Source organism: Micromonospora sp. URMC 105, assembly GCF_051386295.1.
In the GTDB taxonomy this organism is placed as follows: Bacteria; Actinomycetota; Actinomycetes; order Mycobacteriales; family Micromonosporaceae; genus Micromonospora.
In genome coordinates this window covers 1-54,660 of record NZ_JBPQTL010000033.1, presented here as the reverse complement: position 1 = coordinate 54,660, position 54,660 = coordinate 1, and the positions used below count along the sequence as shown (strand labels likewise).

The following is a 54,660-nucleotide window of genomic DNA, read 5'->3' as shown; positions in this document are numbered from 1 at the left end:
GCCCGTGCCGCCCCGGCGGATCGTGATGCTGGCCTTCGGGCCGGGCCTGACCCTCTACGCCGCCCTGCGGGAACGCCCACCCCCACCGCCCACATCTGCCGTTCCTCGTTCACCAACGAGGAATCGATCCGTCGCGATCCGGGTCCCCACCCAGCGCCGCGATGCCGAGCCAGTCCGCGCAGACGTCCGAGGTCGCCGGGTGCAGCGAGCCGCAGCGCGCGTCCCGGTAGAGCCGCTCCAGCGGGTGGCCCCGTCGGGTCGCCGACGTGCCGGCCGCCTCCAGCACGGACGCCGCCACGTCGGCCGCGGTCGTACCGGCGAGCAGCTTGGCCCGCCACACCCAGCGGTTGGTCTCGGCGTCGCCGGGGGCCTCGTCGACCCGTCGGGCCGCCTCCGCCACCACCAGCTGCGCCGCCGCCACCGCCGCATCGGCCCGCCCGAGGCGGGCGCGCACCGCCGGCAGGCCGGCGAGGTTGCGGGCGTTCAGATGCTCGGCCGCCGCGTCCACCGCCGCCCGGGCCACCCCGACGTAGACGGCGGCGTAGCTGGCGACCAGCCAGTGCGGCATCAGCTGGGCCACCACCAGCGCCAGCCCCTCCACCCCGCCGAGCAGCCGGTCGGCCGGAACGGTCACGTCCAGGTGCAGGTCGTGCGAGGAGGTGGCCCGCATGCCGAGCGAGTCCCAGGTCGGCTCCACGGTCAGCCCGTCGCCGGCCGGCACCAGGAACTGGGAGACCACCGACTGGTCGGCGGCGCTGCGGGCGGCCACAAGATAGCCGTCCGGGTGCCCGGCGCCGGAGCAGAAGGTCTTGCTGCCCTTGATGTGCCAGCCCCCGTCGACCGGTTCGTAGACGGTGCTCAGCTGGGACAGGCGCGCGCCCGCGCCGCGTTCGCTCATCGCGACCGCGTACCAGGAGCCCTCGGCCGCCGCGCGGAGCAGGCGGTCCCGGGCGGCCAGCGCCGCGTCCGGTACGCCCAGCGCCTCGGCCAGTTCCTCGGTGACCGCGCCGAGCGCGCCGGTGACCGAGGCGTGCATGTTGAACACCAGCGCGGTCGCGCCGTTGCCCCGGGCCAGCTCGGTGGCGACCGCCGCGTACTCGGCGAAGGTGGCGCCCGCGCCACCCAGCCCGCGCGGCACCATCAGCCCGAAGAGCCCGGCCTCGCGCAGGTCGGCGAAGTCGTCCACCGGGAACGAGCCGTCCTGGTCGTGCCGGGCCGCCCGCGCGGCGAACCGCGGCGCCAACCGGCGGGCCGCCTCCAGCGCGTGCACCGTCATATCGCCCCCTCCTGCGTCCCTGTACCCCGGCGCGGTGCGGTTACCCGTGTCGCACCCCGTGTCCCTGATAGAGCACGGCGACCGACCGGGTCGGCCTGATCCGGGGCTGCCGGCCGTCGGCCGTCGAAGAAGGACGGCCCCGGGCCCGTCGGACGAGCCAGGCCAACGTCCCGCGCAGGCTCGGCCGGATGCCGCGGATCCGCAGGTGTACGCCGTGGCGCGCGCACTCGGCGACCAGCTCGCGGGCGTCCACGAACAACCGTGGATCGTGGATCCCCCGGGGCACCGTCGGCAGCCGCTCCCCGATCCGCACCGCCACCAGCCGGGCCAGTGCGGTGTCGTTCAACGTGTCCAGCACCAGCAGGCCACCGGGGCGCAGCAGCCGGCACGCCTCGGCGACCGCCCGCCGCCAGTCCGGTACGTGCTCCAGCAGCTCACCGGCGGCCACCACGTCGGCGCAGCCGTCCGCCAACGGCACCGCGGTGGCGTCGCCGTTGACCACGGTCACCCCGTGCTCGGCGGCCTGCGCCAGCGCCGACCGGGTCAGGTCGACCCCGACGTGCCGATAGCCCTTGCCGGCCAGGTGCGGGGCGAGCAGGCCGGCGCCGCAACCCAGGTCGACCAGCAGGGCGTCGGGCCGGGTGGCGGGCGGCACCAGGGCGGCCCGGGACCGGGCCAGCCAGTGCAGCATGGCGAACGCGCCGTCCGGCCGCCACCACTCGCCGGCCAGGTCGTCGTACTGGCGGGGGTCGTTGGGAGGCAGCACGCGGGGCGGAGTGGACCCGGGACCGTTCCGCATGGACCGAGCGTGGCACGACTCCCCGGTAACGACCAGACTTCCCTTATGTCGTCGACGGTGTTAGGGCTGGTCAGGGCGAGCCATCCGGAGCCGTCCGTGGCGGTCACCGCGGTGTCGGGGCTGCTCGCCTGGGGGGCCGGGCACTCCCCGGCCGGCGTCGCCGCGGTCACCGTGACCATCCTGGCCAGCCAACTCGCCGTCGGCTGGACCAACGACGCGCTGGACGCCGAACGGGACGCCACGGTGGGACGTACCGACAAGCCGGTCGCGGCGGGCGCGGTGCGCCGCCGCACGGTGGCGGTGGGCGCGGTGCTGGCGGCCCTGGCCACACCGCTGCTGGCGCTGACCACCAATCCCACCGCCGCGCTCTGGGTCACCCTCGCCCTGGTCTCGGCACTGCTCTACGACTGGCCCCTGAAGTCCACCCCGGTCTCCGTGCTGCCGTACGCGTTCTCCTTCGGGGCACTGCCCGCCTTCGTGGTGCTGGCCCTGCCGGGCGCGCCGGCGCCACCGGCCTGGCTGGTCGCCGCCGGGGCCTGCCTCGGGGCGGGGGCGCACTTCGCCAACGTGCTGCCGGATTTCGCCGACGACGCGCGCACCGGAGTGCGCGGGCTGCCACACCGGCTCGGCCCGGCGGGCAGCCGGATCGCCGCCGCCGGGCTGCTGCTCGCCGCGACGGTCACCCTGGTGGTGGGGCCACCCGGGCCGCCGTCGTGGCTGGGGCTGTCGGCCGTGGCGGCCGCCGCCGTGGTGCCACCCCTCGGCTGGTACGGCGGACGGGCCGCGGCCGGGGCCGGTGGCCGGCCGGTGGCGGCCTTCCGGGCGGTGATGGTGGTCGCCCTGATCGACGTGGTGCTGCTGGTCGCGAGCGGTCGGGTGATCTGACCCGCACCCGCCCAGGTGGCAGTACCGGGTCCCCGTGCGGCCGTCGATCAGCCCCAACTACCCTGGAGCGCGGTCTGCGCGGGTATGACCACCCCGCGCCCGGGGTACGGCCGGGTGGGGATCGTGACGAGGAGGACCGACGTGACGCGCTCGATCAGGGGTTCCCGGCGGGCGGCCCTGCTGCTGTCCGGCATGGCGGCGGCGACCGCCCTGCTGGCGACGGGCTGCGGGGCCGGCCAGATTGCCGAGACCGCCAACAAGGAGCCGTCGATCCAGGGCATCAACGTCCAGACCCCGGACAACGCCTACAAGGTGCGCGGCCTCTACGTGGAGTACCCCGGCACCGAGGGCCTCCGCATCGGCGCGAACGCCGCGCTCAACACCGTGATCTACAACGACACGCGGGACCCGGTGACCGTGACCGTCACCACGGAGAGCGCGCGCGGGGTCGTGATCACCGGCACGCCGGGCTCGACGCCCCCGCCGGAGAGCTCCGCGCCGGCGCAGAGCCCCTCCCCCTCCGCGAGCGCCTCCCCGTCGGGGAGCGCGTCGCCGTCCGGCTCCGCCTCCGCCAGCCCGTCGGAGAGCGCGTCGCCCAGCCCCTCGGCCCCGGCCGGCCAGCCCGCCCGCTTCGAGATCCCGGCGCTGAGCTACGTGCAGCTCAACGTGCAGGGTGGCCGCTACCTCCAGCTCGTCGGGCTGACCGAGGCGCTGCGCGTCGGCGAGCAGGTCGAGTTGACCTTCGACTTCGGCAACGGCCGGACCATCCAGACCGGCGCGCCGATCGGCGTGCCGCTGACCCCGGCCGCCCCGCCCTCCCCGATCATCGAGCGCGAGGGTGGCTACGAGGGCGGTGGCGAGGAGGGCGGCTCCGGCCACGGCGGCTCCGGCCACGGCTGATCGCCCCGTACGCAACTGTCGACACCGTCGGCGTGGTGACCACCACGCCGGCGGTGTTTTCGTCGTAGGAGGGGGTTAGCGTCCTGTGGTGACCACCTCCCGATCGACCCCGGCCCGCGGTGGCGCGGCCTCCGGCGCGTCCCGTGGCCGGGCCGCCCGCGAGCCCCGTCCGGCCTACGAGTGCGACGCGTGCGGGCACCAGCCGCCCAAGTGGGTGGGGCGCTGCCCCGAGTGCGGCGAGTGGGGCTCGGTGGTCGAGTGCACGGTCACCGGGCCGATGGTCTCCGGCCGGGTGGTCAGCTCCCGGATGCCGGCCGAGCCGGCCCGGCCGATCGCGACGATCAGCGCCGCTCCCGCGCGAGCCCGGCCCACCGGGGTCAGCGAGCTCGACCGGGTCCTCGGCGGCGGCCTGGTGCCCGGCGCGGTGGTGCTGCTCGCCGGCGAGCCGGGGGTCGGCAAGTCGACGCTGCTGCTCGACGTGGCCCAGCAGTGGGCGGCCGGCGCGGGCAGTCCCTCGCTGGTGGTCAGCGGGGAGGAGTCGGTCAGCCAGGTGCGGCTGCGCGCCGAGCGGATGGGCACCCTGCACGACCAGCTCTACCTGGCCGCCGAGAGCGACCTGAGCGCGGTGCTCGGCCACCTCGACGCGGTCAAGCCGGGCCTGCTGGTGCTCGACTCGGTGCAGACGATCTCCACCACCGGCACCGAGGGCGTGCCGGGCGGCGTCACCCAGGTCCGGGCGGTCACCGCCGCGCTGGTCGCCGTCGCCAAGGAGCGCGGCATCGCCACCGTGCTGGTCGGCCACGTCACGAAGGACGGTCAGGTGGCCGGTCCCCGGGTGCTGGAGCACCTGGTCGACGTGGTGCTGCACTTCGAGGGTGACAAGCACTCGTCGCTGCGGATGGTCCGGGGCGTGAAGAACCGGTTCGGCGCCGCTGACGAGGTCGGCTGCTTCGAGATGCACGAGGGCGGCATCAGCAGCCTCGCCGATCCGTCCGGGCTCTTCCTGACCCGCTACTCGGAGCCGGTGCCCGGCACCTGTGTGACGGTGGCGATGGAGGGGCGCCGGGCGCTGGTCACCGAGGTGCAGGCGCTGATCGGAGCGACGGTGGCCGGCTCACCGAGGCGTACCGTCTCGGGGCTGGACTCCGCCCGGCTGGCCATGGTGCTGGCCGTGCTCCAGCGCCGCACCGAGCGGCTGACGCTGCACGACCGGGAGGTCTTCGCCGCCACCGTCGGCGGCATCCGGGTGGTGGAGCCCGCGGCCGACCTCGCCGTCGCCCTGGCCGTCGCCTCCGGCGGACTCAACCTGGCCATCGCGCCCAACCTGGTGGCGATCGGCGAGGTCGGGCTGACCGGCGAGGTGCGCCGGGTGGGCGCGGTGCCCCGCCGGCTGGCCGAGGCGGCCCGGCTCGGCTTCAAGGTGGCGCTGGTGCCGCCGGGCTGCGGGCCCGCCAGCACCGGAGCGGGCCCGGAGAACATGCGGGTGATGGAGGTCACGGACGTGCGCGCGGCGCTGCAGTGTGTCGCCCGCGCAAGCGCAGAATGACCCACGGTGGCCGTCCGGGCCGGACCGCGCGGGCCATACCGGACAGGCCCGGCACCCTCGCCGGCACTCGGGGATCCGACGCCGTGACACATCACAGTAACCACGACAGCACCCACCGCACGGCAGTCCGTAGACTGTGCGCGTGCCGACCGACCGCGACACCACCAAGCCTGCCGGCGCGGCTCCCCACGCCCGCACCGGTGCCGTGGGCTCGCCCGCGCGCCCGATCAGCGTGAGCGTGACCGCGGGCGCCGGGAGCGCCGGCGATCCGCTGCGGGCCAACCTCGCCCTGATGGCGCCCGGCACCGCGCTGCGCGACGGTCTCGAACGGATCCTGCGCGGCCGCACCGGGGCGCTGATCGTCCTCGGCTACGACAAGGTGGTCGAGCAGATCTGCACCGGCGGGTTCCCGCTCGACGTCGAGTTCTCCGCCACCCGGGTCCGCGAGCTGTGCAAGATGGACGGCGCGGTGGTCCTCTCCAGCGACGGCACCCGGATCGTCCGGGCGGCGGTGCACCTGATGCCCGACCCGTCCATCCCGACCGAGGAGTCCGGCACCCGGCACCGCACCGCGGAGCGGGTGGCCCGGCAGACCGGCTACCCGGTCATCTCGGTCAGCCAGTCCATGCGGATCATCAGCCTCTACGTCAACGGGCAGCGGCACGTCCTGGACGACTCGGCGGCGATCCTGTCCCGGGCCAACCAGGCCCTGGCCACCCTGGAGCGCTACAAGCTCCGCCTGGACGAGGTCTCCGGCACGCTCTCCGCGCTGGAGATCGAGGACCTGGTCACCGTACGGGACGCGGTCGCGGTGGTGCAGCGGCTGGAGATGGTCCGCCGGATCGCCGACGAGATCGCCGGATACGTGGTCGAGCTGGGCACCGACGGCCGGCTGCTCGCCCTCCAGCTCGACGAGCTGATGGCCGGCGTGGACGCCGACCGCACCCTGGTCATCCGCGACTACCTGCCCACCGGCCGCAAGTCGCGCACCCTCGACGAGGCGCTGGTCGAGCTGGACCTGCTCGGCGCGACGGAGCTGATCGACCTGGTCTCGGTGGCCAAGGCGATCGGCTACCCAGCCGCCTCCGACGCCCTCGACGCGGCGGTCAGCCCGCGCGGCTTCCGGCTGCTGGCCAAGGTGCCCCGCCTGCCGGTGGCGATCGTCGACCGGCTGGTCGTCCACTTCGGCAGCCTCCAGCGGCTGCTCGGCGCCACCGTTGAGGACCTGCAGGCCGTCGACGGGGTCGGCGACGCGCGGGCCCGGGGCGTACGGGAGGGTCTGTCCCGGCTCGCCGAGGCGTCCATCCTGGAGCGGTACGTCTGACCGGTGCCGGTCAGTCCGTGATGACCAGCTTCACGGGCTCGCTGAGCTTGGTGCCGACCCGGGCGATGACCTGGTACGTCCCGGCGGGCGGCAGCGGCCCGGCGGCCACCCCGCCGGCGCACCGGCTGACGTCCTTGCCGTTCCAGGTCAGCTGGTACGAGCGCTCGAAGCCCGGGGTGAACGACTGCACATCCGAGCCCTTGCCGGTGCCGCAGGTGTCCGACGACCAGACCTTCTCCGCACCCCGCTTGACGTAGAGCTCCTGCAGGTCGGCCCCGACGTCGCGGCTGCAGGTCCGCTGGGCGGTGTTCTTGACCCGCAGCGTCAGGTCGACCAGGGCACCCCGGCGCACCTCGGACGGGAGCGCCTGCGACGTCACGCTGAGCTCGGCGTCCGTGCAGGTGCCGTCGTCGACCACGGCCGGGTTGGCGGGCGCGACGGGCGGCGCGGCCGGCGGCGCGGTGGTCGTACCCGGGTCACCGGCCGGACCGCCCCCGGCGTCCGGCGCCGCCGGCGTGCCCGACGGCGCGGCGGACTCGGACGCGGGCGCCGGCCCGGTCGGCGACGGATCGACGGCCTGCGACGTCGGGGTGGACTTCGCCCCCGGTGTCGTGGCCGTGTCCCCCGACTGGTTGCAGGAATAGAGCAGGACAATCAGGAAGAGAAGCCCCGCTCCGAGTACGACGGCGCGACGCCGCCAGTACACGGCGGATGGCAGGGGACCGACCGTCAGACGCATGATGCCCTCACCGTAGCGGCGCACCGCGCTCCGACCCGTCGCGACGCGCCGGACACCGCTTCACTCTCCACTCACGACAGACGGCGGCGGCCGGTCACAGGTAGACCTTGCGCTGGTAGATCGCGTGCGCCCCGGCGACCCGGTCCAGGAAGAGCAGCCCCGTGCAGTGATCGATCTCGTGTTGCAGCGCGCGCGCCTCGAAGCCGTCGGTGACCAGCCGCACCGGCTTCCCGGTGCCGGGCAGCTCGCCCTCCACCACCAGCCGGCTGGCCCGCTTCACGTCCCCGGTCAGGTCCGGCACCGACATGCAGCCCTCCCGCCCCGGCTTCCACCGGCTCGCCTCCACCACGCGGGCGTTGCAGAGCACGAAGGTGCCGTGCACGGTGACCGCCTTCGGGTGCCCGGTGACGTCGACGGCGAAGACCTGCGCGCCCACCCCCACCTGCGGGGCGGCCAGCCCCACGCAGCCCGGCGAGACCCGCATGGTGGCGATCAGGTCGGCGGCCAGCTGGACGGTCTCCGCCGCGGTGGGGTCGACCGTGCCGCCCGGGCGGCTCAGCACCGGGTGCGGAGCGGCGACCACCTGGCGTACCTCGCCGGGCACGGCCAGCGCCTCCGGAGTCCAGTCGCCGAGGCCCGCGTACTCCTCCTCGCTCACAGCAGATCCGGGTCGGCGGGCCGCAGGGACACCTCGACGCCCAGCTCGGCTGCGGTGGCCGCGAGGCGGCCGGCCAGCTCGTCCGCGGTACCCGGCGGCAGGTCCACCTCGGCCACCACCACGTAGAGCGAACCGGCGAGCCGGGTGCTCAGGTCCGTGACGTTGCCGCCTGCGTCCGCGAGCACCCGGGTCATCGCCGCCACGATGCCCATCCGGTCCGCGCCGTGCACCGCCATCACGTACGGCTCCCCGGCCCGCGCCGCCACCCCGTCGGGCGTGACCGCGCGTACGGTGGCCAGCAGCTGGCCGTCGGCGGCGAGCGGCGCCAGGGCGGCCTCGACCTCGGCGGCGGCCGGGCCGACGCAGATCAGGGTCATCGCGAAGTGACCACGAAGCCGGGTCATGGTGGAGTCGGTGAGGTTCGCGCCGAGCCGGGCGAGCACCTCGGCGACGTCGGCCACGATGCCGGGCCGGTCCCGGCCGATGACGGTGATCGCGAGCTCGTTCATCCGGGCATTCTCCCCGATCCGCACCGGCTCGCTGCGTCGGCCCGCCCGGCCCGCCCATCCTGCGGGACCGTCCCGCGTGACATCATCGGCGGCGCGATGACTGAACCGACTTTCGCCACCCTGGTCAGCCGGTGGTACGAGGAGAACGCCCGCGACCTGCCCTGGCGCGAGCCCGGCATCGGCGCCTGGGCGATCCTGGTCAGCGAGGTGATGCTCCAGCAGACCCCGGTGGTGCGGGTGCTCCCCGCCTGGCACGCCTGGCTGACCCGCTGGCCGGACCCGGCCGCGCTGGCCGCCGACACGCCCGCCGAGGCGATCCGGATGTGGGGGCGGCTCGGCTACCCCCGTCGGGCGGTACGGCTGCGCGACTGCGCGGTGGCGATCGTGGAACGGCACGGCGGCGAGGTCCCCGACAAACTGGACCAACTGCTGGCGCTGCCCGGCGTCGGCACGTACACCGCGCGGGCGGTGGCGGCCTTCGCGTACGGGCAGCGGCACCCGGTGGTGGACACCAACGTCCGGCGGGTGGTGTCCCGGGCGATCGTCGGCGAACCGGACGCCGGACCGGCCACCCGCCCGGCCGACCTGGTCGCCTGCGAGGAACTGCTGCCGATCGAGCCCGCCGCCGCCGCGCTGGCCAGTGCGGCGTTCATGGAGCTGGGCGCGGTGGTCTGCACCGCCCGCTCGCCGCGCTGCCCGGTCTGCCCCGTCGAGCCGGTCTGCGCCTGGCGGGCCTCCGGCCAGGAGACGCCCGCCGGCCCGACCCGGCGCCCCCAGCGGTACGCCGGCACCGACCGGCAGGTGCGCGGGCTGCTGCTCGGGGTGCTCCGGGAGGCCACCGGCCCGGTCCCGCACCAGCGGCTGGACCAGGTCTGGGCCGACGACGTGCAGCGGGCCCGGGCGCTGGCCGGACTGGTCACTGACGGCCTGGTGGAACCGGTCGGCGAGGCCGCCTTCCGGCTGGCCGGCGACGGCCCGGCCACCCCGATCCCCCTCCCCTGACCGTCCCTGACCGTCGGCCCGGGGCCGGGCCTCGCTCTCGACCCCCGGTTTGCGGTGTGCCGGGGTGACCGACGCCCGGGACACCCCGACACGCCGCAAAGCGTGCCGATCACGTGGGCCGAGGGTGCGCAGGGCACGGCAAAAGGCGGCGGGCCCGGAGGCTTTCGCCGTCCGGGGCCGCCGCCCTCGTGCTGTCGTCCTTACTCGTCCGCCCCCGCGGTGGCCGCGCCACCGAGGTCGGCCGGAACGGCGTCCGGCACCTCGGCCGGCCGGTCCGAGCCGCGGAAGACCAGCTTGGACTTGTCGATGTTCTCCGGGTCGCCCTCGCAGTCCACCACCACGATCTGACCCGGGGTCAGCTCGTTGAAGAGGATCCGCTCCGAGAGGTTGTCCTCGATGTCGCGCTGAATCGTGCGACGCAGCGGACGGGCGCCCAGCACCGGGTCGAAGCCCTTCTTCGCCAGGTACTTCTTGGCGTTGTCGGTCAGCTCCAGGCCCATGTCCTTGTTGCGCAGCTGGGTCTCGATCCGGGCGATCATGATGTCCACGATCGAGAGGATCTCGTTCTGCCGCAGCTGGTGGAAGACGATGGTGTCGTCGATCCGGTTCAGGAACTCAGGCCGGAAGTGCTGCTTGAGCTCGTCGTTGACCTTCTGCTTCATCCGGTCGTAGTTCGACTCGGAGTCCTCGGACGCCTGGAAGCCCAGCGACACCGCCTTGGCGACGTCACGCGTACCGAGGTTGGTGGTCAGGATGATGACCGTGTTCTTGAAGTCCACGATCCGACCCTGACCGTCGGTGAGCCGACCGTCCTCCAGGATCTGGAGCAGCGTGTTGAACACGTCCGGGTGGGCCTTCTCGATCTCGTCGAAGAGGACCACCGAGAACGGCCGACGCCGCACCTTCTCGGTCAGCTGACCACCCTCGTCGTACCCGACGTAGCCGGGAGGGGCACCCACCAGCCGGGAGACCGTGTAGCGGTCGTGGAACTCGGACATGTCCAGCTGGATGAGGGCGTCCTCGCTGCCGAACAGGAACTCGGCCAGCGCCTTGGAGAGCTCGGTCTTACCCACGCCGGACGGGCCGGCGAAGATGAACGAGCCGGACGGACGCTTCGGGTCCTTCAGGCCGGCCCGGGTACGCCGGATCGCCTTCGAGACCGCCTTGACCGCGTCCTCCTGGCCGATGACGCGCTTGTGCAGCTCGTCCTCCATGCGCAGCAGGCGCGAGGTCTCCTCCTCGGTCAGCTTGTAGACCGGGATACCGGTCCAGTTGCCGAGCACCTCGGCGATCTGCTCGTCGTCGACCTCGCTGACGACGTCCAGGTCACCGGCCTTCCACTCCTTCTCCCGCTGCGCCTTCTGACCGAGGAGCTGCTTCTCCTTGTCACGCAGCTGGGCGGCGCGCTCGAAGTCCTGCGCGTCGATCGCGGACTCCTTGTCGCGGCGCACCTGGGCGATGCGCTCGTCGAAGTCGCGCAGGTCTGGCGGCGCGGTCATCCGACGGATCCGCATCCGGGCACCGGCCTCGTCGATCAGGTCGATCGCCTTGTCCGGCAGGAAGCGGTCCGAGATGTACCGGTCGGCCAGCGTCGCGGCGGCGACGAGAGCGGCGTCGGTGATCGAGACCCGGTGGTGCGCCTCGTACCGGTCGCGCAGGCCCTTGAGGATCTCGATGGTGTGGGCCAGCGACGGCTCACCCACCTGGATCGGCTGGAAGCGGCGCTCGAGAGCGGCGTCCTTCTCCAGGTGCTTGCGGTACTCGTCGAGGGTCGTCGCACCGATGGTCTGCAGCTCGCCACGGGCCAGCATCGGCTTGAGGATGCTCGCCGCGTCGATCGCGCCCTCGGCGGCACCCGCACCCACCAGGGTGTGGATCTCGTCGATGAACAGGATGATGTCGCCGCGGGTGCGGATCTCCTTGAGCACCTTCTTGAGGCGCTCCTCGAAGTCACCGCGGTAGCGGGAACCCGCGACCAGGGCGCCGAGGTCCAGCGTGTAGAGCTGCTTGTCCTTCAGCGTCTCGGGCACCTCGCCCTTGATGATCTTCTGGGACAGCCCCTCCACCACGGCGGTCTTGCCGACGCCGGGCTCACCGATCAGGACCGGGTTGTTCTTGGTACGGCGGGAGAGCACCTGCATGACCCGCTCGATTTCCTTCTCGCGCCCGATGACCGGGTCGAGCTTGCCCTCGCGGGCGGCCTGGGTCAGGTTGCGGCCGAACTGGTCCAGCACGAGGCTGGTCGACGGCGCGGCCTCACCCGGCGCGGCGCCCGCCGCGGCCGGCTCCTTGCCCTGGTAGCCGGAGAGCAGCTGGATCACCTGCTGGCGGACCCGGTTGAGGTCCGCACCGAGCTTGACCAGCACCTGGGCGGCGACGCCCTCACCCTCGCGGATCAGACCGAGCAGGATGTGCTCCGTGCCGATGTAGTTGTGGCCGAGCTGCAGCGCCTCGCGCAGCGACAGCTCCAGCACCTTCTTGGCCCGCGGCGTGAACGGGATGTGCCCGCTCGGCGCCTGCTGGCCCTGGCCGATGATCTCCTCGACCTGCTGGCGGACGCCCTCGAGGGAGATGCCGAGGCTCTCCAGGGCCTTTGCCGCGACGCCTTCACCTTCGTGGATCAGGCCCAGCAGGATGTGCTCCGTACCGATGTAGTTGTGGTTGAGCATCCGGGCCTCTTCTTGGGCCAGGACGACAACCCGTCGCGCTCGGTCGGTGAACCGCTCGAACATGCCCTCGTGCTCCTCACGTGCCGTGCGCCTTGATGTTCAAGATCTTGGCGGGGCCGGTGCTCGGACGTCCGGGACGGGCGTCCGTGCCTCCTTACTCTATCGCCGCTGACCGACTCCGCTGAGGTCGTGTGTCCCCGCGAGGAGCCGTTCTGACGTCGTTTTGACCAACCATCCGCGCTCAGGAGGTGTTCCGGGACCCCTGCCTGTACGCGCAGAGCGAAATTCGCCGTGGGTGCGGAAGCTCCCGACGGACCGGTGGCTCGTCCACAGGCTGTGGACAGATTCTCCACCGCCTGTGGACAACGCCGCCCTCGGCGGGAACCTTCCCGGCCGTCCCGACCCGCCCCGCAGGCCCACGGAGGCACGGCCCGGGGCCGGCCCGCCGACCCGGCCGCAACCTCGTCGACCCCTCGAACCCCATCGGCCACCTCCGCCCCACGGGTCGCCCTGAAAAGACGGCGACGCCGGCCCGGAGTCGTGCTCCGGCCCGGCGTCGTGTCGCCCTGGGTGTCGCCCTGGCGCTGGTGTCAGTGACCGGCCTTCGAGTGGTACTCGTCGACGATCTCCTGCGGGATGCGTCCCCGGTCGGAGATCTCCTTGCCCGACTTCTTGGCCCAGGCCCGGATCGCCTTGTTCTGCTCGCGGTCGGCCGTGGCGCCGCCCCGGCCCCGCGCCGCCCGGCCACCCACGACCACACCGCCGCGACCGACCCGGGTGCCCGCCGCCACGTACGGCGCGAATACGTCGCGCAATTTCTCGGCGTTGGAGTTCGACAGGTCGATCTCGTACTGAACGCCGTCGAGGGCGAACTTGACGGTCTCGTCCGCGTCCCCGCCGTCCAGGTCATCGACCAGCTTGTGAATGATCTGCTTGGCCACGTCCCACATTCCTTTCGAGCAGGGTGCTCCTGCAATAGGAGCACAATAACCCGCGCGGCGCTCGACCCGTCAATAGGATGCGGTAACGACCCGGAGAAGCTTCCGAGTCACTCCGGGCGGACCAACGGGAAGAGGATGGTCTCCCGAATTCCGAGGCCGGTCAGCGCCATCAGAAGCCGGTCGATTCCCATTCCCATACCGCCCGCCGGGGGCATTCCGTACTCCATCGCACGCAGAAAGTCCTCGTCGAGCCGCATGGCCTCGTCGTCGCCGCGGGCGGCCAGCTGCGCCTGCGCCACCAGCCGCTCCCGCTGCACCACCGGGTCGACCAGCTCGGAGTACGCCGTACCCAGCTCGAAGCCGAGCACGTAGAGGTCCCACTTCTCGGCCAGCCCCGGCTCGCTGCGGTGCGCCCGGGTCAGCGGGCTGGTCTCCTCCGGGTAATCGCGGACGAAGGTGGGGGCCTGCAGGCCCGGCACGACCAGCTCCTCGAACAGCTCCTCGGCCAGCTTGCCCGGGCCCCACTTCGGGTCCACGGCGAGCCCGACCTTGTCGGCGTACTCCACCAGACGGGACCGCTCGGTGCGGACCGTGACCTCTTCGCCCAAGGCCTCGGAAAGCACCCCGAAGAGCGTCACCGAGCGCCACTCGCCGCCCAGGTCGAAGTCGCTGCCGTCGGCGTGGGTCACCACGGTCGAGCCGCTGACCGCGATCGCCGCCTGCTGCACCAGATTGCGGGTCAGCTCGGCCATCGTGTCGTAGTCGCCGTAGGCCTGGTAGGCCTCCAGCATCGCGAACTCCGGGGAGTGCGAGGAGTCGACGCCCTCATTACGGAAGTTACGGTTGATCTCGAAGACCCGGTCGACGCCGCCGACCACGGCCCGCTTGAGAAACAGTTCCGGCGCGATTCGCAGATACAGATCGGTGTTCAACGCATTGCTGTGGGTCACGAATGGCCGGGCCGCCGCCCCGCCGTGCAGCAACTGCAGCATCGGGGTCTCGACCTCGATGAATCCCTCACCGTGCAGGGAATCGCGGAGGCTGCGTACCGCCGCCGCCCGGGTACGCACCATCTGCCGGGCCTGCGGACGGACCACCAGGTCCACGTAACGCTGGCGGACCCGGGCCTCCTCGCTCAGCGGCTTGTGCGCCACCGGCAGCGGGCGCAGCGCCTTCGCGGTGACCGCCCACTCCCGCGCCAGCACGGACAGCTCACCCCGGCGGCTGGTGATCACCTCACCGGTCACGCCGACGTGGTCGCCGAGGTCGACCAGGCGCTTCCAGTCCTCCAGCCGCTCCGCCCCGACCCGGTCCAGGGAGAGCATCGCCTGCAGTTCGGTGCCGTCGCCGTCGCGCAGGGTCGCGAAGCAGAGCTTGCCGGTGTTCCGCACGAAGATCACCCGGCCGGTAACCGAGACCTCGTCGCCGGTCGCGGTGTCGGTGGGCAGCTCGGCGTACTTCGCGCGGATCTCGGCCAGCGTGCTGGTCCGGGGGAAACCGACGGGGTACGGCTCGACGCCCTCGGCGAGCATCCGGTCCCGCTTCTCCCGGCGGACCTTCATCTGCTCGGGAAGGTCGTCGGCGGGGTCCACTGGCACGGCGTTCTGCTCGGTCACGGCACTCTTCCTCAGAAGGGAGATATCGGCGGGGTCAGCCCCCGAGCGTACTCAAGCGCCCAGGTCGTCGTTACGGGATAACCTGCCGCCCATGACCGATCCCACTCATGCCTTGTCGTTCGGGGCCGCCGCGGCCGACTACGACCGGTTCCGGCCCCGCTATCCGCAGGCCGCCGTCGAATGGGCGCTGGAAGGCCTCGGCGCGCCGGCCCGGGTGGTCGACCTCGGCGCGGGCACCGGGATCCTCAGCCGGGCGATCCTCGACCTGGGCCACGAGGTGCGGCCGGTGGAGCCCGACGCGGGGATGCGCGCCCAGTTGGCCGCCGCCACCCCCGGCACCACCGCCGTGGCCGGCAGCGCGGAGTCGGTGCCGCTGCCGGACGGGGCGGCCGACGCGGTCCTGGTGGGGCAGGCGTACCACTGGTTCGACCGGGAGCGGGCGCACGCCGAGATCGCCCGGGTGCTCCGGCCGGGCGGGACCTTCGCCCCGATCTGGAACGTCCGGGACGAACGCGCGGACTGGGTGGCCGAGCTGGGCCGGATCGCCCACCTCGGCGACACCGGCGACGACCTGACCGGCCGGGTACGCGACTTCGGCCCGGCCTTCGGCGCCGTCGAACTCGGCGAGTTCACCCACCGCGCCACCCTCACCCCGGACGAGGTGATCGGCATGATCAGAACCCGCTCGTACCACCTCACCTCGGCGCCCCGCCAGCAGCGACGGGTCGAGGGGGAGTTGCGGGAACTGCTCGCCGGCCACCCGGGCCTGGCCGGCCGGGAGACGGTCGAACTGCCGTACCGGACGCTGGTCTTCCGGGCCCGGCGGCGCTGAGCCCCGCGCGGCGTCCGACCACGGCGGCGGCCGGGTTCAGACGTTGCGCTCGTAGACCATCCGCAGGCCGATCAGGGTGATCATCGGCTCGTGGTGGGTGATGGTGCGGCACTCCCCGATCACCACCGAGGCCAGCCCGCCGGTGGCGATCACGGCCTTCACCTCGCCCAGTTCCTCGGTCATCCGCTCGACGATCCGGTCGACCTGGCCGGCGAAGCCGAAGTAGAGGCCGCTCTGCAGGCACTCGACCGTGTTCTTGCCGATCACCGACCGGGGCTTCGTCGCCTCCACCTTGCGCAGCTGCGCCGCCCGCGCGGCCAGCGCGTCGAAGGAGATCTCGATGCCCGGGGCGAAGGCGCCGCCCAGGAACTCGCCCCGGCCGCTGATCACGTCGAAGTTCGTGGTGGTGCCGAAGTCGACCACGATCGAGGGACCGCCGTAGAGGGTGTACGCGGCCAGGGTGTTGACCACCCGGTCCGAGCCGACCTCCTTGGGGTTGTCGATCGCGAGCTGGACGCCGGTCCGCACCCCCGGCTCGACGATCACGCTGGGCAGGTCGGCGTAGTAGCGGGCCAGCATGGACCGCAGCGAGCGCAGCGCCGCCGGGACCGTGGAGCAGGCGGCCACCCCGGTGATCTCCACCGCGTCACCGGCGAGCAGCCCCCGGAACATCAGACCCAGCTCGTCCGCCGTGGACCGGGCGTCGGTCTTGATCCGCCACGAGTGCACCAGCTTCTCGCCGTCGAAGGTCGCCAGCACGGTGTTGGTGTTTCCGATGTCGATGCAGAGCAGCACACGCGCAGCCTAGACGCCGCCCGGCACGTCGAACCCGCCGAGCCGCCGGCCGACCGGCCCGGGCCACCGCGCCGAGCTCACCCGGTGCGCAGGTCCAACGCGATGTCCAGGATCGGCGAGGAGTGGGTCAGCGCGCCGACCGACAGGAAGTCCACGCCGGTGGCCGCGTACTCGGCCGCCACCGCCAGGGTGAGCCCGCCGGTCGCCTCCAGCTCGGCCCGGTCACCCACCCGGGCGACCACCTCGCGCAGCGTCTCCGGGGCCATGTTGTCCAGCAGCAGGAAGTCCGCGCCGGCCTCCACCGCCTCCACCGCCTCGGCGACGGTGTCGACCTCCACCTGCACCGGCACGTCCGGGAACGCCTCCCGGACCCGCCGGAAGGCGGACGCGATGCCCCCCGCGGCGAACTTGTGGTTGTCCTTGATCATGGCGACGTCGTGCAGGCCCATCCGCTTGTTCGTGCCGCCGCCGGCCCGCACCGCGTACTTCTCCAGGGCGCGCAGGCCCGGCGTGGTCTTGCGGGTGTCCAGCACCATCGCCTTCGTCCCGGCCAGGGCGTCGGCCCAGGCCCGGGTGTGGGTGGCCACCCCGGACATCCGGCTGAGCAGGTTGAGCGCCGACCGCTCGGCGGTGAGCAGCAGCCGGGTCGGGCCGGTCACCGTGGCCAGCACGTCGCCGCGCGCCACCCGCTGCCCGTCGTGCGCCACCAGCGACACCTCGACGGTACGGTCCGACCCGGTCACCTCGCCGACCAGCTCGAAGGCCGCGGCGGCCACGGCCAGCCCGGCCACCACGCCGTCTGCCCGGGCGACCACGTCGGCGGTGTCGGTCTGCGCGTCGGGGATCGTGGCCACGCTGGTCACGTCGAGGAAGTCCGGTCCGAGGTCCTCGGCGAACGCCCCCACGACGACCGCCCGCACCTGCGCCGGGTCCAGGCCACCGGCTCGCAACGCCCGCTCCGTCGACTCCCTCACCACGACTCCTCAGCTCTCGACTGCGACGCTCTACTCACGCCGACGGCTCCCACCGGGACGCCAACCGGCCCTGCGCACCGACCGCGCCCACCAGGTGGCCCCGCCACTTCTCGTCGGCCGTCGGGAAGTCCTCCCGCCAGTGGGCCCCCCGGGTCTCCTGGCGGGCGTACGCGGCGGCGACCAGAGTGGACGCCACCGTGATCAGGTTCGTCGCCTCCCAGTCGGCGGTACGCGGCCTGCCCCGGCCCAGGCCCAGCTCGCCCAGGGTGGCGGCGGTCCCGGTCAGCGTCTGCGCCGACCGCAGCACGCCCGCGCCCCGGCTCATCGCCCGTTGCAGGGCGGACGTGCCCTCGGCCGGCACCACCCAGCCCTCGCCGCCCACCCACGCGCCGGTCTCCGCCGGGCGGGCCTGCTCGGGCAGCCCGGCGGCGATGTCCTCGGCGATCCGGCGGGAGAAGACCAACCCCTCCAGCAGCGAGTTGCTGGCCAGCCGGTTGGCGCCGTGCACGCCGGTGCAGGCGACCTCGCCGCAGGCGTACAGGCCGGGAATGGAGGTGCGGCCGTGCAGGTCGGTGCGGACGCCGCCGGAGGCGTAGTGCGCGGCCGGGGCGACCGGGATCAGGTCGGTGGCCGGGTCCACGCCGATCGCCAGGCACGAGGCGACGATGGTGGGGAACCGCCCGGCGAGGAAGTCCCCGCCCAGGTGGCGTGCGTCGAGCCAGACGTGGTCCGCGCCGGTGGCCAGCAGCACCCGGTGGATGCCCTTGGCCACCACGTCCCGGGGGGCCAGCTCGGCCAGCTCGTGCTGGCCGACCATGAACCGCTTGCCGTCGCCGTCGACCAGGTGGGCGCCCTCGCCGCGCAGCGCCTCGGAGACCAGCGGCTGCTGGGCCAGCCCGGCGCCGGGCACCCGGGCCGCCTCCGGCACGATCAGCGCCGTCGGGTGGAACTGGACGAACTCCACGTCGGTGACCGCCGCACCGGCCCGCATGGCCAGGGCCACCCCGTCACCGGTGGAGACGGCCGGGTTGGTGGTGGCCGCGAAGACCTGCCCCATCCCGCCGGTGGCCAGCACCACCGCCCGGGCCAGCAATGCGCCGACGCCGTCCTCGCTGCCCTCGCCGAGCACGTGCAGGGTGATGCCGCAGGCCGGGCCGAGCGAGTCCGGGCCGTCGCCGGGGGCGCGCAGCAGGTCCAGCACCAGGGCGTGCTCGACCAGCCGGATCCACGGGTCGCGGCGGACCGCCGCGTGCAGCGCCCGCTGCACCTCGGCACCGGTGGCGTCGCCGCCGGCGTGCACGATCCGGTCCGCCCGGTGCCCGCCCTCGCGGGTCAGCATCAGCGAGCCGTCGGGGTTGCGGTCGAACTCCGCGCCGATGCGCATCAGCTCGCGGAGCCGGGTCGGCCCCTCCTCGACCAGCACCCGCACCGCCGCCGGGTCGCAGAGGCCGACGCCGGCGACCTCGGTGTCGTAGGCGTGCGCGCCGGGGGTGTCCGTCGGGGCGAGCACGGCGGCGATGCCACCCTGCGCCCACCGGGTGGAGCCCTCGTCGATGTTGACCTTCGTAACCACGGTGACATGCAGCCCGGCCTCGCGCAGGTGCAGCGCGGCGGTGAGCCCGGCGACCCCGGAACCGACCACGATCACGTCGGTGGTCTCCACCCAGCCGGGCGCGGGCGCGGCCAGCAGTCTGGGCAGGGCCGGCAGGTCGACGGTCGGAAGGTCCATGAACACAGTCAACCCGAAGGGCCCTCGTCCCGGGCGGCGGGGGCACGACGAGTGGTATGGGCTACGGCGTCCCGAGCTACCTGGTCCGGACGGGCAGGCCGGCCGGGCCGGCGCCCTTCAGGGACCTGGTCACCGTCCGGTCGCTGAGCCACAGGTGGCAGCGGACGCCCCGGTCGCCGGCCCGCCAGCGACCGGCGCCCGGCGGCCGGACCACCACGCCGCTGCGGAAGCGCAGGTCGGCATCGTCCGGCACGCCGACGTACCGGGCCAGGACGCTGCGGCAGCCGGCGTAGAGCGGCAGCCAGTCGGCGTCCCGGGTCGGGTACGGACGGTCCGGCGCCTTCCACACCCCGACGAACTCGGCGTCGTGCGCGGTGCCGCACTCGGCCGGGAGCAGCACCTGCACGCCCCGGCCGGGGCCGCTGCCGGTGCGCTGGCAGCCCAGGCGCAGCGGCGACGGGCCCTTCAACGCGTCGCGCAGGCTGCCGACGCGGGTCACCACCACGGCCGCCGCCTCGACGGTGGTCAGCTCGCTCAGGTCGCAGCGGTACCAGCGGGAGCCGGCCGCCCAGCCCGGCTCGGTGGGCAGCGCCACGGCCAGCCGCAGCCGCCCGGCGCGCCAGTCGTCGCCGACGTACCCGGTCGCCTTCGCGTCGCACTCGGCGAAGGCGCCCCGCAGGTCGGGCGAACCGGTGGCCGGCGGATCCGCCCGGCCGGCCGGGAAGGCCCCCACGTGCACCGTCTCCACCCGGTGCGGCACCGCGCAGTCCACCGGCGCGTACGCCTCCAGCGCCACGGTGTCGGTGAAGTCGCCGACCTGGCAACCGGCCTCGGGCGTGAACGGCCCGGGAGCCGCCAGGGCAGCCCAGTCGTCGGTCAGGTCACCGTCGAGGCCGCCGGTGCCCGCGCACCCGGCCAGCAGGGCCCCCGCGACCAACGCGGCGACCAGGGTCGACATCGCACGGCGCATCGCGGCCTCCCCCAGCCGACGACCGTCGATTCCGACGGCCCGCTCAGGGTAACCAACAATGACCTTCCGGTGACAGACCGGAAGTGCGTTCAGCCCACCACGGCCAGCGGGCTGGGGGTGGGGTCACCGGCGGTGCCGGGGGCCACGGCGGCCGGGTCGGCGCCCAGGTCGACGACCTTGTTGTCGGCGTCGACGTGCACCACCCGGGGCCGGTAGGAGCGCGCCTCGGCGTCGTCCATCTGACCGTACGAGATGAGGATGACCAGGTCGCCGGGGTGCACCAGGTGCGCCGCCGCGCCGTTGATGCCGATCACCCCGCTGCCGCGCTCGCCCGGGATGACGTACGTCTCCAGCCGGGCACCGTTGGTCACGTCCACGATCGCCACCTGCTCGCCGGGGAGCAGGTCGGCCGCGTCGAGCAGATCCTGGTCCACGGTCACCGAGCCGACGTAGTGCAGGTCCGCCTGGGTCACCGTGGCCCGGTGGATTTTCGACTTGAGCATGGTCCGGAACATCGGGGTGCCTTTCCGCAGGTGTGGTGGTGGGTGGTCAGGCGCCGGGCGCGAGTCGGATCGCCATGTTGTCGATCAGGCGGGTGTCGCCCACCCAGGCCGCGACCAGCAGCCGGGCCGGGCCGGACACCGGGCCCGGCTCCAGGTCCGGGTCGGTGAGCACCAGGTAGTCCAGGCGAGCGTCCGCCCCCGCCGTGGCGAACGCCCGGTGCGCGGCGGCCAGCACGGCCCCGGCGTCGTGGCCCTGCTCGGCGGCGGTGGCGCCGGCCCGCAGCGCGGCCGACAGGCTCAGCGCGGTCCGCCGCTGCTCCGGGGTCAGATAGCGGTTACGGCTGGACAGGGCCAGGCCGTCCGGTTCGCGGACGGTCGGCACGCCGACCACCTCGACCGGTACGTCCAGGTCCCGGGCCATCCGCCGGACCAGCGTGAGCTGCTGGTAGTCCTTCTCGCCGAAGAAGGCGAGATCGGGGCGGGTGAGCTGGAGCAGCTTCATGACCACGGTCAGCACCCCGTGGAAGAAGCCCGGCCGGCTCTGCCCCTCCAGGTCCTCGCCGAGCTGCCCCGGGTTCACCCGGACCGCCGGCTGCCCGTCCGGGTACATGTCCGACACCGAGGGCGCGAACACCACGTCGGCGCCCGCCCGGCGGCAGATCCCCAGGTCGGCGTCGAGGGTGCGCGGGTAGCGGTCGAAGTCCTCGTTCGGGCCGAACTGCAACGGGTTGACGAAGATCGTCACCAGCACGTGGTCGGCCTGCTCCCGGGCCGCCCGCAGCAGCGTCTCGTGCCCCGAGTGCAGCGCGCCCATGGTCATCACGACGCCCACGGTGCCCTTGAGTCCGTCCCGCGCCGCTGCCAGCTCGGCACGGGTGTGCACCAGCTCCGTCACTGCTCCACCTCGGTTCGCGTCCGCGGGGCCGGCAAGATCGACCCACTCCTCACGCTGCCACCTCCCGATGGATCCCGGCCAGCACGTCGAGCAAGGACTCCGCGTCCACCGGCCGCAGCCGGCCGGCGGCGATCGCCCGGTCCGCGCTCCGTCGTGCCAACGCCAGGTAGGGGGCGACGGATTCCGGGGCGGTCTCCGCCAGCCGGGCCAGGTGCCGGCGCACCGTACCGGCGTCGCCCCGGGACACCGGGCCGGTCAGCGCGTCGTCGCCGAGCCGCAGCGCGTTCTCCAGCGCCGCCCGCAGCAGGGGGGCCAGCACCTTCTCGGGCTGGGCCACCCCGGCGTCGCGCAGCCGGTCGGCCGCCTCGTTGACCAGGGTCACCAGGTGGTTCGCGCCGTGCGCCAGCGCCGCGTGGTAGAGCACGCGGTCCGTCTCGCCGACCCACTCCGGCACCCCGCCGAGGTCGGCGACGAGCCGGGCGGCGAGCGGGCGCAGCTCCGCCGGGGCGGTCACCCCGTACGAGATGCCGGCCAACCGGCCGAGGTCGTCCGGCGTACCGGTGAAGGTCATCGCCGGGTGCAGCGCCAGCGGGCGGGCACCGACGGCGGCGGCCGGGGCCAGCACGGCCAGGCCGTGCGCGCCGGAGGTGTGCGCGACCACCTGGCCGGGGTGCAGCGCCCCCGTCTCGGCGAGCCCGGCGACCACGCCGGCCAGCGCGTCGTCGGGGACGGCGATCAGCAGCAGGTCGGTGGCGGCGCGCGCGACCGAGGTGGCCGAGCGGTTGCGGGCACCCGGCAGCAGCAGTGCGATGCGGGCCTTCGCGGCCCCGGAGACACCGGAGGCGGCGACCACCCGGTGGCCGGCGGCGACGAGCGCCGCGCCCAGCACGGCACCGACCCGGCCGGCGCCGATGACACCGACGGTCAGGGTGCGGGGGAAGGCGAGCGGGGCGCCGGCAGGGGCGCCGCCCGCGGGTACGGCGGCCTCACGCGGGGCGGCCGGACGCGGGCGCAGCGGTGCGCTCATGGCAACGATCCAGTCCTCGAAGGGGGTACCGGTCGACCGCAAGTATGCGCTGGGGTTACGGAGCCTGAACAAGGATGTGTGAAAACCTTCACCGGCCGGTGGGCGGGCGGTTCCGGCGCGGCGCGGACCATCCGCCGCCGTTGAAGTGCCGCCCCTGCCGGTCCGTCCGATCGGACGGTACGGACCCGCAGGGGCGGCTGGACCGGACCGCCCGCCCCGGCGCCGGCGACCCGGTCGTGGGCCTCAGCCGCGGGCGCGCAGGAAGCCGGCGTCGACGAACTTGAAGTCGGTGTCCGGACGGGCCTCGCCGTCTCCACCGGTGGTCTCCGGGGTGTTCCGGCCGTCGTGCACCACCAGCAGTCCGCCGGGGAAGCCCGGCAGCGGGGTGGCGGTCACGGCCGCGCCGTCGCACTCCTGGGCCCCGTCCACGCGGCCGTCGACCACCGCGAAGCGGCCCGTCGGCCGGTCGGTGCGCCGGTCGTACGTGTAGAAGGTGTCGTCGCCCTGGCTGGAGACGATGAGGGTGCCGGAGAACCGCCCGGTCCGGTGGATGGTCAGCCCCTCCACGTCCTGGGCGATCCGGCCGCCGAAGCCGGGGTCGGCGTCGTTATCGGTCACGCAGTCGTCCTGCTCGGGGTCGAAGACCGCCGGAACGCCGTACTCGCGGACCCGCTCGACCGGCGTCAGGCCACCGACGAACCGGCCGCCCGCCAGGCGGGTACGCCACAGCCCGACCTTCTCCTGGGCCAGGTGCACCACCCCGGTCGCCGGGTCGACCACGGTACCCTCCACCTGGGGTCCGTCGCCCGGGTCGGTGCACGGCGACCAGCGGGCGCCGTTCGGCAGGATGAACGTCGACGGCAGGGTCAGCCGGTCCACCCGCCGGTAGCTGACCGTGTCGCCCGTGGCGACCAGCCGGAACAGCCCCACCTCCGGGGTGCTGCGCCGGCTGACCACCGCGTACGCGGTGCCGTCGACGTCGGTGAAGGTGCCCAGCCCGTACGCGGTGCGCTGCTCGTCCACCTCCGCCTGGTCCGCGCTGAAGGCGAACGGCACGTCCGCCGCGGTGACGTCGGTCAGCAGCCGGGTACGCGGGTCGATCCGGTAGAAGCGGAGCTGGTCCCGGCCCCGGTCGGTGACCACGGCCAGGTCGGTGGCACGACCGGCCAGCCGGAACCCGGAGACCAGGTCGACGTTGTTGAACCGGCCGGACTCGTGCTCCGGGCCGGGCGCCGGCGGGGTGGGGATGCGCTGGCGCTCCCGGGCCCGCAGGTCGTACACCCGCAGGCCGCCGTTCTTCGCGGTGGCCACCACCAGGCTGCCCGCCCGGTCCGTCGGGTGCACCCAGATCGCCGGGTCGTCGGCGTCGGCGTCACCACCGGCCTCGTCGTCGAAGAGGGAGGGGGTCTCGGCCACCGCGCGGACCTCGCGGAGCCCGTCGCCGGTCGGGGCCGCGACAGCGGGGACGGCGGCCAGCACCATCGGCACGACCGCCAGGGCGGGGATGAACAGTCGTCTCATACCGGCTGACCGTAGGGTCGGCACGGTGACGCACCCTGAACGCGGCATGAACTCGATGCGCTGGCGGGACGCGATGGAGGTCGCCCTCTACGGCCCGGCCGGCTTCTTCGTCGCCGGGGCCGGACCCGCCGCCCACTTCCGCACCAGCGTGCACGCCTCCGGCGTCCTCGCCACCGCCCTGTCCCGCCTGGTCGAGCAGACCGACGCCGCCCTGGACCGGCCCGACCGGCTGGACGTGGTGGACGTGGGCGCCGGCCGGGGCGAGCTGCTGCGCGCCCTCGCCCGGGCCCTGGGGGCCGACGGGGACGCCACCGGACGACCCCCGGAAATCCGCACCGCCCCGGCCGCCGCCGCGCGGTCACCCGCCGCGCCGATGCCGCTCGCCCACCGGGTACGGCTCACCGCCGTCGAGCGGGCACCCCGCCCCGACGACCTGCCCGCCGGGATCGACTGGCGCGACGAGATCCCTGACGGTGTCACCGGCCTCCTGGTCGCCACCGAGTGGCTGGACAACGTCCCGCTCGACGTCGCGGTGCCCGACAGGGACGGCTGGCGGTACCTGCTGGTCGACCCGGCGACCGGCGAGGAGTCGGTCGGCGACCCGGTGGACGCCGCCGACCTCGCCTGGCTGGAGCGCTGGTGGCCCGCCCCGGCGGACGGCACGCGGGCGGAGATCGGCCGCACCCGGGACGACGCCTGGGCCGCCGCGGTCGGGAAGGTCAGCCGGGGGCTCGCGGTCACCGTCGACTACGGACACCTGCGGGAGCAGCGGCCGGTGGACGGCACGCTGACCGGGTACCGCGCCGGCCGGCAGGTGCCGCCGGTGCCCGACGGCTCCCGCGACGTCACCGCGCACGTCGCCGTGGACTCCGTCGCCGCCGCCGGTGGGCGGGTCGCGCGGTGCGCGTACACGCTGGGATCGCAGCGGGAGGCGCTGCGCGCGCTCGGGGCCGACGGCGGCCGGCCGCCACTGAGCCTGGCCTCCCGCGACCCGGCCGGCTACCTGCGGGCACTGGCCGCCGCCTCGGCGGTGGCCGAGCTGACCGACCCGGCCGGCCTCGGCGGGCACTGGTGGCTGCGGCAACCGGTCGGCGTCGACCCGGCGGCGTTCATGGCACGATGACGGACATGACCACGGACGCCGGCGACCTCCGCGAGCTGACCGTCGGCACCGGCGCGGGCGGCGAGCAGCTCGGCGCCGACATGGTGCTCAACATCGGCCCGCAGCACCCGTCGACGCACGGGGTGCTCCGGCTCCGGCTGGTGCTCGACGGCGAACGGGTCGTCGCGGCCGAGCCGATCGTCGGCTACATGCACCGGGGCGCCGAGAAGCTCTTCGAGGTCCGCGACTACCGGCAGATCATCGTGCTGGCCAACCGGCACGACTGGCTGTCGGCGTTCTCCAACGAGCTGGGCGTGGTGCTCGCCGTCGAACGGCTGATGGGCATGGAGGTGCCCGAGCGGGCCACCTGGCTGCGGATGGCCCTCGCCGAGCTGAACCGGGTGCTCAACCACCTGATGTTCCTCGGCTCGTACCCGCTGGAGATCGGCGCGATCACCCCGGTCTTCTATGCGTTCCGCGAGCGGGAGACCCTCCAGGCGGTGATGGAGGAAGTCTCCGGCGGCCGGATCCACTACATGTTCAACCGGGTCGGCGGCCTCAAGGAGGAGGTGCCCGCCGGCTGGACCGGCCGGGCCCGCGCCGCGATCGGCGAGGTGCGCCGCCGGATGCCCGACCTGGACCGGCTCATCCGGCGCAACGAGATCTTCCTGGCCCGTACCGTCGGGGTGGGCGTGCTCTCCGCCGCCGACGCCGCCGCCTTCGGCGCGTCCGGGCCCGTCGCCCGCGCCTCCGGCCTCGACCTCGACCTGCGCCGCGACGAGCCGTACCTGGCCTACGACGAGTTGGACGTGCCGGTGGTCACCCGCACCGCCGGGGACTGCCACGCCCGCTTCGAGGTGCTGCTCGACCAGGTGTACGCCTCACTCGACCTCGCCGAGCAGTGCCTGGACCGGGTCGACCGGCTGACCGGGCCGGTGAACACCCGACTGCCCAAGGTGGTCAAGGCCCCCGAGGGGCACACCTACGCCTGGACCGAGAACCCGCTCGGCATCAACGGCTACTACCTGGTGTCCCGGGGCGAGAAAACCCCGTGGCGGCTCAAGCTGCGCACCGCGTCGTACGCGAACGTGCAGGCGCTGGCCAGCCTGCTCCCCGGCACCCTGGTGCCCGACCTGATCGCCATCCTCGGCTCGATGTTCTTCGTGGTCGGCGACATCGACAAATGACCGGCGGCTGACCGGGCGGATCAGCGCCAGCGGCCACCGGCGCGCGGCGAGTCGTCCTGCGGCGGGTGGCCGTACCGCTGCTCACCGTCCCACTGCCGGCGGGCGCGCGGCTCCGGCTCGGCCGACCGCCACGAGTCGGCTGGCTCCCGCTGGGCGGGCGGTCGCCACTGCTCGGCCGGCCGGTCGCCCCACGACTGCTCGGCGGGCTGCTGGCCCCGCGCCGGCCCGCGCCACTCGTGCGGCACCGGCACCCCGCCGGCCGGCAGCGCCGGATGCTCCTCCGGCTCGACCCAACCGCCGCCGCCCCACTGCTCGGCGGATCGCCGGGGCTCGTCGTGGCGGACCGACGCCCACCGGTCCTGCACGCGAAACTCGGCGCCGTCGGCGTGCAGTTCCGCCCGGCGCTCACCGACCCGGACCTCGCGGCCCCGCCCGTCGTCGCGGACCTCGGCCCACCGGTCGCCGGCGCGCACCCCGGACCAGCCCTCCTCCGCCGGGTACGACCCGCCCGCCCAGGACTGGTCGGCGCGGTCGTCGCCGGCGCCCGGCCAGGACCGCTCCTCCGGCTGGCCGCCGGACCAGGGCCGCTCCTCGCGCTGACCGCCGGACCAGGACCGCTCCTCGCGCTGACCGCCCGCGCGTTCGTCGCGCTGACCCGGCCAGCCCCGCTCCGGCTCGGCCCGCTCCGACCAGGAGTTCTCCGCCTCCGCGCCGCCCCAGGACGACTCCTCCGCGGCCGGGGACCAACGGCCGCCGTACCCGCCGTAGGCGTTGCCGACCGCCGGGTCCGCCCCGTCGACCACGGTGTGCCGGGTGGTCACGTGGACGGTCTCGGTGTGCCGCACCACGGGACGGCCGCTCGGCTCCGCCGCGGCCGCCGCGCCCCGCGCCTCGCGGGCCCCGCCGTACACGCCGGCCTGACCGGCGGCGGGACGCTCCCCGCCGTACCGGCGGCCGGCCGGCTCCTCGTCGTCCCGGTCGGTGGCCGCGCGCCCCCAGGACGCCGGGGCCTCCTCCGGCGCGGCGGCCCGCCGGCGCCCACCGGACGGGCGGTCGTGCGCCTCCGGGGCGGGCACCCGGGCCCGGCCGGCGCCGGCCGGCTCCTCGGCGACCGCCCCGGTGATCCCGACGGCCGCGGCGATGCCGGCCGCCGCCGTGTCCAGCCGGCGGCGCAGCGCGGCGACCTGGTCCTCGACCCGCTGGGACTGGTCGAGCGCCTGGTTGCCGCGCTGGGCGGCGGCCACGATCTCGGCCCGCAGCTCCCGGCGCAACTGTTCCAGCTCGTCGAGGAACTCCTCGCCGCGCGGCTGGCCGCCGTCGGCCCGCAGCGCGATGGACAGACCGATCAGGACCACGGCCATGATGGCCAGTACGGCGGCGAACCGGAGCGGACCGTTGCCGTCGGCGATCAGCAGGATCAGCGCCGCGATGGGCGCGATCGCCACACCGATCCAGAACAGGACGGTCAGCAGCTGGGGGTTGTACTTTTCGGGCGCGACCGGGGCGGGCATGGCTGTGCAGCCTACCGAGAGATGGTGTGCCTGGGAACGGTCCCGAGGACCGATCGCGACGTCGAAAAGGGGTATGGCCGGGCGCGGCCGGCGACGTGCCGCCGCGCCCGGATCCGTGGTCAGCTGGTGGCGAGCGCGCCGTCGGAGGAGAAGACCAGACCGACGCTGGCGGTGCCGGTCTTCAGCGCGTTCTTGGTCTGCGGACCACCGGCGTCCAACGAGCTGAACGAGCCGGCCTTGAAGTTGTAGACCTGCACCAGACCGGCCTGGCACTTCGGCCGCTGCGGGCACTCCGGCGGGCCGGCCAGCACCGTCGCCGAGCCGGAGCACTTGGCCGCCAGGTCGGAGAGCGTCGTGAGGCCGTACTTGTCGGCGAACGCCTTGGTGACGGCGAAGGCGTTCTGGTCCTGGGCGGCGGCGGGCGCGCCGAAGGTGATGCCCACCTTGTCCCCGGCGGCCTTCAGCGCGGTGACGGTCTTCTCGAGTTCGGGCGAGGAGACCGCGGCGGCGTTCTGGCCGTTGGCCTTGGTGTTGAGGAACTCGGCCATGGTCGCCGCGTACTCCGGGACGACCTGGATCTCGCCCTTCTCCAGGGCCGGCTCGTAGAGCTCGCGGTTGCCGATCTGCTGCACCGTGACCTGGTAGCCGGCCGTGGTGAGGGCGATCTTGTACAGCTCGGCCAGGGTCTGGCTCTCGCTGAAGTTGCCGGCGCCGACCACGATCTTGCCGCCGGGGCCCTTGGCGATGCCGGTGGTGAGGTCGTTGGCCGAGGCGAACTCCTCGGCGGCGGCCTTCGGGCTCTTGCGGTCGACGTCGACCGCCTTGTTGAGCGCGATCAGCTTCGGCGTGTCCAGCGCCGCGGAGACCTTGTCCAGCGCGGTGAGCAGCTGCGGGTTGGCCGCGTCGGCGTTGACCGCCGGGATGATGTTGTCGGTGTTCTGGAGCTTCTTGTCGTCCGCCAGGACGACCAGCTGGTCGCCGGCGACGGGGGCACATCCGGCCCCGCTCGCGCCCTGCTCGGGTGCGTCCGTGCCGGAGGACCCCTCGTCCCCGCAGCCGGTGAGCAGACCCGCCACGGTGAGCGCACCGATCGCGCCGACCGCCAGTCGTGTCCGTACGCGCATGATCGCGCCCGCCTTCCGTGTCCCGGCGCGACCCGAGGTGGGCCGGCCGCGTGTCCGACGGGCGATCCGATCGGCCGCCCGCGCCTCCAGCCAATATCCTCCGAGCCCGACCGACAAATTTCGGGCGGGGTTCGTCACCGGATCGTCACCGATGGCTCAATTTCCGGTTACCGCAGCGGCCGCCCGGCGGGCTGCCCGGCGCCGCACCCGGCGCAGCGGGCGCGGCGTGACGACCCGCTCGACCAGCGCCAGCACCCCCTCCACCAGCAGCGCCAGCCCCGCCACCAGCACACCGCCGGCGATGATCTGCCCGCCGCCGGCCGCGATGTCCAGCCCGAAGCCGGCCCGGATGATCTGGCCGAGCCCGCCGCCGTTGACGAACGAGGCGAGCGCCGCGGTGGCGACCACCTGCACCGCGGCGGTCCGGAATCCGGCCGCCAGGTAGGGCACCGACAGCGGCAGCTCCACCCGGCGCAGCACCTGGCCCCCGGAGAGCCCCATCCCCCGGGCCGCGTCCCGGGCCTCCGGGTCGGCCTGCCGCACCCCCGTGTACGCGTTGGCCAGCAGCGGCGGTACCGCGAAGACGGCCAGCGCCGCCACCACGGCCGGCCGGCCGAAGCCGAGGAAGGTCAGCGGCAGGATGGTCAACAGCGCCAGGGTGGGGATCGCCAGCGTGACGTTGGAGATCAGCAGGACCAGGCCGCCGCCCCGGCCGGTGTGCCCCAGCCAGAGCCCGATCGGCCAGGCCACCAGGCAGCCCAGCAGCACCGCGGCGGCGGAGATGCTCAGGTGCTCACCGAGCCGGTCCAGGATGCCGCCCGGATTGGTCCAGTTCAGCGGGTCGTTGAGCCAGACCACCGCCTGCTGGACGGGATTCGTGTCCGCCCTGGCCTGCGCGCCGGTCATCCGGTCCGCCCGCGCAGCCACGGCGTGAGCAACCGGCCCACCCCGGCGAGGATCAGGTCCAGCACCAGCGCGAGCAGGACGCAGAGCAGCGTCCCGGTCATGATCTGGGCCTTGTAGAAGTTGTTCTGGAAGCCGGCGAAGATGAGCTGCCCCAGCCCGCCGCGCCCGACCACCACCCCGACCGTGACCAGGGCGACCGTCGAGACGGTGGCCAGCCGCACCCCGGTGAGGATGCCAGGCAGGGCCAGCGGCAGGTCGATCCGGAACAGCCGCGCCCAGCGGCCGTACCCCATGCCCTCGGCCGCGTCGCGCACCTCGGGAGGCACCTGGTTCAGCCCGGCCACCGCGTTGCGCACGATCACCAGCAGCGCGTACAGCACCACCACGGTGAGCACGGTGATCGCGCCGATGCCCAGGTAGGGGGCGATGAAGGCGAACAGTGCCAGCGACGGGACGGTGTACAGCACGCCGGTGAGCGCGAGGATCGGGCCGGCGAGGGACCGGAACCAGTACGCCGCCACCGCCAGCGGCAGGGCCACCAGGGCGGCGATGAGCACCGCCCGGGCGGTCAGCGAGGCGTGTTCGCGCAGCGCGGCGAGGATCGTGTCAGAGTTGTCCCGCACGTACTGCCAGGAGAACCACGGGTTACCCGGGTCGGCCCGGAAACTGAGGTGGAGGGACACACGTGGACGTTACCCCGGGTACCACCGGCGACGCGGGACACAGCGCGGCCTCGATCACGCTGGACGGCATCCGCAAGCGCTACCCGGACGGCACCGAGGCGGTACGCGAGCTGAGCCTGGAGGTGAAGGCCGGCGAGCTGGTGGTGCTGATCGGCCCGTCGGGGTGCGGCAAGTCCACCGTGCTGCGCATGATCAACCGGCTGATCGAGCCGACCGGGGGCCGCATCCTGCTCGGCGACGAGGACATCACCCGGGTCGACCCGGTGAAGCTGCGCCGGCGCATCGGCTACGTGATCCAGAACGTCGGGCTCTTCCCACACCAGACGGTGCACACCAACGTGGGCACGGTGCCCCGGCTGCTCGGCTGGCCGAAGGAGCGGATCCGCCGCCGCGCTGACGAGCTGCTGGAGCTGGTCGGGCTGGACCCCGCGCAGTTCGGGCGCCGCTACCCGCACGAGCTCTCCGGCGGGCAGCGGCAGCGGGTCGGGGTGGCCCGGGCACTCGCCGCCGACCCGGTGGTGCTGCTGATGGACGAGCCGTTCTCGGCGGTCGACCCGATCGTCCGGACCCGGTTGCAGGAGGAGTTCCTCCGGCTCCAGGCCGAGGTCCGCAAGACCATCGTGCTGGTCACCCACGACCTGGACGAGGCGGTCCGGCTCGGCGACCGGATCGCGGTGCTCTCCCAGGGGGGCCGGCTGGAGCAGTACGACCCACCGGCCGCCCTGCTCGGCGCCCCCGCCTCGCCGTTCGTCCGCGAGTTCGTCGGCGCCGACCGGGGCATCCGCCGGCTCGCCGTCACCCCGCTCACCCGCGACGCGCTCGCCCCGCTGGCCGGCGCGACCGCCGACCTGCCGGCGGTGCCGCTGGGCGGCTCCGCGTACGACGCGCTGGCGACGATGCTGACCACGGGTTCCGAGGCGGTCGTGGTCACCGCCGACGGCGAACCGGTCGGCGCGCTCAGCCGGACCCGGGTGCTCGAACTCGGCCAGACCGGCGTCTGAGACGGCCGCGCCGTCGGGGCGCGCGACCTGGCCGGTCCGGCGTCAGCCGCGGCGGGCGGCGGTCAGGCCCGGCCGGTGCGGCGGGCGGCGGTCAGACCCGGCTGTCGCCGCGGGCGGCGGTCAGGCCCGGCTGTCGCCGCAGGCGGCGGTCAGGCCCGGCCGCCGAGGCTGGCGGTGCCGATGATCCAGCCGGCGAAGAAGCCGTAGGTCGCGCCCGTGCCGGTGGTCTGGAAGTCGGCGAGCAGCGGCCCGTCCGAGGTCAGCAGCGCCGCCAGCAGCGTCGCGGTCGCGGCGGCGAGGACGTACGCGGCCCAGCCGGAGAAGAACTGGCTGACCGATCCCTGCACCCGGGCCACCTGCGAGGTGGGCAGCAGGTAGAGGAAGGTCGTGGCGAACACCAGCAGCAGGATGGCCCGCAGGTCGGTGGCGAGCACGCTCTGCTCCCCGCCGGCCGCCTCCAGCCGCCAGGCCGGCCAGGCGAGCAGCCGCAGGAACCAGCCACCGGCGGAGTTCGGGTCGGTGTGCGCCTCGGCCCAGTCGACGTACCACGGGCTGCCACCCACCCCGACCAGGATGAGCGCGGCCAGGGTGCCGGTGCCCGCGGCGGTGCCGTACCCGCTGACGGTCCGGGGGCGGTTGGTGAGGGCCATGCGGCGGGATGTTCCCGACCCACCCCGGCGGGCAAACCTGCCCCACCCGGCGGTCCGACCGGTCAGTGCTTCACCAGGTAGTCGATGAACGCCGCCCGCAGCAGCGGCTCCGCCTCCTCGTAACCGTGGCCGGTCAGCTCCCGCCACAGCGCCGAGGCCTCGTCGATGATCGGGCCGACCGAGTTCGGCGCCCCGTCCAGCACGGCGGCCTCGTCGGCGTTCGGCAGGTGCCGCAGCACCGACCAGAAGAAGCCCACGTCGCGGCGCTCCCGGGCCAGCGCGAAGGCCCGCTCCCGCAGCTCCTCGGTGGAGAGCGCGTCGAGCTCGTCGAAGGTGCGGCCGGTACCGGCGGAAGGAGTCTCGCTCATGCCCGCGAGCCTAACCGGCGAGATCACCTACGGCCCGTCATCCCAGCGGCGCGGCCACACCGGCCGTCATCGGACACGCGGCGCGGCCTCAGCGTTCGTCGTCGCACACGCGGCATGGTCACCCCGGTCTTCGTCGCACACGCGGCGCGGCCTCAGCGGTCGTCGTCGTCCCAGCGGCGCGGCCCGGTCTCCCAGCGGGGCGCCTCCCAGGGGTCCGGCGGGGTTCCGGTCGACTGGGCCGGCAGCGCGGGCGGCCAGTTGTCGACGCTGCTCGACCGGGGCAGCGACCAACCCGAGATGATCATGCCGTCGCCGGCGGGAGTGATCTCGGCCGGTTCGCCGCTCACCCCGCGCGGTCGCCCGCACGCCTCGACCAGCCGGGTCACCACCAGCCCGGCGCCCAGCGCCGCGCCGGCGACCGTCCACCGGGAGACCGTCCAGCCGTGCGCGGCGGCCCAGGCCAGGAAGACCGCCACCACGCCCACCGCGAGCAGGGTGCCGAAGATGCCGCCCCGCCGACCGTACGCGCTGGTCCCGCCGAGCATCGCGACGCCGACCGCCAGCACCGTCCAGTCCAGCCCGGACACCGGTGCGACCGGGCCGGTGCCGTTGGCGGCCAGCAGCACCCCGGCCAGCATGGCGAGCACGGTCGAGCCGACCAGCGACACGGCGGTGACCAGGGCCGCCAGCACGCCCCGGCGGCGGGCCGGGTCGACCACCGGCCGGAACCGGCCGACCACCCGCCGGACCGCCCGGATCGCGCCGAAGAGCCCGCCCAGCGCGGCGACGGCCGCGAACCCGGCGAAGAGGTAGTAGGCGGTGCGGCGCGGGTCGTAGTCGGCCTGCACCACGACGGGGCTGCTCCGCCGCTCGATGTAGACGATCACGCCCGCGGCGGCGGCGAGGCTGGCCGCCCAGCCGGGCACGTGCAGCACCACCACGGCCAGGGCCAGGGCGAGGCCGCCGACGGCGGCGGCCACCAGGGCCGGGGTGAGCGCCGCGGTGACACCCCGGTCACCCTGCTCGGAGAAGTGCAGCGCGGCGGCGACCGCGACCGGGCCGACCGCCAGGTTCACCGCCGCGGTGCGCAGGCTCAGCCCGGCGGCGAGGGCGAGCAGTCCGAGCGCGACCACGTCGACCAGGAGGGTGCGCAGGCCGTCGCCGCGCAGCGTGTCGGCGTCCTCCCGGCGGAGCAGGAGAACCAGGGCCACCAGGCCGACCAGGAGAACGATCTCCCACACCAGGTGCACGGCGATCCGGTCCCGGCCCGGCTCGCCGTGCGCGGGATCGTCGAAGACGTTCTCCAGTACGGCGGCGGGCACCCCCGGTGCGGGCTCCGCGGACCCGGCTCGGCCTGGTTCGTCGTACGCCATGCCGCGCGCCTCCCACGTGGCCGGCCGTCCTCGTCGACGGCCGTCTGCTCCGGTCGCCAGGGACGGTACCTGCGCGCGCGGCCGGGCGTAACCCCCCTGATCAGCGGCGGGGCTGGGGACCCTGCCGCTCGCCGGGCTCGCGGTCCTCGTCGTCCTCCTGCGCGGGGACCCGGCAGGCGCGTTCGAGCCAGAGCGCGGCGACGGTCAGGGCCAGCGCGGCGAGCAACCCGGCGCCGGCCGCCGGACGGTCGTTCATGGCGGCGTTGGTGTCCTCGATGAACAGCCACCCGGTCAGCCCCGCGTAGCAGCCCGTGAAGATCGCCCCGGCCAGCGAGGACGCCTTGGCCAGCACCACGAACCGGGCGACCAGCAGCGGGTTCACCGGGTACCGGCCGGGCCGGCGCTCGATCCGGCTGCGGGTGTTGGCCGCCGCGTACGCCTCGAGCACCGCGAGCGCGCCCAGCGTGACCACCGGCAGCCAGGGCAGGTCCGGCGCGACGTCGTAGTAGAAGGTGCTGATCAGCAGCCAGGCCACCGCGGCGGCGGCGAGGGCGGCGACGACCAGGGTGGAGATCCGGGTGGGACCCATCCGGAAGCGGTCGGGTTCGCTCCCGCGCGGGGGCTGCGCCTGGGTCATGCCGGCCGGCTCCACTCGGTCATGGGGTCGACTCTAACGCCAGATCGGGCCGAGGGCTCAGTTCCAGCGCGTCACCGGCGAGCGGTTCGGCGTTGAGCAGGTCGGTCAGCCAGCCGTGCCCGGGCAGCCGGCCGTGCGGTTCGATGTCGATCCACGGCCGCAGCACGAACGCCCGCAGGTGGGCCCGGGGATGCGGCAGCGTCAATTCGGGGTCGTCGCTGCGCACGGGCTCGCCGGCGGCGTCCCAGACGGCGACGACGTCCACGTCCAGGGTGCGCGGCCCGAAGCGGCGCTCCGGGTCGCGGGTCCGGCCCGCCGCCCGCTCGGCGGCCCGGGCCCGGTCCAGCCAGTCGCGGGGGGTCGCCGCCGGGTCCGCGACCATCACCGCCGCGTTGAGGTACGCCGGCTGGTCGGTGTCCCCCCACGGTGGAGTCTCGTAGACACCGGAGACCACCAGGACCGCGTCGCCGAGCCCGGCGACCGCCGCCCGCAGGTGGGCGAGGCGGTCGCCGAGGTTGCTGCCGAGGGAGAGCACGGCCCGGGTCATCGGGTCCGCCGCATCGTCACGGCGACGTCGGTGAAGGTGTGCGGGATCGGCGCCTCGGGCTTGTGCACGGTGACGGTGGCGGCGGCGACCAGCGGCTCGGCCAGGCAGACCGCGAGCAGCCGGTCGGCGAGCGTCTCGATCAGCGCGACCGGTTCGCCGGTGATCACCGCGACCAGCTTCTCGGCCAGCTCGCCGTAGTGCACCGTGTCGGTCACCTCGTCGGAGCGGGCGGCCGGGCCCAGGTCGACCTCCAGCACCGCGTCGACGACGAACTCCTGCCCCTGGGCGCGTTCGAAGTCGTACACGCCGTGCCGGCCGCGCGCCCGCAGGCCGGTCAACTCGATCCGGTCGGTCATCGTGCTCCCTCGTCCCGGCCGCCGTACCCGGCCGTCCCCACCCCGGACGCGGTCGGCGCGTCCGCTCGCTCTGGTGCCGCCGGCGTGCCCGGCGCCATTGCGGCCGCGCTCACCGCGCCCGCTCGCTCTCCCGCCCAGCGCCGGCCGCGGGCACGCCGACATCGCCAGCGTCCAGACCGGTGGGCTCGGCGGCCAGTCGCGGGCGGCCGGTGGCCTGCCAGACGGCGAGCGCGTCGGTGGTGCCGCGCACGTCGTGCACGCGTACCCCCCAGGCGCCGGCCGCGACGGCGAGCAGGCTGGTGGCGACGGTGGCCGCCTCCCGGTCCTGCGTGGGTCGCGGCTCGCCGTCGGCGTCGGCCAGCAACCGACCGAGGTACGACTTGCGGCTCGCCCCGAACAGCAGCGGGAAACCGAGCGCGACCAGCTCGGGCAGGCGGGCGCTGAGCTCCCAGTTGTGCGCGGCGGTCTTGGCGAAGCCGAGCCCGGGGTCGACGATGATCCGGTCGGCGGAAACCCCGGCGGCCAGCGCCTCGTCGACCCGCCGGCCCAGCTCGGCGCGCACGTCGGCGACCACGTCGGTGTAGCTGGCCAGCTCGCGCATGCCGCGCGAGTGGCCGCGCCAGTGCATCAGCACCCAGGGGCAGCCGGCGTCGCGCACCACCCGGGCCATGTCCGCGTCGGCGAGCCCGCCGGAGACGTCGTTGACCACGGCGGCCCCGGCCGCCAGGGCCGCCTCGGCGACCGAGGCCCGGCTGGTGTCGATGCTGACCGCGACGCCGGCCGCGACGAGTTCCCGGACCACCGGCAGGACCCGGGCCGCCTCGGTCGCGGCGTCGACCCGGTCGGCGCCCGGCCGGGTGGACTCGCCACCGACGTCGACCAGCGCGGCGCCCTCGGCGCGCAGCCGGGTTCCGTGCGCGACCGCGGCGTCGAGGTCGGCGTACCGGCCGCCGTCGGAGAAGGAGTCGGGCGTGACGTTGAGGACGCCCATCACCACCGGGGCCTGGGCCCGTACCAGATCGGTCACGACTAGACGGTACCGGTCGGGCAGGCCCCGCCCGCCGACCCCCTGACATGCGCATTGGAACAGGTGTACGATCGGTCGTCCGGGTCGAATCGGGCCGAGTCTTCGCGGGTTGTCGCAAAGGGGGGCGGCCCGTACGCTGTGGAATTGCCCAGCATCGAGATGGCGAAGCCTGGAGGGAGGGCCGAAGCGGGAAGAATCCCCCCAAAGCTCACCACTCTCCGTGGTGGGCAACGAACGTAGCGTCGCCGACGCTGCGCTGAGTGAGCATATTTCCCGCCAGGCTTGCCTACTGCACCGCCGCGGCACCGCCGGCCGCGACATGGGGAGGTTCCAGTGATCGCCTTCGAGCTCATGCAGACGGCGACGTCCGGCGTCGCGCAGGCCCTGCACACCCTGGCGACGGCGCCGCTCGCCGCGGAGGCTCCGAAGGGCATCGACACCAACGGCGTCGTCACCTTCTTCGCCAGCAAGATCGCACCCATTCTGCTCGCCGTGCTCGGCGTCATCTTCATCGGCCGCGCCAGCCGGGGTGAGATCTCCAAGGTGCTCACCAGCTCCGCCATCGCGATCGTCGGCCTGGCCTTCATCGCCGGGGCGGCCACACTCTTCTTCGTCGGTGACTACCTGATCGACCTGATCTTCGAATAGGCCCGGGCGAGACATGCGGCTGCGCACCGACGACGACATCTACCGGGCTCGCCTGGTCTACCTCGGGCCGCCCGGCTACACCCTTCCCGTCCACCTGCCGTACGCCCAGTACGGCCTGTTCATGCTGCTCGTACCCCTCTACATGTTCATCCACTGGTTGTTCACGCTGCAGGTCGAGCTCTTCCCCGCCTGGGAGATCGCGCTCGCCATCGTGAGCACCTCGTTCATCTTCCGGTACGTCGACCCGGACCGGCCGGCACGGATGGTCATCCGCACCGCCCTGACCGACTGGCGACGCACCCGGGAGCCGGCCGCCGAACTGCGGGACCCCCGCCTGGTCGGCAGCCGGATCAGGATCAGGGAGGAACTGGCATGACCGGGCGTACCTCGATCGGGCAGTCGGACCACGCGGGTGAGGCGGTCGCATGAGTCGCTCTTCCACGCCGGGTCTCCCGGCCGGACGGCACAGCGCCCCGCACGGTAACCGTGCGCGGTCGCTCGACTACCCGGACGAGGAGGCCCGGGACGAGCAGCCGTACGACCCGGCCCTGGTGACCAGCCCCGGGCACGGTGGCGTCGGTGTCTTCCAGGCCCCCCGGCCGACGAACGGCCGTGGCGTACCGCCGGTCGAGCCGGGCCCGCCGATGCTGGTCGGCGACGGCACCGACATCGACTCCCCGTTCCTCGACCTCTTCGGCGGCCCGGTCGCGCCGCCGCGCCCCGGCCCGCCGCCCCCGGTGTCGGCCCCGCGCCACGGCGGCCGGGAGCACCCGCCGATCCCGCACCAGCCGGCGGCCCCGCCCGCGTCGGTCGCACCGGCGCCCGCCATCGAGACGCCCGCGCCCCCAGCGATCGAGGCCCCGCCGGCCGCCGACCGGGCACCGCGTGGCCGCGTCCCGCACCAGCCCGGTGATCGCCTGCCCGTGCTCCGTCCGCCCGCCGAGCCCGAGCCGGTCCCGGATCGACCGGCGCAGACGCCGACCCCGCGCGCACCACGCGCGCTGGAAGCCGAGGCACGCACCGCCCGCGAGGCCGCCGAACGCGGCCGGCGGGAGACCGTCGAACGGACCCGCCGGGACAGCGCCGAGCGCGCCCGCCGGGAGACCGTCGAACCGGTACGTTCCGAGCCGGCCGAGCCGGAGTGGCCCGAGCCGGAGGAGCTGCCCCGGGCGGTGCCCGCCGGGCCGTCGCGGCGCGAGGCCGGGGAGCCGACCCGTCACGCGGTGGCCGAGCCGGGCCGACGCCAGCTGGCCGAGCCCGGGCCGCGCGAGCCGGCGGAGCGGGCCTCCCGGGAGCTGGCACCGCCGCGCCAGCGCGCGGCCAGCCGGCGCACGCCCGCCAAGCCCGTCCGGGTACGCCCCCCGAAGATCAAGTTTGGTGACCGGGACCCGTCGATCGAGCTGGCGATCACCGAGATCGCCGGTCACCTGACCTTCACCCCCAACACCGTCACCGCCTGGTACTGGCTGCCCGAGGTGCGCTGGGCGTTCCGGCCGGACGCCGAGCGGGAGGCGCTGCTCTCGGCGATCTCCGAGCAGTACGCCGGCCTGGCCGGGTTCCGGCTGCACCTGCGCCGCACCACCCGCCCGTTCCCGGCGGACGAGTGGGCCCGCACCATCGACACGCACACCGCCGCGCCGCTGCCCGACGTCCCCGGCACGCCCGGCTGGGCCGACCACCTGGTCGCCGCTCAGCGGCACCTGATGTCGGTGAACCACGCCGAAGGGCAGACCTACCTCGGCGTCACCTTCGCCCGGCGCTCGCTCGGCGACTCGCTCACCGAACGGGTGCTGCGCGCCTTCGGCCGGGGCACCGCCGACGGCGAGCGCCGCAAACTGGGCCGCACCGTCGAGCAGTTCGACGAGGTGCTGGGCGCGTTCGGCATGCGCGGTCGCCGGGTGACCGCGCAGGAGCTGGAATGGCTGCTCTACCGCTCGGTCGCGCTCTGCATGGCGCCGCCGGGCACGCTCTCGCCGGTGACCAACGGCCGGTGGGAGCGGGGCGACCTGCTCGCCCTCACCGAGCAGGTCGAGCGCTACCGCACCCCGTACGGCTCCACCGTGAAGCTGGTCAACCGGATGACCGGCGAGGAGCGGCACGTCGCCGTGCTCGCGGTCGGCCGGATGGAGCCGCTGGAGATCCCCGAGCGGCACGAACCGTGGCTGCACTTCCACGAGCGGCTGCCCTGGCCGATGGAGATCTCCACCCGGGTCGACATCCTCGGCTCCGGCGACTCCTTCCGTAACCTCGAGCACCGGCTGCGGATGATCCGCTCGCAGCAGCTCGACTACGCCGAGCACGGCATCGACGCCCCGCCCGAGCTGGAACGACTGGCCAAGCGGGCGCTGGTGATCGGCGACGAGATGACCACCGGCCTGCCGGTGGACTCGGCCCGGGCGCACGGCTGGCACCGGATCGCCGTCGGCGGCCGGACCCGGGAGGAGTGCCTGGAACGGGCCCGCCGGCTCATCCAGCTCTACTCCCGCGAGCTGCGCATCTCGCTGCAGCACCCGAAGAACCAGGACTGGCTGGCCCGCGAGTTCATCCCCGGCGAGCCGATCGCCAACACCGGATACGTCCGCCGGATGCCGGTCAACCTGCTCGCCGCCGCGCTGCCGCAGGCCGCCTCCACGGTCGGCGACCGCCGGGGTGACCTGATCGGGCGTACCGCCGGCACCTGCCGCCGGCCAGTCTTCCTCGACCTGCACTTCCCGATGGAGGTCCGGGAACGCTCCGGCCTGGCGGTCTTCGTGGCCGAGCCGGGCGGTGGCAAGTCGACCCTGCTCGGTGCCCTGGGCTACCTCGCCGCCCGGCGCGGGGTGCAGGTGACCCTGCTGGACCCGTCCGGCCCGCTGGCCCGGCTCTGCGCGATGCCGGAGCTGCGACCGTACTCCCGGGTGCTCAACCTGACCGGGTCGGAGCACGGGACGCTGGCGCCGTACTCGCTCATCCCCACTCCGCTGCGCAGCGAGTTCGGCAGCGGTGCGGCCGGCGACCGGGAGTTCGCGATCGCGGTCTCCAACGCCCGCGCCGAGCGCCGGATGCTGGTGCAGGACATCTGCATGATGCTGGTCCCGCCGCAGGTGGCCCGCGAGGCGTCCACCGCAACCCTGTTCCGGCACGCCGTACGCCAGGTGCCGGCGGAGGAGACCTCCACCCTGGACGACGTGGTCGCCTGCCTGCAGGGAATGGACGACGACGCCGGCCGGGAGCTGGCCAACCTGCTGCTCGACACCGCCGAGATGCCACTGGCGATGCTCTTCTTCGGCCGCCCGCCGGAGGGGCTGCTCGGCGCCGACGCGGCGCTCACCGTGATCACCATGGCCGGCCTGCGGCTCCCCGATCTCAAGATCGAACGGGAGTACTGGTCCGCCGAGGAGGCGCTGGCGCTGCCGATGCTGCACACCGCGCACCGCCTCGCCGTACGCCGCTGCTACGGCGGGTCGATGTCGTCGCGCAAGCTGGTCGGCCTGGACGAGGCGCACTTCATGGAGGGCTGGCGCTCCGGCCGGTCGTTCCTGGTCCGGCTCGCCCGGGACTCCCGCAAGTGGAACCTCGCCGCCCTGGTCGCCTCGCAGAACCCGAAGGACATCCTCGGCCTGGACGTGCAGAACCTCGTCTCCACCGTCTTCGTCGGGCGGATCGCCGAGGACGCCGAGATCGCCTCCGAGGCGCTACGGCTGCTCCGGGTGCCGGTCGACGACGGGTACGAGGCCACCCTCGCCTCGCTCTCCGCCGTCGACGCCACCTCGGCCGACCGGCTCGGCTTCCGCGAGTTCGTCATGCGCGACGTGGACGGCCGGGTGCAGAAGGTCCGGGTCGACGTGTCGTACGTCGAGGGGCTGCTGCAGCACCTCGACACCACCCCCGCCGCGGTCGCCCAGGTGGCCGGGCAACTGCCGACCGTCCTGGCTGACCTGGAGGCGTGACATGGCGAGGGCCCGGGCACGGATCGCGGCGCTCCTCCTCGCGCTCGGCGTACTCGCCGGGGCCACGATCGGCTGGCCGGTGGTCGGGGCGACACCGGCCTCGGCGGCCCCGCCGGTTGCGGCCCAGGCGGCGGCGGAGCTGTGCAGCACGAAGGAGTGGCAGGCCGACTTCCGCGCCTGCGTCGCCAAGCTGCAGGATGTGACCAGCGCGCGAGCGGAATGCCTCGATCCGCCCACCCCGGGCGCTCCGGACGCCGGTCTGGCTGGATGGTTCGCGGGCGAGCCGCCCGCGTCGTCAACGGGCGGAGTAACCGGGCGCTACAGCCTTTATGGCTACGCGGGCTACAGCTACAACACTTATGACTTGGGCTGCGGGTCCTCGGTACTCCATGCTGACTACAAGTTCACCACCACGGTGGCGAACGGCGAGTTCATGATCGCGACTGCGGTCATCGGCGCGTCGAACGCCCTTCGGGAACGGGCGTGGGACCCGCGCTCGATGTGGGGTTGGGCCGACCCGCTGGTGGAGAAGTCGACCAAGGCGGTCTACCAGAAGGTGTTTAGTGTCTTCGGCATCGTCACGCTCTGCGTGGTGGGCCTCTATCTGCTCTGGCGGTCCCGCCAGTCGGACATGAGCAACGCGATGACCACGGCCGGCTGGGCGCTGCTGGTGATGGTCGCGGTGACCGCCCTGGCCGCCTGGCCCGTCAAGTCCGCCAACATCGCCGACGGCACCCTCATCACCACCCTCGGCGTCGTCCACGACGCGGTGGGCCCTCAGGCAAAGGAGCCCGCACCGGGACGGTGCATCGACCCCGATCCCAACCGCTGCAAGGACCTCCGCCCACCCGCTGTCCGCGCCAGCGACACCGCAACCGAGACCATGCTCTACCGAAACTGGCTGCGCGGCGTCCTCGGCTCGGCGGACAGCGAAACCGCGAAGAAATACGGCCCTGCGCTTTACGACGCCCGCTCCTTGACCTGGGGAGAAGCCAAGTCGATCCGGGCGAATCCGGCGACGCGCGCGGCCACCATCAAGGCCAAGCAGCAGCAGTGGATGAAGGTCACCGAACAGATCAGCAAGGAGGACCCCGAGGCGTACGAGTATCTCCAGGGCACTCGGGACATGGACCGCATCGGCGCTGGCTTCATCGCCGTGCTGGCCTCGTTGCTCTTCGCGATGTTCGACCTGACCGCGTCCCTGCTGGTGCTGCTCGGCTTCCTGATCTTCCGGTGGGCGGTAATCGCGGCACCCATTCTGGGCACGGTCGGCCTCCTGCGGCCCGCCAGCGCCGGGCTACGTCGCCTCGGCAACGCGGTGGTCGCCGCCCTCTTCAACATCGCCATCTTCGGTACCGGGGCCGCCATCTACCTCTTCGCGGTGGACCTGATCATGAGCACGCCCAGCCTGCCAGGCTGGCTGCAGGTGGTGCTGGTCTGGCTCTGCGGCGTGGTCGGCTGGCTGCTGCTGCGCCCGTACCGGCGGATCACCCAGCTCGGAGGCAAGGACAGCAGCGAGGCGGTCAGCTCGGCCGGCTCCTGGCACCGTCGCTTCTTCCGCGACATGCGGGTCGCCGCGCGGCTCGACGTGGTGGAGCCGGGTGGCACGACCGAGCCGGCCCTCGGCCGGCGCCGCGGGCTGGCGCTGGAGCCGTCGAACCTGCGCCCGGAGGCCCGGCGCGAGGACCCCTCGCACGCCTCCACCACCCTCGCCGTGCGGGATCGACCGGACGGCCGGGAACGCGCCGACGAGACGGACCCTCCCGAGGTGCGCTCCGGCGACGGTGCGCGGACCACCGCGCCGCGTCCCCGCCGTCGGCAGCCAGCCAGCTGGACAGAGCCGGACGTGCCCGAGGAGTCGCCCGCCTTCGTCGTGTACCGACCGGATTCCGCCGAGCGCGCACCGGCCAGCAGGCCGAACCCCCGGGTGCGCTCCGAGGCCCGGTGACGGCCATGCGGCGAGCGATCGAGTTCCTGGCCACCCGGGTTCTGCGGTCCCGGACCGGCGTCGCGCTCGCGATCGCCGTGGTGGTTTTCGCCATCATCGGTACGGCCCGGCTTGCCAGCGGGCCCGCCGACCCGGCCAGCGGCCTCAGCAGCCGGCCAAACGAGCCCATCACGACGGTGGACCCAGAGGCGGGCGACGATGGTGTCATCGCCGCACCGGTGCCACCGTCGCCCAAGACTCGTCCCGGTGAACTCACTCCCGAACAGACCGCGGACCAGTTCACCACGGCCTGGCTGGGTGGATCCGACACGAGTGCGGCCAAGTGGCAGGCGGATCTGCGACCGCTCTCCACCTCGTCGCTGACGGAGAAGTTGACCGGCGTCGACCCGACGGAGGTGCCGACGGTGAGGGTGACAGGTGAACCGACTGTTCGACCACGCACCGAAGCCTTCGTGGAGGTGCTGGTCCCACTCGACGCTGGGCGACTTCGGCTGGAGTTGGTAGCACCGGACGGCCGCTGGTTGGTTGACGCAGTGGATTGGGAGCGGGAGTGACGGCGCACGGGTCGGACGGGAGCCAGCAGCCCCGTCGCCGACTCCGCCTCAGTTTCCTGCTAACCGCACTCACCGCCACACTCACGCTGCTCTGCTGCGGTGGTGGCACTGCGGCCTTCTTCCTCACCAACCTCGGCAACGAGCAGAAGAACCTCACCGGCGGGGAACTGAAGTGCGAAGAGGACCACCGCGTCCAGGTCACCGGTGACATGCCCCGCCTCGCCAAGTACGGCCCGACCCAAATGCGCAACGCAGCTGTGATCATCAAGGTTGGCCAGGAGATGAAGGTGCCGCCCCGTGGTTGGGTGATTGCCGTGGCGACCGCCATGCAGGAGTCTGCGCTGCGCAACCTTGCCAACAGCACGGTTGCTGGTTCCGGTCGATATTCGAACGAGGGCGTCGGCGCCGACCACGACTCGGTCGGCCTGTTCCAGCAGCGGGCCGGCTGGGGCAGCGTCGGGCAACGAATGAGCCCGGACTACGCAGCCCGGAAGTTCTACGAGAAGCTGCTCAAGGTGGACGGGTGGGAACAGCTACCGTTGACCCTGGCGGCCCAGCGGGTCCAGATCAGCGCCTACCCGGACGCATACGCCAAGCACGAGGACATCGCCGGCCAGATCGTGAACGCGTTGACGCAAGGGGGCGCCCGGACGGTGCTGATCGCCGACAGGGCCGTCTGCGACCGGGCCTCCGCCAAGATGATCGCCGCCTCCGGCTGGACCTCGCCGATCCCCGGCAGAGTGGGCTCCGGCTTCCGAACGGCGAGCCGACCACAGCACCACGGGGTGGACATCGCCGCACCCAAGGGGACCACGCCGATCCACGCGGCGGCCACCGGACGGGTGCTGGTGGCTCGCTGCGACCCCGACCGCCGGGGCCGGCTCGACTGCGACGTGGACGGCTACCCCGGCAAGGGCGGCTGCGGCTGGTTCGTCGACATCCTGCACGCCGGCGGGTACATCTCCCGCTACTGCCACATGGTGGAGAAGCCGCGGGTCGTCCCCGGTCAGGAGGTGCGAGCCGGTGAGGTAATCGGACGGGTGGGCAGCAGCGGCAACTCCTCCGGCCCGCACCTGCACTTCGAGGTGCACCAGGACGGCGACCGCAGCTCCCGCGGGGCGATCGACCCGGTGCCGTTCATGCGGCAGCGGGGTGCACCCCTCAACGGCTCGAGCGTGAGGCACGCGGAACGATGACCGGTCCGCTGCCGGATCCCTTCGCCGGCCAGCCCGACTGGGCGCCACTGACACCCCGGCCGGTGGAGATCGTGCCCGCCACCGGGCGGGTCGAGCTGCGCGGCCGGCGGGTGCTGGTCGGGCTGCCGGGCCTGGGCTGGCGGGGCGACCTGCGGGCCGACGAACGGGTGGTGCAGGGCAGCCGCACCTACGTGCCGGTGATCCCCGAGCACGAGTGGTACCGGGCCGAGTCCGACCAGGTCGAGGTCTTCGCGCCGTTGATCCCGGTCGATCGGGTCTGGGTCGAGACGCTCGGGGAGCGTCCGCGCCCGGGCGCGGCCGGTCGCGAGCAGGGCATCCGGCTGGTCTCGCTGGACGAGCCGGCCCACCGGACGCCCACGCCGGTCTTCGAGGCGGACACGGTCAGCGGGCGACGGGTGGTGCACGTGGAGGACTCGGTCGAGCACCGGGACCTGCGTGCGGTGACCGAGACCTACTCCGGCGCCGACGGCGACATCTGCGTCCGGGTCACTCCGGAACTGGAGTGGTACCGGTGGGCCTGGCGTGGCCAGCCACCGACCACCCTGGAGGTGCCGGTGCATCTCCTGTGGATCGAGTGACTCACCGGGCGGGAGCAGCCGAGCAGACCCGCCAACCCTCACGCTGGTCGGCGACCTCGAAGCGCCAGGTGTCCGTCAGGCTCTGCTGAACACCGTCGATGGTGGCACTTCTCCTGATGACAGCGTGGACGGCGGCAGAGGTGGCATCGGTCTTGTTGACGGCGACATCCTCAATGTTGATCGAGAAGACGATACCGAGTTCCTGCTCTCGAGCCGTCATCTGATCCCGGAATCCATCAACCGCCGGTAGCGGTCCGGCGCAGGTGAACAGGTTCGCCTTGCTGTCGTCCCGGGCGACCAACGCCGCCTGCAGGTAGTTGACGACGACCACATCCGGCGCGCTGCGATCCGGCGTCGTGGCGCGGTCGTACAGCACGTAGCCGATCACCGCCCCACTCACGCAGAGCAGCGCCAGCACCCCCGCGACCACGGTGAGCACGGTGCGGGTCCGGCGGGGCGGCTGCTGCGGCGCCGGCGCGACGGCAGGGGGTGCCAGCTGATCCGGCGGGGTCCGCTGCGCCGGTACGCGGGAGACCTGGGAACCGGCGGGGGGCTGCACTGATTCCACCCCCTGAGGCTATCGGCTGAGCGCCTCGTACCCAATGCCCCAGATCCTGCGGATGGTGACAGGACGAACCCGTGACGTGAGAGTTCGGCACGCTTTGCGACAAGACCGCTCCGCACCGCCGCGCTTCCCGGGCGAGCGGACGGACCTGGGATACCGTCTGGGCTCGGGAGGTTTCCAGCCTCGGAAAGAGGGGTGGACACGGTGGCCGGTCCGAAGTCGCGCACGAACCGTGCCGCCGCTCTGCACCGGCGGGCCGCCGCCACCGCCGCCGCGGCCGCCGGCGTGCTCGACGAGACCCGCCCCGCCCCCGCCGACCAGCGCCGGCAGTACGAGCTGGCGGACCGGCTGCGTACGGCGGCGACGGTGCTCGCCCCCGGCTGGGCCGGCGCTCCGCTGGACGGCCTGCCGCCGGACACCCCGGCGGGCGAGGAGAACCCGCCCTTCGTGCGGGTCGGCACCGCCGCCCCGCTGGACGACGCCCGCTTCCCCGCGCTGGTGCCGCTGCTCGGCACCGGTCACCTCTCGCTCGACGTCGACGCCCGGGAGCCCCGGGCGGTCGGGCTGCTCCGGGCCGTACTGCTGCGGCTGCTGGCCGCGACGCCGGCCGGCTGCCTGCTGGTGCGCGCGGTGGACGGCGTCGGCGCGGGCGACACCTTCGCGCCCTTCGCGGCACTGGGCGACGCGGGCCTGCTGCCGCCGCCGGCGGTGGACGTGGCCGGCCTGCGGGCGGTGCTCACCGAGGCCGAGCAGTGGGTCTCCCCCGGCACCGGTCGGCCGCGCCGGCACGATCGGACGCTGCTGCTGGTGATCGCCGGGCTGCCGGAGCTGACCGGGCCGAGCGACCTGGCCCGGATCGAGGCGCTGGCCGCGCAGGGCCGTCCCGCCGGCCTGCATCTGGTGGTCGCCGGCTGGCCGCCTCCCGGCCCGTACGCGGCCCGCCCGCCGCTGCCGCAGGCCACCCCGTTGCAGCTGCGAACCGCGTACGCGCTGCTCGGGGATCCGCCGGGGAGCCCGTTCAGCGGGCCGGGCGGGGACGCGCCGGGCGGCTTGAACTCGCCGGTCTTCGTGGACGACGACCCGGGGCCGGACCTCATCGCGGCGGTCTGCCGCCGGCTCGCCGAGCAGGTGGAGGCCGGTTCCCGGCTGGGCCTGGCCGAGCTGCTGCCGCCGGCGGAGGAGCCGTTGTGGCAGGCCGGCTCGGCCGACGGGCTCTCGACGACCGTGGGCGACGCGAACGGGCGGCCGGTGCCGGTGGGCTTCACCGAGCTGACGCCGCACTGGTTGGTCAGCGGTCGCTCCGACGCCGGCCGCTCGGCGTTCCTCACCATCGCGTTGCTCGGCCTCGCCGCCCGCTACGGCCCGGACGAGCTGGCCCTGAACCTGGTGGACCTCGGCGACGGTGAGTCCTTCGTGGAGTTCCTGCAGACCGAGCGGGACCGCTCCTGGGTGCCGCAGGTCCGGACCGCCGCGATGGCCGCCGACCCGGAGTACGTGCGCGACCTGTTCGACCAGCTCACGGCGGAGATCCGCCGGCGCGAGGAGGCGGGTGCACGGGCCGGCGGGCAGCGTTACGCGCAGCTGCGGGAGCACCAGTCGCTGCCCCGGATCGTCTGCGTGATCGACAACTTCCCGCTGCTCCTGGCGACCCGGGACCCGGTCGCCGCCGACGTGCTCGCCCGCCTGGACGGGCTGGCCCGCGCCGGGCGCGCGTACGGGATCCACCTGGTGCTGGCCGGCGCGGGTGACCTGGGCATCGGCGCCGGGCCGGCACCGCGGGACTCGGTGCTGGGGCAGTTCCCGGTGCGGGTGGCGCTCTCCGGCGGCGGCGCGGTGCTCGCGCCCACCAACGACGCCGCGGCGGGCCTGGCGGTGGGCAGCGCGGTGGTCAACACCGCGGGTGGGCTGGGCGGCCCGCGTGGGGCCACCCGCGGTCACGAGCGCCTGGTCCGCTTCCCCGACCCGCACGACGCCCCGGAGATCGTCGAACGGCTGCGGCACCGGCTCTTCGAGGCCCGCCCGGAGGGGACCACCCCGCCGGTGGTCTTCGCGGGCTGGGCCCGGCCGCTGCTGCGCAACGACCCTCGGCTGCGGGCCGCCCTGGCGGGGCGGGCCGGTGGGCCGGCCGCCCTGCTCGGCCGGGCGGTGGACGTGGCCCGGACGACGGTGGCCGTCCCGCTCGGCCCGGTGGCCGGGCGCAATCTCGCCGTCCTCGGCGCGGGCGCGGGGGCGGCCGGGCTGCTGGCGAACGCCGCGCGCAGCACCGCCGCCCACCATCCGCCGGGTACGGCCCGGTTCGTGCTCGCACCGCTGGCTGCGGGGTCCGCCGCGGTGGCCGCCGGGTTGTCGGCCGAGCTGGCGCAGCGGCAGCAGGTGGAGACGGTCGACGCGGCGGGGCTGCTCGGCGCGATCGACGGCGCCGGGCCGGCGTACCTGGTGGTCTTCGGGGTGGACCTGGCGACGGCGGAGGAGTTGCCGGCGGAGCGGCTGCGCACGCTGCTGCGCGAGGGTCCGCCGGCCGGGGTCCACCTGCTGGGCTGGTGGCGGACGGTGCCGCCGTTCGCCGCGCTGCTGGCGCCGGACGGCGAGGTGGACAAGCTGGCCACGGTCGCCGCGGTGGACGTGCCGGGAGCGATGCTCGGTGCGGTCTTCGGCCGGCCGGTGGAGTGGCGGCCCCGCTCCGGCCGGGTTGTGCTCTGGGACGGTCCGGGCGAGCGGGGCACCGTGCTGGTGCCGTTCGCCGACGGGGAGGAGCCGGCGTGAGCGGGCGTGGTGAGGGTGCCGCCGTGGTGGGCGTCGGCGAGGTGACGGCGCCGGTCCGGCAGCGGGTCGGTGACGAGCCGGTCGGCGCGGTGGCCGCCGCGTGGACGGACTACCTGGCCGCCGCCCGGCAGCTGGACGGGGTACGCCGCGGCGCGGCGACCGCCGCCGCCGAGCAGGCCCGGGCGGTGGAGCTGGCCCGGGGGGAACTGACCAAGCTGCACGCCCGGCTGGCGCCGCAGCAGGCCGGGCTGCGGGAGCAGGGCGTACCGGCGATCTCGCTGACCCCGACGCCGCCGGAGCTGACCGAGGCGGCCCGGTCGATGGTCGGCGGCCCGGCGGCGGTGCTGGCCGCGCTGCGGGTGGCTCGCGGGTGGGCGGACGCGGCCGACGCGACGCTGGCCGCGCAGGGTCCGCTGCGCCCGGCGGCCTGGCCGCCCCGGGCCCGCAACCTGCTGGTGTACGGCCCGTTGGCGCTGCTGGTGCCGGTCGTCCAGCTGGTCGTCCTCGTGCTCGCCGGGCCGGGCGCGGCGAGCCTGGTGGCGCTGGTGGTGGGGCTGCCGATGCCGGCGGTCGCGTTCGGGGCGGGCTGGGTGGCGGTGGGTCGGCTCTTTCCGCCCCGTCCGGGTGAGCGGCTGGACCGGACGCCCCGGCTGGGCGCGCTGACCTGCCTGGTTCCGGCGGTGGCGACCGCGAGCGCGATCATGCTGGCGATGCTGGCCGGCTGAGACGCGACGGCCGCGCCGCCCCAAGGGAGCGCCGCGGCCGGTCGGACGGTACGGGTCAGCGCGGGATGATCAGGGCCATCGCCTCGGCGCGCGACTTCGCATCGTGCTGGAGGGTGCCCCGCACGGCCGAGGTGATGGTCTTGGCGCCGCTCTTCTGGATGCCGCGCATCGCCATGCACATGTGCTCGCAGTCGAGCACCACGACGACGCCGCGCGGTGCCAGCTTGGTCATCAGCAGGTCGGCGATCTGCGAGGTGAGCCGCTCCTGGACCTGGGGGCGGCGGGCGAAGACCTCGACCAGCCGGGCCAGCTTGGACAGGCCGGTGATCCGGCCGTCCGGCCCGGGGATGTAGCCGATGTGCGCGCTGCCCCGGAACGGCAGCAGGTGGTGCTCGCAGAGGCTCATCACGTCGATGTCCCGGACGAGCACCAGTTCCTCGTGGTTGGCCTCGAAGGTGGTGCTGAGCACCTGGGCCGGGTCGACCCGGAGGCCGGCGAAGAGTTCCGCGTACGCCCGGGCAACCCGGGCCGGGGTCTGCTGGAGTCCGTCCCGGTCGGGGTCCTCCCCGACCGCGATGAGGATCTCGCGGACGGCCTTCTCGATCCGGTCGAGGTCCATGGTGTCCTCGATCGGGCGGCCGGTCAGCTTGCCGCTGATCAGCCGGGCGGCCACGTAGTCCAGGGCCTCGTCGCCGTCGGGCTCGGTCGACGAGGCGGCCAGCCCCGAGGAGTGCTCGGGGCCGGCCGCGGCGTCGGTGTTCAGTGGGTACCGTCCGAGTTGTTCGAGCCGCCGACGGACAGGCCGTCGGCCTGGGCCTGCGCCTTGAGCTTGTCCTTCTCGGCCGGGGTGAGCACCGGGGGCTCGGTGGAGGGCTGACGCTTGCCGAAGCCGTTGTAGGGGGCCATCGGCGGGCGCTTCGCCACCCGGGCGCAGATCCGGGCCATGTCGGCGGTGGAGAGGGTCTCCTTCTCCATCAGCTCCAGGACGATGTTGTCCAGGACGTCCCGGTATTCCACCAGGATCTCCCAGGCCTCGTCGTGGGCCAGCTCGATCAGGGCTCGCATCTCGCCGTCGATCTCGGCGGCCACCGCGTCGGAGTAGTCCCGCTCGTGGCCCATGTTGCGGCCGAGGAACGGCTCGTCGCCGCTGGTGCCGTACTTGATCGCACCGAGCTTGGAGCTCATGCCGTACTGGGTGATCATCGCGCGGGCCAGCTGGGTGGCCTTCTCGATGTCGTTGCCGGCCCCGGTGGTCGGCTCGTGGAAGACCAGCTCCTCGGCGGCCCGGCCACCCAGCGCGTACGCCAGGGTGTCGACCATCTCGGCGCGGGTCTGGGTGTACTTGTCCTCCGTCGGCAGGACCAGGGTGTGGCCCAGCGAGCGGCCACGGGACAGGATCGTCACCTTGTGCACCGGCGCGGCGTGCGGCAGCGCCCAGGCGACCAGCGCGTGGCCACCCTCGTGGTACGCGGTGATCTTCTTCTCCTGGTCGCTCATCACCCGGGTCCGGCGCTGCGGACCGGCGATCACCCGGTCGATCGACTCCTCCAGGGAGTCGTTGGTGATCGCCCGCTGGTCCTTGCGGGCGGTGAGCAGGGCCGACTCGTTGATGACGTTGGCCAGGTCGGCGCCGCTGAAGCCGGGGGTCCGCCGGGCCACCGAGTCGAGGTCGACGTCGGGGGTGAACGGCTTGCCCTTGGCGTGCACCCGCAGGATGGCCTTGCGGCCCTCCATGTCGGGGGCGTCCACCGGGATCTGCCGGTCGAAGCGGCCCGGGCGCAGCAGCGCCGGGTCGAGGATGTCCGGCCGGTTGGTGGCGGCGATCAGGATGACCCCGCCCTTGGTGTCGAAGCCGTCCATCTCGACGAGCAGCTGGTTGAGGGTCTGCTCGCGCTCGTCGTGGCCGCCGCCCATGCCGGCGCCACGGTGCCGGCCGACGGCGTCGATCTCGTCGACGAAGACGATCGCCGGGGCGTTCGCCTTGGCCTGCTCGAAGAGGTCGCGGACCCGGCTGGCGCCGACACCGACGAACATCTCCACGAAGTCGGAACCGGAGATCGAGTAGAACGGCACCCCGGCCTCGCCGGCCACCGCGCGGGCGAGCAGCGTCTTACCGGTACCGGGCGGGCCGAAGAGCAGCACGCCCTTCGGGATCTTGGCGCCCAGGGCCTGGTACTTCGCCGGGTTCTGCAGGAAGTCCTTGATCTCGTGCAGTTCCTCGACGGCCTCCTCGGCCCCGGCCACGTCCGCGAACGTGGTCTTCGGCGTGTCCTTGGTGATCATCTTCGCCTTGGACTTGCCGAAGTTGAGCACCCGGGAGCCGCCGCCCTGCATCTGCGACATGAAGAAGATCAGCAGGAGCACCAGCAGGGCGATCGGGAGCAGGTTGACCAGCAGGCTCACCCAGATGCTGTCGGACGACACCTTGGCGTCGGCCGGGCCGGTGACCCGGTTGGCCGCCTTGGCCGCGAGGACGTCGTTCCAGACCTCGTCGCCGACCTCGTACGGGAACTGGGCCTCGATCCGGTCGGTCGTGGTGTCGCCGAACTTGGTCTTCTGGGCCAGGTTGAGCTGGAGCGTCTGCTCCTTGTCCTGGAAGACGACCTTGTTGATCTTGGCGGTGTGGAGCTGGTCGAGCGCAACGGAAGTGTCCACGCGGTGGTAGCTGGGACCAGCGGTGAACAGCTGACTGAGCACAACGGCGCCGAGGATGACCAGGATGATCCAGACCACCGGTCGGCGGAAGAAACGCGTACGTTCCATGCTGTTGTCGAGCGCCGAGACGCCCGCATCCTCCTGATCGACGTCCTGACCGTCTGAATGGTGTCGCCGCTTGGCGGCGCCGAGCCGCCGTGCGGGCCGGCCTCGACCCCGAGGCGCGCCAACTGCCGCGCCGCGGTCATTCGACGGTACACCGTGCGCGCGAGGAGTGAGCTTGCGAGCCCCGCAGTCGCGCACATCCAAAATGCGGTGTGCGCCAGGAGTGAGCTTCTGAGCCCAGCACTTACGCGGACGGCGAACCGGGGTTTCAGCCGGTGTGGCGGAAGCTCCGCACCCGGCCACCCGACCGCCGGTCACACACGGGTCGAGGGGTCGGGCGTGGAGAACACCTCCACGCCACCGGCACCTACCGTAGTCCGATTTGCTGAGAGCCCGCTGAACGTCCGCTCGATGAAGGCCGATACGGCCGGCTCCCGGGCCGGTCGGGCGAGGGCTCAGGCCCGGGCGTAGACCTCAGGCTTGAGCACGCCGACGTAGGGCAGCTCGCGGTAGCGCTCGCCGAAGTCGAGGCCGTAGCCGACCACGAACTCGGTCGGGATGTCGAAGCCGACGTACTTCACCGGCACGGGGACCTTCACCGCGTCCGGCTTGCGGAACAGGGCGACCACCTCGACGCTGGCCGCGGAGCGGGACTCCAGGTAGCGCAGCAGCCAGGAGAGGGTCAGGCCGGAGTCGACGATGTCCTCGACGACGACCACGTGCCGACCGGCGATGTCCCGGTCCAGGTCCTTGAGGATGCGGACCACGCCGGAGGAGGTGGTGCCCTGGCCGTACGAGGAGACGGCCATGAACTCCAGTTCGGCCGGGGGGCCGTGCCGGCCCAGCGCCCGGGCGAAGTCGGCCATGAACATGACCGCGCCCTTGAGCACGCAGACGAGCAGGAGTCCGTCCTCGACGCCGGCGTAGTCCGCCGAGACCTGCTTGGCGAGTTCCGCGGTCTTCTCGCGGATCTGCGCCTCGGAGATGATCACGTGATCGATGTCGGCGTCGTACCAGGAGCCGTCAGCCATGCTCCTAGCCTGCCGTACGCCGACTGGCCTCCGTCGGCGGGGCCGCCCCTTTTGGCGCGGTCCCGCCGTGGATTTTTTTGGCAATCCGGACCAATCACCTCAGCAGGTGCGGGACTGCCAGCGGCGACCCTGGTCGGTCGGCTTCCAGTCGGCCGAGTCGCGGCTGTCCGCGGTGAGGCCGGCGGCCGAGGCGACGGCCAGGGCGACGAGGAAGAGCAGGAGCAGCAGGAGTTCCATGGCGGCGCTCGCTTTCGCGTTGGTTTGGACTGTTTTCGCCGCCGGTGCGCACCGGACTGGTACCAGTTTCCGCCCGCCGCCCGGAGCCGGACAGTGGCAGAAATGCCATTGCCCCTCGATTTACTGCCATCGGTGGCGTTACCCTCGTCACATGCTTCGATCCGTCGCCGTCGTCGCCCTCGACCAGGTCGCCCCGTTCGAGCTCGGCGTGCTCGCCGAGGTCTTCGGTACCGACCGGACTGCCGACGGCTTCCCCGGCTACCGGTTCGCCGTCTGCACCGCCGACGGCGGCCCGGTCCGCACCTCCTCCGGTTTCGGCCTCACACCGCACGCCGACCTCGGCCCGGTCGAGGAGGCCGACCTGGTCGCCGTGCCGGCCCACAGCCAGGGCTGCGCGGTGCCCGAGCCGGTGCTGGACGCGCTGCGCCGGGCCGCCGACCGGGGGGCGTACCTGCTCAGCGTCTGCTCCGGCGCCTTCGTGCTGGGCGCGGCGGGGCTGCTCGACGGCCGGGAGTGCACCACCCATTGGCGGTACGTCGACGAGCTGCAACGCCGCCACCCGGCCGCCCGGGTCCGCTGCAACTCGCTCTACGTCGCCGACGGGCCGGTGCTCACCAGCGCCGGCACCGCCGCCGGCATCGACGCCTGCCTGCACCTCGTCCGCCAGGAGCACGGCTCGGCCACCGCCACCCGGCTGGCCCGCCGGATGGTCGTCCCTCCGCACCGCGACGGCGGCCAGTCCCAGTACGTCGAGGCGCCGATCGCGGCCACGCCGGAGGCCCCCACCCTGGAGCCGGTGCTGAGCTGGCTGATCGGGCACCTGGACCGGCCGACCACGGTGGACGAGCTGGCCGCCCGCGCGGGCATGTCGGCGCGGACCTTCGCCCGCCGGTTCCGGGCCGAGACCGGCACCACCCCGCACGACTGGCTCACCAACCAGCGGGTGCTGCTGGCCCGGCGGCTGCTGGAGGAGACCCGGCTGAGCGTGGAGAGCGTGGCCGACCGGGCCGGCTTCGGCGACGCCGCCGCCCTGCGCCACCACTTCACCCGCCGGGTCGGCACCACCCCCCAGGCCTACCGCACCACCTTCCGCGACCGAGTGACCACCCCCTGACCCCCGCCG

At 73.8% G+C, this 54,660-nt stretch carries 51 protein-coding genes; 19 read left to right on the top strand and 32 right to left on the bottom strand.

Annotated elements, in window-relative coordinates; genetic code table 11:
* Positions 1 to 109: 109 nt before the first annotated feature.
* Together ACSNN7_RS13765 and ACSNN7_RS13760 are read right to left on the bottom strand one after the other, a co-directional pair.
* Positions 110 to 1,276, bottom strand: a complete 1,167-nt coding sequence (locus ACSNN7_RS13765) for an acyl-CoA dehydrogenase family protein (RefSeq protein WP_436681132.1) — start codon at positions 1,274 to 1,276, stop codon at positions 110 to 112.
* A gap of 40 nt (positions 1,277 to 1,316) precedes the next feature.
* Positions 1,317 to 2,075, bottom strand: a complete 759-nt coding sequence (locus ACSNN7_RS13760; RefSeq protein WP_436681131.1) for a class I SAM-dependent methyltransferase — start codon at positions 2,073 to 2,075, stop codon at positions 1,317 to 1,319.
* Positions 2,076 to 2,084: 9 nt separating this feature from the next.
* Here ACSNN7_RS13760 and ACSNN7_RS13755 point away from each other — a divergent pair, with 9 nt between their 5' ends.
* The 4 genes from ACSNN7_RS13755 (at position 2,085) to disA (ending at position 6,730) form a co-directional block, all read left to right on the top strand.
* A complete protein-coding gene (locus tag ACSNN7_RS13755) occupies positions 2,085 to 2,960 on the top strand; it encodes a UbiA family prenyltransferase (RefSeq protein WP_436681130.1) in 876 nt (291 codons plus the stop codon).
* 141 nt (positions 2,961 to 3,101) lie between these two features.
* Positions 3,102 to 3,860 carry a hypothetical protein gene (locus tag ACSNN7_RS13750; RefSeq protein ID WP_436681129.1) on the top strand — a complete coding sequence of 253 codons (759 nt, stop codon included), beginning with the start codon at positions 3,102 to 3,104 and terminating at the stop codon, positions 3,858 to 3,860.
* An 88-nt stretch (positions 3,861 to 3,948) separates the two neighbouring features.
* Positions 3,949 to 5,406 carry a DNA repair protein RadA gene (gene radA / locus ACSNN7_RS13745; RefSeq protein ID WP_436681128.1) on the top strand — a complete coding sequence of 486 codons (1,458 nt, stop codon included), beginning with the start codon at positions 3,949 to 3,951 and terminating at the stop codon, positions 5,404 to 5,406.
* Positions 5,407 to 5,548: 142 nt separating this feature from the next.
* The gene (disA, locus tag ACSNN7_RS13740) at positions 5,549 to 6,730 is read left to right on the top strand and encodes a DNA integrity scanning diadenylate cyclase DisA (protein WP_436681127.1); all 1,182 of its coding nucleotides are present in this window, start codon (positions 5,549 to 5,551) and stop codon (positions 6,728 to 6,730) included.
* 10 nt (positions 6,731 to 6,740) lie between these two features.
* Here the strand turns inward: disA and ACSNN7_RS13735 are convergent, their stop codons facing one another.
* From ACSNN7_RS13735 to ACSNN7_RS13725, 3 genes are all read right to left on the bottom strand, one after another.
* Positions 6,741 to 7,469 carry a hypothetical protein gene (locus ACSNN7_RS13735; RefSeq protein WP_436681126.1) on the bottom strand — a complete coding sequence of 243 codons (729 nt, stop codon included), beginning with the start codon at positions 7,467 to 7,469 and terminating at the stop codon, positions 6,741 to 6,743.
* 94 nt (positions 7,470 to 7,563) lie between these two features.
* Positions 7,564 to 8,127 (bottom strand): peptide deformylase, encoded by a 564-nt coding sequence (locus tag ACSNN7_RS13730; RefSeq protein ID WP_436681125.1) that lies wholly within the window; start codon positions 8,125 to 8,127, stop codon positions 7,564 to 7,566.
* A complete protein-coding gene (locus tag ACSNN7_RS13725; RefSeq protein WP_436681124.1) occupies positions 8,124 to 8,636 on the bottom strand; it encodes a glycine cleavage system protein R in 513 nt (170 codons plus the stop codon). The genes ACSNN7_RS13730 and ACSNN7_RS13725 overlap by 4 nt, the downstream gene beginning before the upstream one ends.
* 96 nt (positions 8,637 to 8,732) lie before the next feature.
* On the opposite strand from ACSNN7_RS13725, the gene ACSNN7_RS13720 reads away from it, so the two are divergent.
* Positions 8,733 to 9,638: an A/G-specific adenine glycosylase gene (locus ACSNN7_RS13720; RefSeq protein ID WP_436681123.1), complete on the top strand. Its 906-nt coding sequence runs from the start codon at positions 8,733 to 8,735 to the stop codon at positions 9,636 to 9,638.
* Between the two features lie 200 nt (positions 9,639 to 9,838).
* Here ACSNN7_RS13720 and ACSNN7_RS13715 read toward each other — a convergent pair whose 3' ends face one another.
* The 3 genes from ACSNN7_RS13715 to lysS form a co-directional block, all read right to left on the bottom strand.
* Positions 9,839 to 12,370, bottom strand: a complete 2,532-nt coding sequence (locus ACSNN7_RS13715; protein WP_358003506.1) for an ATP-dependent Clp protease ATP-binding subunit — start codon at positions 12,368 to 12,370, stop codon at positions 9,839 to 9,841.
* Positions 12,371 to 12,897: 527 nt separating this feature from the next.
* Positions 12,898 to 13,248: a histone-like nucleoid-structuring protein Lsr2 gene (locus ACSNN7_RS13710; RefSeq protein WP_172894171.1), complete on the bottom strand. Its 351-nt coding sequence runs from the start codon at positions 13,246 to 13,248 to the stop codon at positions 12,898 to 12,900.
* 107 nt (positions 13,249 to 13,355) lie between these two features.
* A complete protein-coding gene (lysS, locus tag ACSNN7_RS13705; protein ID WP_436681122.1) occupies positions 13,356 to 14,864 on the bottom strand; it encodes a lysine--tRNA ligase in 1,509 nt (502 codons plus the stop codon).
* 91 nt (positions 14,865 to 14,955) lie between these two features.
* Here lysS and ACSNN7_RS13700 point away from each other — a divergent pair, with 91 nt between their 5' ends.
* On the top strand, positions 14,956 to 15,696 hold the full coding sequence (locus tag ACSNN7_RS13700; protein WP_436681121.1) for a class I SAM-dependent methyltransferase: 741 nt from the start codon (positions 14,956 to 14,958) through the stop codon (positions 15,694 to 15,696).
* A 36-nt stretch (positions 15,697 to 15,732) separates the two neighbouring features.
* Here the strand turns inward: ACSNN7_RS13700 and ACSNN7_RS13695 are convergent, their stop codons facing one another.
* The 8 genes from ACSNN7_RS13695 to ACSNN7_RS13660 form a co-directional block, all read right to left on the bottom strand.
* Positions 15,733 to 16,491 carry a type III pantothenate kinase gene (locus ACSNN7_RS13695; protein WP_436681120.1) on the bottom strand — a complete coding sequence of 253 codons (759 nt, stop codon included), beginning with the start codon at positions 16,489 to 16,491 and terminating at the stop codon, positions 15,733 to 15,735.
* A 77-nt stretch (positions 16,492 to 16,568) separates the two neighbouring features.
* Entirely contained in the window at positions 16,569 to 17,465 is an 897-nt protein-coding gene (gene nadC / locus ACSNN7_RS13690) for a carboxylating nicotinate-nucleotide diphosphorylase (protein ID WP_436681119.1), read from the bottom strand.
* 34 nt (positions 17,466 to 17,499) lie between these two features.
* Entirely contained in the window at positions 17,500 to 19,194 is a 1,695-nt protein-coding gene (locus ACSNN7_RS13685; RefSeq protein ID WP_436681118.1) for an L-aspartate oxidase, read from the bottom strand.
* Between the two features lie 76 nt (positions 19,195 to 19,270).
* Positions 19,271 to 20,164 carry a septum formation family protein gene (locus ACSNN7_RS13680; protein ID WP_436681117.1) on the bottom strand — a complete coding sequence of 298 codons (894 nt, stop codon included), beginning with the start codon at positions 20,162 to 20,164 and terminating at the stop codon, positions 19,271 to 19,273.
* An 89-nt stretch (positions 20,165 to 20,253) separates the two neighbouring features.
* Entirely contained in the window at positions 20,254 to 20,679 is a 426-nt protein-coding gene (panD, locus tag ACSNN7_RS13675; protein ID WP_179802157.1) for an aspartate 1-decarboxylase, read from the bottom strand.
* Positions 20,680 to 20,713: 34 nt separating this feature from the next.
* Complete coding sequence (gene panC / locus ACSNN7_RS13670; protein ID WP_436681116.1) at positions 20,714 to 21,562, bottom strand: pantoate--beta-alanine ligase; 849 nt, start codon at positions 21,560 to 21,562, stop codon at positions 20,714 to 20,716.
* Positions 21,563 to 21,611: 49 nt separating this feature from the next.
* Positions 21,612 to 22,589, bottom strand: a complete 978-nt coding sequence (locus ACSNN7_RS13665; RefSeq protein WP_436681115.1) for a Rossmann-like and DUF2520 domain-containing protein — start codon at positions 22,587 to 22,589, stop codon at positions 21,612 to 21,614.
* Between the two features lie 243 nt (positions 22,590 to 22,832).
* The gene (locus tag ACSNN7_RS13660) at positions 22,833 to 24,110 is read right to left on the bottom strand and encodes a phytase (RefSeq protein ID WP_436681114.1); all 1,278 of its coding nucleotides are present in this window, start codon (positions 24,108 to 24,110) and stop codon (positions 22,833 to 22,835) included.
* Between the two features lie 46 nt (positions 24,111 to 24,156).
* Here ACSNN7_RS13660 and ACSNN7_RS13655 point away from each other — a divergent pair, with 46 nt between their 5' ends.
* Both ACSNN7_RS13655 and ACSNN7_RS13650 read left to right on the top strand, forming a co-directional pair.
* On the top strand, positions 24,157 to 25,233 hold the full coding sequence (locus ACSNN7_RS13655) for an SAM-dependent methyltransferase (protein WP_436681135.1): 1,077 nt from the start codon (positions 24,157 to 24,159) through the stop codon (positions 25,231 to 25,233).
* The gene (locus tag ACSNN7_RS13650) at positions 25,230 to 26,399 is read left to right on the top strand and encodes an NADH-quinone oxidoreductase subunit D (RefSeq protein ID WP_436681113.1); all 1,170 of its coding nucleotides are present in this window, start codon (positions 25,230 to 25,232) and stop codon (positions 26,397 to 26,399) included. Before ACSNN7_RS13655 ends, ACSNN7_RS13650 begins: the two co-directional genes overlap by 4 nt.
* Positions 26,400 to 26,419: 20 nt before the next feature.
* Here ACSNN7_RS13650 and ACSNN7_RS13645 read toward each other — a convergent pair whose 3' ends face one another.
* The 4 genes from ACSNN7_RS13645 to ACSNN7_RS13630 form a co-directional block, all read right to left on the bottom strand.
* Positions 26,420 to 27,910, bottom strand: a complete 1,491-nt coding sequence (locus tag ACSNN7_RS13645; RefSeq protein WP_436681112.1) for a hypothetical protein — start codon at positions 27,908 to 27,910, stop codon at positions 26,420 to 26,422.
* Between the two features lie 119 nt (positions 27,911 to 28,029).
* The gene (locus tag ACSNN7_RS13640) at positions 28,030 to 29,034 is read right to left on the bottom strand and encodes a glycine betaine ABC transporter substrate-binding protein (protein WP_436681111.1); all 1,005 of its coding nucleotides are present in this window, start codon (positions 29,032 to 29,034) and stop codon (positions 28,030 to 28,032) included.
* A 156-nt stretch (positions 29,035 to 29,190) separates the two neighbouring features.
* The gene (locus ACSNN7_RS13635) at positions 29,191 to 29,940 is read right to left on the bottom strand and encodes an ABC transporter permease (RefSeq protein WP_436681134.1); all 750 of its coding nucleotides are present in this window, start codon (positions 29,938 to 29,940) and stop codon (positions 29,191 to 29,193) included.
* Positions 29,937 to 30,623 (bottom strand): ABC transporter permease, encoded by a 687-nt coding sequence (locus tag ACSNN7_RS13630; protein ID WP_436681110.1) that lies wholly within the window; start codon positions 30,621 to 30,623, stop codon positions 29,937 to 29,939. Before ACSNN7_RS13630 ends, ACSNN7_RS13635 begins: the two co-directional genes overlap by 4 nt.
* Positions 30,624 to 30,625: 2 nt before the next feature.
* On the opposite strand from ACSNN7_RS13630, the gene ACSNN7_RS13625 reads away from it, so the two are divergent.
* Positions 30,626 to 31,624 carry an ABC transporter ATP-binding protein gene (locus ACSNN7_RS13625; protein WP_436681109.1) on the top strand — a complete coding sequence of 333 codons (999 nt, stop codon included), beginning with the start codon at positions 30,626 to 30,628 and terminating at the stop codon, positions 31,622 to 31,624.
* Between the two features lie 149 nt (positions 31,625 to 31,773).
* Here ACSNN7_RS13625 and ACSNN7_RS13620 read toward each other — a convergent pair whose 3' ends face one another.
* The 7 genes from ACSNN7_RS13620 to folP form a co-directional block, all read right to left on the bottom strand.
* Positions 31,774 to 32,274 (bottom strand): hypothetical protein, encoded by a 501-nt coding sequence (locus tag ACSNN7_RS13620; RefSeq protein ID WP_436681108.1) that lies wholly within the window; start codon positions 32,272 to 32,274, stop codon positions 31,774 to 31,776.
* 62 nt (positions 32,275 to 32,336) lie between these two features.
* Positions 32,337 to 32,642 (bottom strand): hypothetical protein, encoded by a 306-nt coding sequence (locus ACSNN7_RS13615; protein WP_436681107.1) that lies wholly within the window; start codon positions 32,640 to 32,642, stop codon positions 32,337 to 32,339.
* A 152-nt stretch (positions 32,643 to 32,794) separates the two neighbouring features.
* Positions 32,795 to 34,015, bottom strand: a complete 1,221-nt coding sequence (locus tag ACSNN7_RS13610) for an ABC transporter permease (protein WP_436681106.1) — start codon at positions 34,013 to 34,015, stop codon at positions 32,795 to 32,797.
* Positions 34,016 to 34,115: 100 nt separating this feature from the next.
* A complete protein-coding gene (locus ACSNN7_RS13605) occupies positions 34,116 to 34,652 on the bottom strand; it encodes a DUF3180 domain-containing protein (RefSeq protein ID WP_436681105.1) in 537 nt (178 codons plus the stop codon).
* A 19-nt stretch (positions 34,653 to 34,671) separates the two neighbouring features.
* Positions 34,672 to 35,199, bottom strand: a complete 528-nt coding sequence (folK, locus tag ACSNN7_RS13600; protein WP_436681104.1) for a 2-amino-4-hydroxy-6-hydroxymethyldihydropteridine diphosphokinase — start codon at positions 35,197 to 35,199, stop codon at positions 34,672 to 34,674.
* The gene (gene folB, locus ACSNN7_RS13595) at positions 35,196 to 35,555 is read right to left on the bottom strand and encodes a dihydroneopterin aldolase (protein WP_436681103.1); all 360 of its coding nucleotides are present in this window, start codon (positions 35,553 to 35,555) and stop codon (positions 35,196 to 35,198) included. Before folB ends, folK begins: the two co-directional genes overlap by 4 nt.
* 109 nt (positions 35,556 to 35,664) lie before the next feature.
* Complete coding sequence (gene folP, locus ACSNN7_RS13590) at positions 35,665 to 36,582, bottom strand: dihydropteroate synthase (protein WP_436681102.1); 918 nt, start codon at positions 36,580 to 36,582, stop codon at positions 35,665 to 35,667.
* 333 nt (positions 36,583 to 36,915) lie between these two features.
* Between folP and ACSNN7_RS13585 the strand changes: the two genes are divergently transcribed.
* The 7 genes from ACSNN7_RS13585 to ACSNN7_RS13555 are packed head-to-tail and all read left to right on the top strand — an operon-like array spanning position 36,916 to position 45,456.
* Positions 36,916 to 37,230: a hypothetical protein gene (locus tag ACSNN7_RS13585; RefSeq protein WP_436681101.1), complete on the top strand. Its 315-nt coding sequence runs from the start codon at positions 36,916 to 36,918 to the stop codon at positions 37,228 to 37,230.
* A gap of 13 nt (positions 37,231 to 37,243) precedes the next feature.
* Positions 37,244 to 37,606, top strand: a complete 363-nt coding sequence (locus tag ACSNN7_RS13580) for a hypothetical protein (RefSeq protein ID WP_067302246.1) — start codon at positions 37,244 to 37,246, stop codon at positions 37,604 to 37,606.
* Positions 37,607 to 37,655: 49 nt separating this feature from the next.
* The gene (locus ACSNN7_RS13575; RefSeq protein WP_436681100.1) at positions 37,656 to 41,159 is read left to right on the top strand and encodes an ATP-binding protein; all 3,504 of its coding nucleotides are present in this window, start codon (positions 37,656 to 37,658) and stop codon (positions 41,157 to 41,159) included.
* Position 41,160: 1 nt separating this feature from the next.
* Positions 41,161 to 43,107 (top strand): MFS transporter, encoded by a 1,947-nt coding sequence (locus tag ACSNN7_RS13570; RefSeq protein ID WP_436681099.1) that lies wholly within the window; start codon positions 41,161 to 41,163, stop codon positions 43,105 to 43,107.
* Complete coding sequence (locus tag ACSNN7_RS13565; RefSeq protein ID WP_436681098.1) at positions 43,104 to 43,661, top strand: hypothetical protein; 558 nt, start codon at positions 43,104 to 43,106, stop codon at positions 43,659 to 43,661. Before ACSNN7_RS13570 ends, ACSNN7_RS13565 begins: the two co-directional genes overlap by 4 nt.
* Positions 43,658 to 44,857 carry a M23 family metallopeptidase gene (locus ACSNN7_RS13560; protein WP_436681097.1) on the top strand — a complete coding sequence of 400 codons (1,200 nt, stop codon included), beginning with the start codon at positions 43,658 to 43,660 and terminating at the stop codon, positions 44,855 to 44,857. The genes ACSNN7_RS13565 and ACSNN7_RS13560 overlap by 4 nt, the downstream gene beginning before the upstream one ends.
* Positions 44,854 to 45,456: a hypothetical protein gene (locus ACSNN7_RS13555; protein ID WP_436681096.1), complete on the top strand. Its 603-nt coding sequence runs from the start codon at positions 44,854 to 44,856 to the stop codon at positions 45,454 to 45,456. The genes ACSNN7_RS13560 and ACSNN7_RS13555 overlap by 4 nt, the downstream gene beginning before the upstream one ends.
* Position 45,457: 1 nt before the next feature.
* On the opposite strand, the gene ACSNN7_RS13550 is transcribed toward ACSNN7_RS13555, so the two are convergent.
* A complete protein-coding gene (locus ACSNN7_RS13550; RefSeq protein WP_436681095.1) occupies positions 45,458 to 45,895 on the bottom strand; it encodes a hypothetical protein in 438 nt (145 codons plus the stop codon).
* A 321-nt stretch (positions 45,896 to 46,216) separates the two neighbouring features.
* Between ACSNN7_RS13550 and ACSNN7_RS13545 the strand changes: the two genes are divergently transcribed.
* Positions 46,217 to 48,784, top strand: coding sequence for an FtsK/SpoIIIE domain-containing protein (locus tag ACSNN7_RS13545; RefSeq protein ID WP_436681094.1), 2,568 nt, complete (start codon positions 46,217 to 46,219; stop codon positions 48,782 to 48,784).
* Complete coding sequence (locus ACSNN7_RS13540; RefSeq protein WP_436681093.1) at positions 48,781 to 49,509, top strand: hypothetical protein; 729 nt, start codon at positions 48,781 to 48,783, stop codon at positions 49,507 to 49,509. The genes ACSNN7_RS13545 and ACSNN7_RS13540 overlap by 4 nt, the downstream gene beginning before the upstream one ends.
* 55 nt (positions 49,510 to 49,564) lie before the next feature.
* Here the strand turns inward: ACSNN7_RS13540 and folE are convergent, their stop codons facing one another.
* From folE to ACSNN7_RS13520, 4 genes are all read right to left on the bottom strand, one after another.
* Positions 49,565 to 50,230, bottom strand: coding sequence for a GTP cyclohydrolase I FolE (gene folE, locus ACSNN7_RS13535; protein ID WP_436681133.1), 666 nt, complete (start codon positions 50,228 to 50,230; stop codon positions 49,565 to 49,567).
* 38 nt (positions 50,231 to 50,268) lie between these two features.
* Positions 50,269 to 52,272: an ATP-dependent zinc metalloprotease FtsH gene (gene ftsH, locus ACSNN7_RS13530; RefSeq protein WP_334455681.1), complete on the bottom strand. Its 2,004-nt coding sequence runs from the start codon at positions 52,270 to 52,272 to the stop codon at positions 50,269 to 50,271.
* Between the two features lie 452 nt (positions 52,273 to 52,724).
* On the bottom strand, positions 52,725 to 53,300 hold the full coding sequence (gene hpt, locus ACSNN7_RS13525) for a hypoxanthine phosphoribosyltransferase (RefSeq protein ID WP_088976453.1): 576 nt from the start codon (positions 53,298 to 53,300) through the stop codon (positions 52,725 to 52,727).
* 99 nt (positions 53,301 to 53,399) lie between these two features.
* A complete protein-coding gene (locus ACSNN7_RS13520; protein ID WP_436681092.1) occupies positions 53,400 to 53,537 on the bottom strand; it encodes a hypothetical protein in 138 nt (45 codons plus the stop codon).
* A 151-nt stretch (positions 53,538 to 53,688) separates the two neighbouring features.
* Here ACSNN7_RS13520 and ACSNN7_RS13515 point away from each other — a divergent pair, with 151 nt between their 5' ends.
* Positions 53,689 to 54,651 (top strand): GlxA family transcriptional regulator, encoded by a 963-nt coding sequence (locus ACSNN7_RS13515; RefSeq protein ID WP_436681091.1) that lies wholly within the window; start codon positions 53,689 to 53,691, stop codon positions 54,649 to 54,651.
* Positions 54,652 to 54,660 lie beyond the last annotated feature (9 nt).

Excerpts from the sequence above, each read along its gene's own strand:
- ACSNN7_RS13765 (WP_436681132.1), bottom strand. The coding sequence starts at position 1,276 with ATGACGGTGCACGCGCTGGAGGCGGCCCGCCGGTTGGCGCCGCGGTTC.
- ACSNN7_RS13760 (WP_436681131.1), bottom strand. The coding sequence starts at position 2,075 with ATGCGGAACGGTCCCGGGTCCACTCCGCCCCGCGTGCTGCCTCCCAAC.
- ACSNN7_RS13735 (WP_436681126.1), bottom strand. The coding sequence starts at position 7,469 with ATGCGTCTGACGGTCGGTCCCCTGCCATCCGCCGTGTACTGGCGGCGT.
- ACSNN7_RS13725 (WP_436681124.1), bottom strand. The coding sequence starts at position 8,636 with ATGAACGAGCTCGCGATCACCGTCATCGGCCGGGACCGGCCCGGCATC.
- ACSNN7_RS13720 (WP_436681123.1), top strand. The coding sequence starts at position 8,733 with ATGACTGAACCGACTTTCGCCACCCTGGTCAGCCGGTGGTACGAGGAG.
- ACSNN7_RS13715 (WP_358003506.1), bottom strand. The coding sequence starts at position 12,370 with ATGTTCGAGCGGTTCACCGACCGAGCGCGACGGGTTGTCGTCCTGGCC.
- ACSNN7_RS13700 (WP_436681121.1), top strand. The coding sequence starts at position 14,956 with ATGACCGATCCCACTCATGCCTTGTCGTTCGGGGCCGCCGCGGCCGAC.
- ACSNN7_RS13685 (WP_436681118.1), bottom strand. The coding sequence starts at position 19,194 with ATGGACCTTCCGACCGTCGACCTGCCGGCCCTGCCCAGACTGCTGGCC.
- ACSNN7_RS13680 (WP_436681117.1), bottom strand. The coding sequence starts at position 20,164 with ATGCGCCGTGCGATGTCGACCCTGGTCGCCGCGTTGGTCGCGGGGGCC.
- panD (WP_179802157.1), bottom strand. The coding sequence starts at position 20,679 with ATGTTCCGGACCATGCTCAAGTCGAAAATCCACCGGGCCACGGTGACC.
- ACSNN7_RS13665 (WP_436681115.1), bottom strand. The coding sequence starts at position 22,589 with ATGAGCGCACCGCTGCGCCCGCGTCCGGCCGCCCCGCGTGAGGCCGCC.
- ACSNN7_RS13660 (WP_436681114.1), bottom strand. The coding sequence starts at position 24,110 with ATGAGACGACTGTTCATCCCCGCCCTGGCGGTCGTGCCGATGGTGCTG.
- ACSNN7_RS13655 (WP_436681135.1), top strand. The coding sequence starts at position 24,157 with ATGAACTCGATGCGCTGGCGGGACGCGATGGAGGTCGCCCTCTACGGC.
- ACSNN7_RS13650 (WP_436681113.1), top strand. The coding sequence starts at position 25,230 with ATGACGGACATGACCACGGACGCCGGCGACCTCCGCGAGCTGACCGTC.
- ACSNN7_RS13645 (WP_436681112.1), bottom strand. The coding sequence starts at position 27,910 with ATGCCCGCCCCGGTCGCGCCCGAAAAGTACAACCCCCAGCTGCTGACC.
- ACSNN7_RS13640 (WP_436681111.1), bottom strand. The coding sequence starts at position 29,034 with ATGCGCGTACGGACACGACTGGCGGTCGGCGCGATCGGTGCGCTCACC.
- ACSNN7_RS13635 (WP_436681134.1), bottom strand. The coding sequence starts at position 29,940 with ATGACCGGCGCGCAGGCCAGGGCGGACACGAATCCCGTCCAGCAGGCG.
- ACSNN7_RS13620 (WP_436681108.1), bottom strand. The coding sequence starts at position 32,274 with ATGGCCCTCACCAACCGCCCCCGGACCGTCAGCGGGTACGGCACCGCC.
- ACSNN7_RS13615 (WP_436681107.1), bottom strand. The coding sequence starts at position 32,642 with ATGAGCGAGACTCCTTCCGCCGGTACCGGCCGCACCTTCGACGAGCTC.
- ACSNN7_RS13610 (WP_436681106.1), bottom strand. The coding sequence starts at position 34,015 with ATGGCGTACGACGAACCAGGCCGAGCCGGGTCCGCGGAGCCCGCACCG.
- ACSNN7_RS13605 (WP_436681105.1), bottom strand. The coding sequence starts at position 34,652 with ATGACCCAGGCGCAGCCCCCGCGCGGGAGCGAACCCGACCGCTTCCGG.
- folK (WP_436681104.1), bottom strand. The coding sequence starts at position 35,199 with ATGACCCGGGCCGTGCTCTCCCTCGGCAGCAACCTCGGCGACCGCCTC.
- folB (WP_436681103.1), bottom strand. The coding sequence starts at position 35,555 with ATGACCGACCGGATCGAGTTGACCGGCCTGCGGGCGCGCGGCCGGCAC.
- ACSNN7_RS13580 (WP_067302246.1), top strand. The coding sequence starts at position 37,244 with ATGCGGCTGCGCACCGACGACGACATCTACCGGGCTCGCCTGGTCTAC.
- ACSNN7_RS13575 (WP_436681100.1), top strand. The coding sequence starts at position 37,656 with ATGAGTCGCTCTTCCACGCCGGGTCTCCCGGCCGGACGGCACAGCGCC.
- ACSNN7_RS13570 (WP_436681099.1), top strand. The coding sequence starts at position 41,161 with ATGGCGAGGGCCCGGGCACGGATCGCGGCGCTCCTCCTCGCGCTCGGC.
- ACSNN7_RS13555 (WP_436681096.1), top strand. The coding sequence starts at position 44,854 with ATGACCGGTCCGCTGCCGGATCCCTTCGCCGGCCAGCCCGACTGGGCG.
- ftsH (WP_334455681.1), bottom strand. The coding sequence starts at position 52,272 with ATGGAACGTACGCGTTTCTTCCGCCGACCGGTGGTCTGGATCATCCTG.
- hpt (WP_088976453.1), bottom strand. The coding sequence starts at position 53,300 with ATGGCTGACGGCTCCTGGTACGACGCCGACATCGATCACGTGATCATC.
- ACSNN7_RS13520 (WP_436681092.1), bottom strand. The coding sequence starts at position 53,537 with ATGGAACTCCTGCTGCTCCTGCTCTTCCTCGTCGCCCTGGCCGTCGCC.
- ACSNN7_RS13515 (WP_436681091.1), top strand. The coding sequence starts at position 53,689 with ATGCTTCGATCCGTCGCCGTCGTCGCCCTCGACCAGGTCGCCCCGTTC.